This window comes from Streptococcus timonensis, from assembly GCF_047463455.1.
Taxonomy (GTDB): domain Bacteria; phylum Bacillota; class Bacilli; order Lactobacillales; family Streptococcaceae; genus Streptococcus; species Streptococcus timonensis_B.
The window spans coordinates 1-45,200 of sequence record NZ_JASHDV010000006.1; the positions used below are offsets into that span (position 1 = coordinate 1).

At 42.0% G+C, this 45,200-nt stretch carries 39 protein-coding genes and 2 pseudogenes; 37 read left to right on the forward strand and 4 right to left on the reverse strand.

The window, feature by feature from the left end:
- Positions 1 to 98: 98 nt before the first annotated feature.
- The 15 genes and pseudogenes from QM847_RS07825 to purB all read left to right on the forward strand — a co-directional run.
- Positions 99 to 167: pseudogene (locus QM847_RS07825) on the forward strand (phosphoribosylaminoimidazolesuccinocarboxamide synthase); the annotation flags it as partial.
- A gap of 76 nt (positions 168 to 243) precedes the next feature.
- Positions 244 to 312: pseudogene (locus QM847_RS07830) on the forward strand (phosphoribosylaminoimidazolesuccinocarboxamide synthase); the annotation flags it as partial.
- Between the two features lie 55 nt (positions 313 to 367).
- Positions 368 to 4,093 (forward strand): phosphoribosylformylglycinamidine synthase, encoded by a 3,726-nt coding sequence (locus tag QM847_RS07835; RefSeq protein WP_269798230.1) that lies wholly within the window; start codon positions 368 to 370, stop codon positions 4,091 to 4,093.
- Between the two features lie 141 nt (positions 4,094 to 4,234).
- Positions 4,235 to 5,674, forward strand: coding sequence for an amidophosphoribosyltransferase (gene purF / locus QM847_RS07840; RefSeq protein WP_414354874.1), 1,440 nt, complete (start codon positions 4,235 to 4,237; stop codon positions 5,672 to 5,674).
- 233 nt (positions 5,675 to 5,907) lie between these two features.
- Positions 5,908 to 6,930: a phosphoribosylformylglycinamidine cyclo-ligase gene (purM, locus tag QM847_RS07845; protein ID WP_414354876.1), complete on the forward strand. Its 1,023-nt coding sequence runs from the start codon at positions 5,908 to 5,910 to the stop codon at positions 6,928 to 6,930.
- Complete coding sequence (gene purN, locus QM847_RS07850; protein ID WP_414354878.1) at positions 6,930 to 7,484, forward strand: phosphoribosylglycinamide formyltransferase; 555 nt, start codon at positions 6,930 to 6,932, stop codon at positions 7,482 to 7,484. The genes purM and purN overlap by 1 nt, the downstream gene beginning before the upstream one ends.
- Positions 7,485 to 7,487: 3 nt before the next feature.
- Entirely contained in the window at positions 7,488 to 8,462 is a 975-nt protein-coding gene (locus tag QM847_RS07855; protein WP_414354880.1) for a hypothetical protein, read from the forward strand.
- Between the two features lie 25 nt (positions 8,463 to 8,487).
- Positions 8,488 to 8,658 (forward strand): hypothetical protein, encoded by a 171-nt coding sequence (locus QM847_RS07860; RefSeq protein ID WP_414354881.1) that lies wholly within the window; start codon positions 8,488 to 8,490, stop codon positions 8,656 to 8,658.
- A 53-nt stretch (positions 8,659 to 8,711) separates the two neighbouring features.
- A complete protein-coding gene (purH, locus tag QM847_RS07865) occupies positions 8,712 to 10,259 on the forward strand; it encodes a bifunctional phosphoribosylaminoimidazolecarboxamide formyltransferase/IMP cyclohydrolase (RefSeq protein WP_414354883.1) in 1,548 nt (515 codons plus the stop codon).
- 121 nt (positions 10,260 to 10,380) lie between these two features.
- The gene (gene purD / locus QM847_RS07870) at positions 10,381 to 11,643 is read left to right on the forward strand and encodes a phosphoribosylamine--glycine ligase (RefSeq protein ID WP_414354885.1); all 1,263 of its coding nucleotides are present in this window, start codon (positions 10,381 to 10,383) and stop codon (positions 11,641 to 11,643) included.
- Between the two features lie 89 nt (positions 11,644 to 11,732).
- Positions 11,733 to 11,849, forward strand: a complete 117-nt coding sequence (locus QM847_RS07875) for a phosphoribosylaminoimidazole carboxylase (protein ID WP_080980075.1) — start codon at positions 11,733 to 11,735, stop codon at positions 11,847 to 11,849.
- A gap of 31 nt (positions 11,850 to 11,880) precedes the next feature.
- Positions 11,881 to 12,369 (forward strand): 5-(carboxyamino)imidazole ribonucleotide mutase, encoded by a 489-nt coding sequence (gene purE / locus QM847_RS07880; RefSeq protein ID WP_414354888.1) that lies wholly within the window; start codon positions 11,881 to 11,883, stop codon positions 12,367 to 12,369.
- Entirely contained in the window at positions 12,356 to 13,447 is a 1,092-nt protein-coding gene (gene purK / locus QM847_RS07885; RefSeq protein WP_414354890.1) for a 5-(carboxyamino)imidazole ribonucleotide synthase, read from the forward strand. The genes purE and purK overlap by 14 nt, the downstream gene beginning before the upstream one ends.
- Before the next feature lie 9 nt (positions 13,448 to 13,456).
- Positions 13,457 to 13,684, forward strand: coding sequence for a phosphoribosylaminoimidazole carboxylase (locus QM847_RS07890; protein WP_414354892.1), 228 nt, complete (start codon positions 13,457 to 13,459; stop codon positions 13,682 to 13,684).
- A 47-nt stretch (positions 13,685 to 13,731) separates the two neighbouring features.
- Positions 13,732 to 15,030, forward strand: coding sequence for an adenylosuccinate lyase (purB, locus tag QM847_RS07895; RefSeq protein WP_414354894.1), 1,299 nt, complete (start codon positions 13,732 to 13,734; stop codon positions 15,028 to 15,030).
- A 169-nt stretch (positions 15,031 to 15,199) separates the two neighbouring features.
- Here the strand turns inward: purB and QM847_RS07900 are convergent, their stop codons facing one another.
- Positions 15,200 to 15,916: a GntR family transcriptional regulator gene (locus tag QM847_RS07900; protein WP_142559029.1), complete on the reverse strand. Its 717-nt coding sequence runs from the start codon at positions 15,914 to 15,916 to the stop codon at positions 15,200 to 15,202.
- 321 nt (positions 15,917 to 16,237) lie between these two features.
- Between QM847_RS07900 and QM847_RS07905 the strand changes: the two genes are divergently transcribed.
- The 7 genes from QM847_RS07905 to QM847_RS07935 all read left to right on the forward strand — a co-directional run bounded on the left by QM847_RS07905 (position 16,238) and on the right by QM847_RS07935 (position 22,966).
- Entirely contained in the window at positions 16,238 to 18,025 is a 1,788-nt protein-coding gene (locus QM847_RS07905; RefSeq protein WP_414354896.1) for a glycoside hydrolase family 35 protein, read from the forward strand.
- Positions 18,022 to 18,498: a PTS sugar transporter subunit IIB gene (locus tag QM847_RS07910; RefSeq protein ID WP_414354897.1), complete on the forward strand. Its 477-nt coding sequence runs from the start codon at positions 18,022 to 18,024 to the stop codon at positions 18,496 to 18,498. Before QM847_RS07905 ends, QM847_RS07910 begins: the two co-directional genes overlap by 4 nt.
- A gap of 26 nt (positions 18,499 to 18,524) precedes the next feature.
- Positions 18,525 to 19,430: a PTS mannose/fructose/sorbose/N-acetylgalactosamine transporter subunit IIC gene (locus QM847_RS07915; RefSeq protein WP_414354899.1), complete on the forward strand. Its 906-nt coding sequence runs from the start codon at positions 18,525 to 18,527 to the stop codon at positions 19,428 to 19,430.
- A complete protein-coding gene (locus QM847_RS07920; protein ID WP_414354900.1) occupies positions 19,417 to 20,232 on the forward strand; it encodes a PTS system mannose/fructose/sorbose family transporter subunit IID in 816 nt (271 codons plus the stop codon). The genes QM847_RS07915 and QM847_RS07920 overlap by 14 nt, the downstream gene beginning before the upstream one ends.
- A 6-nt stretch (positions 20,233 to 20,238) precedes the next feature.
- Positions 20,239 to 20,643 (forward strand): PTS sugar transporter subunit IIA, encoded by a 405-nt coding sequence (locus tag QM847_RS07925; protein ID WP_250307790.1) that lies wholly within the window; start codon positions 20,239 to 20,241, stop codon positions 20,641 to 20,643.
- Between the two features lie 108 nt (positions 20,644 to 20,751).
- Positions 20,752 to 21,915 carry an SIS domain-containing protein gene (locus QM847_RS07930; RefSeq protein ID WP_414354902.1) on the forward strand — a complete coding sequence of 388 codons (1,164 nt, stop codon included), beginning with the start codon at positions 20,752 to 20,754 and terminating at the stop codon, positions 21,913 to 21,915.
- Between the two features lie 13 nt (positions 21,916 to 21,928).
- Complete coding sequence (locus tag QM847_RS07935; RefSeq protein ID WP_414354903.1) at positions 21,929 to 22,966, forward strand: aldose epimerase family protein; 1,038 nt, start codon at positions 21,929 to 21,931, stop codon at positions 22,964 to 22,966.
- 41 nt (positions 22,967 to 23,007) lie between these two features.
- Here the strand turns inward: QM847_RS07935 and rnjA are convergent, their stop codons facing one another.
- Positions 23,008 to 24,690, reverse strand: coding sequence for a ribonuclease J1 (gene rnjA, locus QM847_RS07940; protein WP_414354904.1), 1,683 nt, complete (start codon positions 24,688 to 24,690; stop codon positions 23,008 to 23,010).
- 1 nt (position 24,691) lies between these two features.
- Positions 24,692 to 24,925, reverse strand: coding sequence for a DNA-dependent RNA polymerase subunit epsilon (locus QM847_RS07945; protein ID WP_269798214.1), 234 nt, complete (start codon positions 24,923 to 24,925; stop codon positions 24,692 to 24,694).
- 270 nt (positions 24,926 to 25,195) lie between these two features.
- Between QM847_RS07945 and QM847_RS07950 the strand changes: the two genes are divergently transcribed.
- From QM847_RS07950 to QM847_RS08005, 12 genes are all read left to right on the forward strand, one after another.
- Entirely contained in the window at positions 25,196 to 25,402 is a 207-nt protein-coding gene (locus QM847_RS07950; protein ID WP_269798213.1) for a hypothetical protein, read from the forward strand.
- A 110-nt stretch (positions 25,403 to 25,512) separates the two neighbouring features.
- Positions 25,513 to 26,196, forward strand: a complete 684-nt coding sequence (tsaB, locus tag QM847_RS07955) for a tRNA (adenosine(37)-N6)-threonylcarbamoyltransferase complex dimerization subunit type 1 TsaB (RefSeq protein ID WP_414354906.1) — start codon at positions 25,513 to 25,515, stop codon at positions 26,194 to 26,196.
- The gene (gene rimI / locus QM847_RS07960; protein ID WP_414354908.1) at positions 26,193 to 26,630 is read left to right on the forward strand and encodes a ribosomal protein S18-alanine N-acetyltransferase; all 438 of its coding nucleotides are present in this window, start codon (positions 26,193 to 26,195) and stop codon (positions 26,628 to 26,630) included. Before tsaB ends, rimI begins: the two co-directional genes overlap by 4 nt.
- Positions 26,620 to 27,630 (forward strand): tRNA (adenosine(37)-N6)-threonylcarbamoyltransferase complex transferase subunit TsaD, encoded by a 1,011-nt coding sequence (gene tsaD / locus QM847_RS07965; RefSeq protein WP_414354910.1) that lies wholly within the window; start codon positions 26,620 to 26,622, stop codon positions 27,628 to 27,630. The genes rimI and tsaD overlap by 11 nt, the downstream gene beginning before the upstream one ends.
- Positions 27,631 to 27,696: 66 nt before the next feature.
- Positions 27,697 to 28,311 carry a hypothetical protein gene (locus tag QM847_RS07970; RefSeq protein ID WP_269798209.1) on the forward strand — a complete coding sequence of 205 codons (615 nt, stop codon included), beginning with the start codon at positions 27,697 to 27,699 and terminating at the stop codon, positions 28,309 to 28,311.
- 67 nt (positions 28,312 to 28,378) lie between these two features.
- Entirely contained in the window at positions 28,379 to 29,074 is a 696-nt protein-coding gene (locus QM847_RS07975) for an AzlC family ABC transporter permease (protein WP_414354912.1), read from the forward strand.
- On the forward strand, positions 29,064 to 29,387 hold the full coding sequence (locus QM847_RS07980) for an AzlD domain-containing protein (RefSeq protein WP_075565392.1): 324 nt from the start codon (positions 29,064 to 29,066) through the stop codon (positions 29,385 to 29,387). Before QM847_RS07975 ends, QM847_RS07980 begins: the two co-directional genes overlap by 11 nt.
- A 103-nt stretch (positions 29,388 to 29,490) precedes the next feature.
- Positions 29,491 to 30,333, forward strand: a complete 843-nt coding sequence (locus QM847_RS07985; RefSeq protein WP_269798206.1) for an amino acid ABC transporter substrate-binding protein — start codon at positions 29,491 to 29,493, stop codon at positions 30,331 to 30,333.
- A 154-nt stretch (positions 30,334 to 30,487) separates the two neighbouring features.
- A complete protein-coding gene (locus QM847_RS07990; protein ID WP_414354915.1) occupies positions 30,488 to 31,354 on the forward strand; it encodes a MetQ/NlpA family ABC transporter substrate-binding protein in 867 nt (288 codons plus the stop codon).
- Between the two features lie 122 nt (positions 31,355 to 31,476).
- Positions 31,477 to 32,850 carry a M20 family metallopeptidase gene (locus QM847_RS07995; protein WP_414354917.1) on the forward strand — a complete coding sequence of 458 codons (1,374 nt, stop codon included), beginning with the start codon at positions 31,477 to 31,479 and terminating at the stop codon, positions 32,848 to 32,850.
- Positions 32,843 to 33,904 (forward strand): methionine ABC transporter ATP-binding protein, encoded by a 1,062-nt coding sequence (locus tag QM847_RS08000; protein ID WP_414354919.1) that lies wholly within the window; start codon positions 32,843 to 32,845, stop codon positions 33,902 to 33,904. Before QM847_RS07995 ends, QM847_RS08000 begins: the two co-directional genes overlap by 8 nt.
- 1 nt (position 33,905) lies before the next feature.
- On the forward strand, positions 33,906 to 34,598 hold the full coding sequence (locus tag QM847_RS08005) for a methionine ABC transporter permease (RefSeq protein WP_269798202.1): 693 nt from the start codon (positions 33,906 to 33,908) through the stop codon (positions 34,596 to 34,598).
- 25 nt (positions 34,599 to 34,623) lie between these two features.
- On the opposite strand, the gene QM847_RS08010 is transcribed toward QM847_RS08005, so the two are convergent.
- On the reverse strand, positions 34,624 to 35,193 hold the full coding sequence (locus QM847_RS08010) for an MptD family putative ECF transporter S component (protein WP_414354921.1): 570 nt from the start codon (positions 35,191 to 35,193) through the stop codon (positions 34,624 to 34,626).
- Positions 35,194 to 35,389: 196 nt separating this feature from the next.
- On the opposite strand from QM847_RS08010, the gene hisS reads away from it, so the two are divergent.
- From hisS to QM847_RS08025, 3 genes are all read left to right on the forward strand, one after another.
- Positions 35,390 to 36,667 (forward strand): histidine--tRNA ligase, encoded by a 1,278-nt coding sequence (gene hisS / locus QM847_RS08015; protein WP_414354923.1) that lies wholly within the window; start codon positions 35,390 to 35,392, stop codon positions 36,665 to 36,667.
- 274 nt (positions 36,668 to 36,941) lie between these two features.
- Positions 36,942 to 43,508 (forward strand): G5 domain-containing protein, encoded by a 6,567-nt coding sequence (locus tag QM847_RS08020; protein ID WP_414354925.1) that lies wholly within the window; start codon positions 36,942 to 36,944, stop codon positions 43,506 to 43,508.
- A gap of 143 nt (positions 43,509 to 43,651) precedes the next feature.
- Positions 43,652 to 45,200, forward strand: a 1,549-nt coding sequence (locus tag QM847_RS08025; protein WP_414354927.1) for an Ig-like domain-containing protein, incomplete at its 3' end; no start/stop codon positions are given.

A 45,200-nucleotide genomic window follows, 5' to 3' on the forward strand; every position in this document is an offset into this window, starting at 1 on the left:
AAAATTGCAAGCTTTGAAATAAGCTGTTAGAAACGGAAAACCTTCGTCTCTCAGATGTATGGACTCAGGCTGCAAAGGTCCCCCGGACCTTTACACTCCGTAGAGGTCTAGGTGAATTAACCGACGTCTACGAGATTGTCTGGGAAAAATTGCAAGCTTTGAAATAAGCTGTTAGAAACGGAAAACCTTCGTCTCTCAGATGTATGGACTCAGGCTGCAAAGGTCCCCCGGACCTTTACACTCCGTAGAGGTCTAGGTGAATTAACCGACGTTTACGAGATTGTTTGGGAAAAACTGCAGGGATTGAAGTAAAGTTTTACTTGGTCGTCACTACAATTTTTAAATAGAAATAGATAAAGGAAAGAAAATGGATAAACGTATTTTCGTTGAGAAAAAAGCTGATTTTCGTGTGAAATCGGACTCTTTAGTAAAGGAATTGCAGCATAATCTTCAGTTGAAAACCTTGAAGGATCTTCGTATTGTTCAGGTTTACGATGTCTTTAATTTGGCAGAGGATTTGTTTGCGCGTGCGGAAAAACACATCTTCTCTGAGCAAGTGACCGATACTGTTTTAGATGAAGCTGCGGTTCAGGCTGATCTTGAGAATTATACTTTCTTTGCTATCGAAAGCTTGCCTGGTCAATTTGACCAACGTGCAGCTTCTTCACAGGAAGCTTTGCTGTTGCTTGGTAGTTCAAATGATGTAACGGTTAATACAGCACAACTCTACTTGGTTAACAAGGATATTGATGTGAATGAGTTGGAAGCTGTCAAGAACTACCTCTTGAATCCAGTGGATTCTCGTTTCAAAGATATCACTGTTGGTATTGCGAAACAGGATTTCTCTGAGTCTGACAAGACCATTCCAAGCTTGGATTTCTTTGAAACATATACTGCAGAAGATTTTGCACAGTATAAGGCTGAGCAAGGCTTGGCCATGGAAGTGGATGATCTTCTCTTCATTCAAGATTACTTCAAGTCTATTGGACGGGTGCCAACTGAGACGGAACTGAAGGTCTTGGATACTTACTGGTCTGACCACTGTCGTCACACCACTTTCGAAACTGAGTTGAAAAACATCGACTTCTCAGCTTCTAAATTCCAAAAACAATTGCAAGCGACTTATGACAAATATATCGCCATGCGTGATGAGTTGGGACGTACGGAAAAACCTCAGACCTTGATGGATATGGCGACTATTTTTGGTCGTTATGAGCGTGCTAATGGTCGTTTGGATGACATGGAAGTATCTGATGAAATCAATGCCTGCTCAGTTGAAATTGAGGTGGATGTCAATGGTGTCAAAGAACCATGGCTTCTCATGTTCAAAAATGAAACTCACAACCACCCAACGGAAATTGAACCATTTGGTGGAGCGGCTACTTGTATCGGTGGGGCTATTCGTGACCCATTGTCAGGTCGTTCATACGTTTACCAAGCTATGCGTATCTCAGGTGCTGGTGATATTACAACACCAATTGCTGAAACTCGTGCTGGTAAATTGCCACAACAAGTCATTTCTAAAACAGCGGCTCACGGTTATTCTTCATACGGTAACCAAATTGGTCTTGCAACAACTTACGTTCGTGAATACTTCCACCCAGGTTTCGTTGCTAAGCGGATGGAGCTAGGTGCAGTTGTTGGTGCGGCTCCTAAGGGCAATGTGGTCCGTGAAAAACCGGAAGCTGGCGACGCTATTATCCTCCTCGGTGGTAAAACTGGACGTGACGGTGTCGGTGGTGCGACAGGTTCTTCTAAAGTTCAAACGGTTGAATCTGTTGAAACAGCTGGTGCTGAGGTTCAAAAAGGGAACGCCATTGAAGAACGTAAGATTCAACGTCTTTTCCGTAATGGGGAAGTGACACGTCTTATCAAGAAATCAAATGACTTTGGTGCTGGTGGGGTCTGTGTGGCTATCGGTGAATTAGCAGATGGTCTTGAAATCAACCTTAACAAGGTGCCTCTTAAATATCAAGGCTTGAATGGTACAGAAATTGCTATCTCTGAATCTCAAGAACGGATGGCCGTGGTAGTTCGTCCAGAAGATGTAGATGCCTTCATAGCAGAATGTAACAAGGAAAACATTGATGCTGTTGTCGTTGCGACAGTGACTGAAAAACCAAATCTTGTTATGCACTGGAATGGCGAAACTATCGTTGATTTGGAACGTCGTTTCCTTGATACGAACGGTGTGCGTGTAGTCGTAGATGCTAAGGTGCTTGACAAGGATGTCAAGCTTCCAGAAGAACGTCAAACATCTGCTGAAACACTGGAATTTGATACTATCAAAGTCTTGTCTGACCTCAACCATGCTAGTCAAAAAGGGCTACAAACCATCTTTGATAGCTCAGTTGGTCGTTCAACAGTCAATCACCCACTTGGAGGTCGCTATCAAATCACACCAACGGAAGCTTCTGTACAGAAATTGCCAGTTCAACATGGCGTGACAACAACTGCTTCTGTTATGGCGCAAGGGTTCAACCCTTATATCGCCGAATGGTCTCCATATCATGGTGCGGCTTATGCAGTCATCGAAGCAACCGCTCGTTTGGTTGCTGCTGGTGCCAACTGGTCTAAGGCTCGATTCTCTTATCAAGAATACTTCGAGCGGATGGATAAACAAGCAGAGCGTTTTGGTCAACCAGTAGCAGCTCTTCTTGGATCCATTGAAGCTCAGATTCAACTTGGTTTGCCATCTATCGGTGGGAAAGACTCTATGTCTGGTACCTTTGAAGAATTAACCGTACCACCAACCTTGGTTGCTTTTGGTGTCACAACTGCAGATAGCCGTAAGGTTCTTTCTCCAGAATTCAAAGCTGCTGGTGAGAATATTTACTACATTCCTGGTCAAGCTTTGGCACAAGAAATTGACTTCGATCTTATTAAATCTAACTTTACTCAATTTGAAGCTATCCAAGCTGACCACAAAGTGACAGCTGCATCAGCTGTTAAATATGGTGGTGTGGTTGAAGCTCTTGCCCTTGCAACATTTGGTAACCATATCGGAGCTAACGTTGAATTAGCTGACCTTGACACTAGCTTGACAGCTCAATTAGGTGGATTCATCTTCACATCGCCTGAAGAAATTGCAGGTGTTGCCAAGATTGGACAAACAGAAACTGACTTTACACTAGTTGTCAATGGTGTAACGCTTGATGGACACAAACTTGACAGTGCCTTCCAAGGTAAATTGGAAGAAGTTTACCCAACGGAATTTGCACAGGCAACTGAAATCGAAGAAGTGCCTGCTGTAACGTCAGATGTTGTGATCAAAGCTAAAGAAACAGTTGAGACACCAGTGGTTTACATTCCAGTATTCCCAGGTACCAACTCAGAATATGACTCCGCTAAGGCCTTTGAAAAAGAAGGTGCGAAAGTCAACTTGGTACCATTTGTCACACTCAACGAAGAAGCGATTGTCAAATCTGTTGAGACCATGGTTGACAACATAGAGAAAGCCAATATTCTCTTCTTTGCCGGTGGCTTCTCAGCAGCCGATGAACCAGATGGATCAGCTAAATTTATCGTTAATATCTTGCTTAACGAAAAAGTGCGTGAAGCTATCGATAGCTTCATCGAAAGTGGTGGATTAATCATTGGTATCTGTAACGGATTCCAAGCTCTTGTCAAATCAGGTCTCCTTCCATACGGTAACTTTGAAGATGCAAGCAGTACGAGCCCAACTCTCTTCTACAATGATGCCAACCAGCACGTGGCGAAGATGGTGGAAACACGTATTGCTAACACCAACTCACCATGGCTTGCTGGAGTGAAGGTTGGTGACATCCATGCCATCCCAGTATCACACGGTGAAGGGAAGTTTGTCGTGACAGCCGAGGAATTCGCAGAGCTTCGTGACAATGGTCAAATCTTTACCCAATATGTTGACTTTGACGGTAAACCAAGCATGGATTCAAAATACAATCCTAACGGATCTGTCAATGCTATCGAAGGTATTACAAGTAAGAACGGTCAAATCATTGGGAAGATGGGTCACTCAGAACGTTTTGAAGACGGTCTCTTCCAAAATATTCCAGGAAATAAAGACCAACATCTCTTTGCATCAGCTGTGAAATACTTTACTGGGAAATAAGATTTGTAGATTTTCTAATAGATAATCATCAGTAAATCTAAAATCAAGTAGACTTAACTTGCGATAATTGCAAATGATTTGTTGTTGAGAGCGTTCCTGCTACTAAAGGAATGATACATAAATATAAATTAGGTATAAAAAATGACATACGAAGTAAAATCTCTTAATGAGGAATGTGGCGTGTTTGGTATTTGGGGTCATCCCGAAGCTGCTAAATTAACTTATTTTGGACTCCATAGTCTTCAACACCGCGGTCAGGAGGGGGCAGGTATTCTCTCTAATGATCAAGGAAAATTGAAACGCCATCGTGATATGGGGCTCCTATCAGAAGTTTTTAGAAATCCAGCGAAATTGGATAAACTGACAGGAGCAGGAGCTATTGGACATGTGCGTTATGCGACTGCTGGAGAAGCGTCTGTTGACAATATTCAACCCTTCTTCTTTCGCTTTCATGATATGCAGTTTGGTTTGGCTCATAATGGGAATTTGACCAATGCTGCATCTCTAAAGACAGAACTAGAACAAAGAGGAGCAATTTTTAGCTCGACCTCTGATTCAGAGATTCTGGCTCATTTGATTCGCCGAAGTCACAATCCAAGCCTGATGGGGAAAGTCAAAGAAGCGCTCAGCCTTGTCAAAGGTGGTTTTGCCTACCTCTTAATGTTTGAAGATAAGCTGATTGCAGCTTTAGATCCAAATGGTTTCCGTCCCCTTTCTATCGGGAAATTAGCTAATGGAGCAGTGGTTGTTTCTTCTGAAACCTGTGCTTTTGAGGTTATTGGAGCAGAGTGGATTCGTGATGTGAAACCTGGTGAGATTGTCATTATTGATGATAGTGGTATCCAGTATGATAGTTATACAGATGAAACTCAATTAGCTATCTGTTCCATGGAGTATATCTACTTTGCACGTCCCGACTCTAATATCCATGGAGTTAATGTCCATACAGCTCGAAAGAGAATGGGAGCCCAGCTAGCCCGTGAATTTAAGCATGAGGCGGATATTGTGGTGGGGGTACCCAATTCCTCACTCAGTGCAGCTATGGGCTTTGCCGAAGAATCAGGTCTGCCAAATGAAATGGGTCTCATCAAGAATCAGTACACCCAACGCACCTTTATCCAACCAACTCAAGAGTTACGCGAGCAGGGGGTTCGTATGAAGCTATCTGCTGTTTCTGGTGTTGTTAAAGGCAAACGTGTTGTTATGGTCGATGACTCCATTGTCCGTGGTACAACTTCTCGTCGCATCGTCCAACTCTTGAAGGAAGCTGGTGCTTCTGAAGTTCACGTTGCTATCGGAAGTCCAGCTCTAGCCTATCCTTGTTTCTACGGAATTGATATCCAGACTCGTCAAGAGTTGATAGCAGCTAATCATACGGTAGAAGAAACCTGCCAAATCATTGGCGCAGACAGTCTAACCTATCTATCTATTGAAGGCTTGATTGACTCTATCGGTATTGAAACAGATGCACCGAATGGTGGTCTCTGCGTGTCTTACTTTGACGGGGATTACCCAACGCCTCTCTATGATTACGAAGAAGAATATCGTAGAAGCCTGGGGGATAAGACGAGTTTTTATTAATTGGTAGAAGAAAAATTCTCCAGAGAAGCAAAGGAAAAGGAAAAAAACAAAATGACAAATAAGAATGCTTATGCGCCACGTCTCACTACTGACTAAAAGCTGAAGCATTTGTCAGTAGACGCTTTCTCCTATGGGACCAAAACTAGAGACCTGACTAGTATTTTTAGATAAAATAATTGTTTATCTAAAAATATTTCGCAGTCTTTCTCAAAAAAAGAAAAGGAATGAATAAAATGACGAATAAAAATGCCTATGCGCAGTCTGGTGTGGATGTTGAAGCGGGTTATGAGGTTGTTGAACGAATCAAAAAACACGTTGCTCGTACGGAGCGTGCGGGTGTTATGGGAGCTCTTGGTGGTTTTGGTGGTATGTTTGATCTTTCGAAGACAGGTGTCAAAGAGCCTGTCCTGATCTCAGGGACTGACGGAGTCGGAACTAAGCTCATGCTGGCCATCAAGTACGATAAGCACGATACAATCGGTCAGGATTGTGTGGCTATGTGTGTCAACGATATCATCGCTGCAGGTGCTGAGCCTCTCTACTTCCTTGACTATATTGCAACAGGTAAAAATGAACCAGCTAAACTAGAACAAGTCGTTGCTGGTGTTGCAGAAGGCTGTGTTCAAGCCGGAGCTGCCCTCATTGGTGGAGAAACTGCTGAAATGCCTGGTATGTATGGTGAAGATGACTATGACCTAGCTGGTTTTGCAGTTGGTGTAGCTGAAAAAAGTCAAATCATCGACGGTTCAAAAGTAGCAGAGGGAGACGTGCTTCTCGGACTTGCTTCCAGTGGTATCCACTCAAATGGTTACTCACTCGTGCGTCGTGTCTTTGCGGACTACACAGGTGAGGAAGTCTTGCCAGAATTGGAAGGCAAAAAACTCAAGGAAGTCCTTCTCGAACCTACTCGCATCTATGTCAAGGCTGTTTTGCCTCTTATCAGAGAAGGATTGGTCAACGGCATTGCCCACATCACAGGTGGTGGCTTTATCGAGAACGTACCACGTATGTTCGCAGACAACCTAGCTGCAGAGATTGAGGAAGACAAGGTACCAGTCTTGCCAATCTTCAAAGCTCTTGAAAAATACGGTGAAATCAAGCATGAGGAAATGTTTGAAATCTTCAACATGGGTGTAGGGCTTATGCTCGCAGTTAGCCCTCAAAATGTAGAGCGTGTCAAGGAACTACTTGACGAGCCAGTTTATGAAATCGGTCAAATTGTGAAGAAGGCAGATGCAAGTGTGGTGATCAAATAATGGCTAAAAAAATTGCTATTTTTGCTTCTGGGAATGGTTCAAACTTTCAGGTCATTGCAGAACAATTTCCAGTTGAGTTTGTCTTTTCGGACCATAGGGATGCCTACGTCCTTGAACGTGCAGAAAAACTTGGGGTTCCGTCCTATGCTTTTGAGCTCAAAGAATTTGAGAGCAAGGCAGATTACGAAAGGACCATTGTCGAGCTTTTGAATGAGCACCAGATTGACTTAGTTTGTCTGGCGGGTTATATGAAAATCGTTGGGCCAACCCTTTTAGCAGCTTATGAAGGCCGTATCATCAATATTCACCCAGCCTATCTCCCTGAATTTCCAGGTGCTCATGGTATTGAGGATGCTTGGAATGCTGGGGTTAATCAGTCCGGTGTGACCATTCATTGGGTTGACTCAGGTGTTGATACAGGTCAGGTTGTTAAACAGGTTCGTGTACCAAGATTGGCTGATGATACTCTTGAGAGTTTTGAATTCCGCATCCATGAAACAGAATACCAGCTCTATCCAGAAGTTTTGGATAGTTTGGGAGTGGAGAGGAAGTAGAAAATGAAAGTAAGATATTTGGGTAAAAACGGGAAAGCAGCCCTTCTCTTGTCTGCGTTTATCGCTTTTTTATCAGTTGTTTTTACTTGGGGTCTATTTAAAGACTCCATCAAAACGCATGATAGTGGTTGGATGTCAGTGAGAGGAAATAGTTATATTGGTATTAGTTATATTGATCCCAACCCAATCAAGACAGATATTGATGGGACCAATCTCTATATAGCAGGATATAGTCTATCAGAGCAGCTGACCAATTATTTTATCCTTCAGGCGGATCCAAATAAAGACGAGACAAAATCTCTGTTGGGCAACGCTGATCAGTTGCAACAAAATCCACAGAGGGTTCTAGGGAGCCGAAATGGCTCTAAGTCCAATCCAACAATCCAAGCGGTTGTCAAGGAAGTGAGCAAGTCTCCTGATGTCGACAAGGAAATTCGTTTGTACTTTGAGGATGATTATTTTTCAATCACAGACCTGGAGGATCAATTTCAAAGTTCCTTAATCGCTTTTGGGGTTGGAGCTCTGATTTATCTAGTCTTTGCAACAGCTCCGAATATCTATATTTTCATCCAATGTCGGCGTGCCAAACATCAAGCTAAAGAATTTTTTGCCCTCTATCCTGAATTAATGGACCAACTCCAAAGCATGGAGTCTGGGGCTTCTTATCTGGATCGAAAAGTTGGCCTGGCCATTTATAAAGATCATTTGGTATCATTTGGCCAAAGCTTCGGTATAATCGATTTGCGAAAGGCTAAGAAAATCGTCATTGCCAACTCAAGTAGATACTATTCTATCAACCCCTTCTTCCTCTTGCTTGCTTTTTTGTCTCGTTCATCAAGTATAGTAGCCTTGGGGGCAAAAGGTAAGAGTAAACAAACTGTCGAAGTTACTCATCGAATCAATAAACAAGATGAAAGTTATGACTTTTTCCAAGGGGTTCAAGAGTATTCGGCCGATATCAATGTTAGCTTTCAGTAATGAATAAACAGAAAAAGGGAAATTTATGACTAAATGGAAAGAATGGCTATTGCTCATCTTACTTGCAATCTGCCTGCGCTTGGCTGTTAATCTTGTCTTGCCGGATCTTCCTAATGAAGGCAAGTTTGTAGTAACAGTACTGGTTGGGATTGGGGTCATCCTAATGGTCGCCAGACTAGGCAAAAATAAACAGTAGGCTATTTGACCTTAGTTGTCAATCCACTTAAAAAAATGAAAAGAGAAATGAACATGACAAAACGAGCACTTATTTCAGTCTCAGACAAAGCGGGTATTGTTGAATTTGCCCAAGAACTAAAAAAACTCGGTTGGGACATTATCTCAACAGGTGGTACTAAAGTTGCCCTTGACAATGCTGGGGTAGACACTATCGCCATCGACGATGTGACGGGTTTCCCAGAAATGATGGACGGTCGTGTCAAGACCCTCCACCCAAATATCCACGGAGGCCTCCTCGCTCGTCGTGACCTTGATAGTCACCTAGAAGCTGCTAAGGATAATAATATCGAATTGATCGACCTTGTAGTAGTCAACCTTTACCCATTTAAGGAAACCATCCTCAAACCAGACGTGACTTACGCTGATGCAGTTGAAAACATCGATATCGGTGGTCCATCTATGCTTCGTTCTGCAGCGAAGAACCACGCTAGCGTCACAGTTGTGGTAGATCCTGCTGACTACGCTGTAGTTTTGGACGAATTGGCAGCAAACGGTGAAACCTCTTACGAAACTCGCCAACGTTTGGCAGCAAAAGTATTCCGTCACACAGCGGCTTACGATGCCTTGATTGCAGAATACTTCACAGCTCAAGTAGGGGAAAGTAAACCTGAGAAACTCACTTTGACTTATGACCTTAAGCAACCAATGCGTTACGGTGAAAACCCTCAACAAGATGCAGATTTCTACCAAAAAGCTTTACCGACTGACTATTCGATTGCTTCAGCGAAACAGCTCAACGGGAAGGAATTGTCCTTCAACAATATCCGTGACGCGGATGCAGCAATCAGGATCATCCGTGATTTCAAAGACCGTCCAACCGTTGTGGCGTTGAAACACATGAACCCATGTGGAATCGGTCAGGCTGATGACATCGAGACTGCTTGGGACTACGCTTATGAGTCTGATCCAGTGTCTATCTTTGGTGGAATCGTCGTTCTTAACCGTGAGGTAGATGCTGCGACAGCTGAGAAGATGCACGGCGTTTTCCTTGAAATCATCATCGCGCCAAGCTATTCTGACGAAGCGCTTGAAATCTTGACAACTAAGAAGAAAAACTTGCGTATCCTTGCCTTGCCATTTGACGCTCAAGATGCTAGTGAAGTGGAAGCAGAATACACTGGTGTTGTTGGTGGTCTTCTCGTTCAAAACCAAGACGTTGTGAAAGAAAGTCCAGCTGACTGGCAAGTGGTTACCAAACGTCAACCAACTGAGACAGAAGCGACAGCTCTTGAGTTTGCTTGGAAGGCTATCAAGTATGTCAAATCAAACGGAATCATCGTGACTAATGACCACATGACACTTGGTGTTGGCCCAGGTCAAACTAACCGTGTGGCTTCAGTTCGTATTGCTATTGACCAAGCTAAAAACCGCCTTGACGGCGCTGTTCTTGCTTCAGATGCCTTCTTCCCATTTGCGGATAATGTGGAAGAAATCGCTAAGGCAGGTATCAAGGCCATCATCCAGCCAGGAGGCTCAGTCCGTGACCAAGAGTCTATCGAAGCTGCTGATAAATACGGCTTGACTATGATCTTCACAGGAGTGAGACATTTTAGACATTAAGAAAATAAAAGGGAAGAAAACAGTTTCTTTCCTTTTTTTGCTTTAAAAGCGAAACGAAACAAGATTAAAACGAACGTTTATGGTATAATGATAGTAAATAATTCGCAAAAGAGGTTGAGAGATGAAACTGTTAGTTGTTGGCTCAGGTGGTCGTGAACATGCCATTGCTAAGAAGTTGCTTGAGTCAAAAGACGTTGAAAAAGTCTTTGTAGCTCCTGGAAATGACGGGATGACTCTGGATGGTCTGGAATTGGTAAATATCTCTATTTCCGAACATTCTAAATTGATTGATTTCGCAAAAGCCAACGATATAGCTTGGTCCTTTATCGGGCCAGATGATGCCCTTGCGGCTGGTATCGTGGATGATTTTAATAAAGCTGGTTTCAAGGCTTTTGGTCCGACTAAAGCTGCGGCTGAGCTTGAGTGGTCCAAGGATTTTGCTAAGGAAATCATGGTCAAATATGATGTTCCGACAGCAGCCTATGGCACCTTCTCAGATTTCGAGGAAGCCAAGGCCTACATCGAAGAAAAAGGAGCTCCAATCGTAGTTAAGGCAGACGGTTTGGCCCTTGGAAAAGGTGTCGTCGTTGCGGAGACAGTCGAGCAAGCCGTCGAAGCTGCTCACGAGATGCTTTTGGATAATAAATTTGGTGACTCAGGTGCGCGTGTGGTCATCGAGGAATTCCTTGACGGAGAAGAGTTCTCTCTCTTTGCCTTTGTCAATGGGGACAAGTTCTACATCATGCCAACGGCTCAGGATCACAAGCGTGCCTACGATGGCGACAAAGGTCCTAACACTGGTGGGATGGGTGCATATGCGCCAGTTCCTCACTTGCCACAGAGCGTAGTTGACACAGCGGTTGACACTATTGTCAAGCCAGTCCTTGAGGGCATGATCCAAGAAGGGCGTCCTTATCTGGGTGTTCTTTATGCGGGGCTTATCCTGACAGCTGATGGACCCAAAGTCATCGAGTTTAACGCTCGTTTTGGAGACCCTGAGACGCAAATCATCTTGCCTCGTTTGACATCTGACTTTGCACAAAACATCACTGACATTTTGGAAGGCAAAGAGCCAGCCATCACTTGGACGGACAAGGGTGTGACACTAGGCGTGGTTGTAGCCTCAAACGGCTACCCACTAGATTATGCAAAGGGTGTCAAGCTTCCAGCCAAGACAGAAGGCGACATCATCACCTACTATGCTGGAGCTAAATTTGCGGAAAATAGCAGAGAACTGCTATCAAACGGCGGACGTGTCTACATGCTCGTCACCACAGCCGATACCGTCAAAGAGGTCCAAGAAACCATCTACGGCGAACTCAACAACCAAAACACAGAAGGCCTCTTCTATCGTACGGATATCGGTAGCAAGGCGAACAAATAAAATTTCAAAAGCGACTGAGTCGCCAAACCCGATAATGGTCGTTTAATCTGCGAGCATTAGCGAGCTGATATAGAGCAATCACCGCTGTTGTGAAAGAACGATTGGATTATAAGCCGATCGTTCAGGGAAATCGGAAGACCTTGGGCTTCCGATTTAGGCATGAGACACCTTTGGTGGCTGCTGCCGTCCCTCACAACCTAAGGTGATTGTCAAAAAAAGGAAGAAAAAGGATTAAAAATGAAACCAGTAATTTCCATCATCATGGGCTCAAAATCCGACTGGGCAACCATGCAAAAAACAACAGAAGTCCTAGACCGTTTCGGTGTAGCCTACGAAAAGAAGGTTGTCTCTGCCCACCGTACACCGGACCTCATGTTCAAACATGCGGAAGAAGCGCGTAGCCGTGGCATCAAGGTTATCATCGCAGGTGCTGGTGGCGCTGCTCACTTGCCAGGGATGGTAGCAGCCAAGACTACACTTCCAGTCATCGGTGTGCCAGTTAAATCGCGTGCTCTTAGCGGTGTGGATTCTCTTTATTCTATCGTTCAGATGCCAGGTGGTGTGCCAGTAGCGACAATGGCGATAGGTGAAGCAGGTGCGACCAACGCTGCTCTCTTTGCCCTCCGTCTCCTATCAGTAGAGGATCAGGCTGTCGCAACAGCTTTGGCAAATTTCGCAGAAGAGCAAGGAAAAATCGCAGAGGAGTCTACAAATGAGCTCATCTAAAACAATCGGAATTATCGGTGGTGGTCAGCTTGGTCAAATGATGGCCATTTCTGCTATCTACATGGGGCATAAGGTTATCGCGCTGGATCCTGCGGCGGATTGCCCGGCCTCTCGCGTAGCGGAAATTATCGTGGCTCCTTATAATGATGTGGATGCTCTTCGTCAGTTGGCGGACCGCTGTGATGTTCTCACTTATGAATTTGAAAATGTCGATGCTGACGGTTTGGATGCCGTTATCAAAGACGGTCATCTCCCACAAGGAACAGACCTACTCCGCATTTCCCAAAATCGCATTTTTGAGAAGAACTTTCTTTCCAGCAAAGCACAAGTCACTGTGGCCCCTTACAAGGTCGTAACCTCAAGCCAAGACTTGGCAGATATTGACCTATCGAAAAACTATGTCCTCAAGACGGCGACTGGTGGCTACGATGGCCATGGTCAGAAGGTCATTCGCTCAGAAGCAGATTTGGAAGAAGCCTATGTGTTGGCTGATTCTGCAGCCTGTGTTTTGGAGGAATTTGTCAACTTTGACCTTGAGATTTCAGTCATCGTGTCTGGTAATGGCAAGGACGTGACAGTTTTCCCAGTTCAGGAAAATATCCACCGCAACAATATTCTTTCAAAAACAATTGTGCCTGCTCGCATTTCAGAAAGTCTAGCCGAAAAAGCCAAAGTTATGGCAGTACGAATTGCAGAACAACTGAACCTTTCTGGAACTCTTTGCGTGGAAATGTTTGTGACGGCTGATGACATCATTGTCAACGAAATCGCGCCTCGCCCACACAATTCAGGTCACTACTCAATCGAAGCCTGCGACTTTTCTCAGTTTGACACTCATATTCTGGGTGTTCTGGGAGCACCATTGCCAGACATCAAACTACATGCCCCAGCAGTCATGCTCAACGTTCTCGGACAGCATGTCGAGCTTGCTGAAAAGTATGTCGCAGAAAATCCAAGCGCCCACCTCCACATGTATGGTAAAATAGAAGCGAAGCACAACCGCAAAATGGGACATGTGACTTTGTTTAGTGATGTGCCGGATAGTGTGGATGAGTTTGGGAAGGGAATTGATTTTTAGAAGAAACCTATGATACAAATTATCGTCAACGCATTTGTTGAAAAGGATAAGACTGGAGCAGTTGTCGAAGTCATGTTTGCTAGTGCTGACCAAGATAAGGTACAAGCTAAATATGAAGAACTAGTTACACAATACCCCGAAAACTATTTAGCAATCTATGATGTCCCGCTGGATACGGATTTGAATACACTAGATCACTATCCGTCTGTGTTTATTGGGAAAGAAGAATTTGAATAAAACGACTCCTAGTCGTTAAACATCAAAAGAAAGGAAAAATTAAAAACATGATCAACCGTTACTCTCGCCCTGAAATGGCGAACATTTGGACTGAAGAAAATAAATACCGTGCTTGGCTTGAGGTGGAAATCTTGGCTGATGAGGCATGGGCTGAATTGGGAGAAATCCCTAAGGAAGATGTGGCTTTGATTCGTGAAAAAGCGGACTTTGACATCGACCGTATTTTGGAAATCGAGCAGGAGACTCGTCACGATGTGGTGGCTTTCACACGTGCGGTTTCTGAGACTCTTGGAGAAGAGCGTAAGTGGGTTCACTATGGTTTGACTTCTACTGACGTGGTCGATACTGCCTACGGTTACCTCTACAAACAAGCCAATGACATCATCCGCAAGGATCTTGAAAATTTCCTCAACATCATCGCTGATAAAGCCAAAGAGCACAAGTTCACCATCATGATGGGCCGTACCCACGGTGTGCACGCTGAACCGACAACTTTTGGTCTTAAATTGGCAACTTGGTACAGCGAAATGAAGCGCAACATCGAGCGTTTCGAGCATGCAGCTGCTGGTGTGGAAGCTGGTAAAATTTCTGGTGCGGTTGGGAACTTTGCCAACATCCCACCATTCGTTGAAAAATACGTCTGCGACAAATTGGGTATCCGTGCTCAAGAAATCTCTACACAAGTGCTTCCTCGTGACCTTCACGCTGAATACTTTGCAGTTCTTGCGAGCATCGCGACTTCTATCGAGCGTATGGCAACGGAGATCCGTGGTCTTCAAAAATCTGAACAACGTGAAGTGGAAGAGTTCTTTGCTAAAGGTCAAAAAGGGTCATCTGCTATGCCTCACAAACGTAACCCTATCGGTTCTGAAAACATGACAGGTCTTGCGCGTGTTATCCGTGGTCACATGGTAACCGCTTATGAAAACGTAGCCCTTTGGCACGAACGGGATATCTCTCACTCATCAGCTGAGCGTATCATCGCACCAGACACAACCATCTTGATTGACTACATGCTTAACCGTTTCGGAAACATCGTTAAGAACTTGACAGTCTTCCCAGAAAACATGATTCGCAATATGAACTCTACATTTGGTTTGATCTTCAGCCAACGTGCCATGCTGACTTTGATTGAAAAAGGCATGACACGTGAGCAAGCATACGACCTTGTTCAACCGAAGACAGCTCAATCATGGGATAACCAAGTAGACTTCAAACCACTTCTTGAAGCAGATCCAGAAGTAACTTCACGTCTGACTCAAGAAGAAATCGATGAAATCTTCAACCCAACTTATTACACCAAACGAGTGGATGACATCTTCGAACGTATTGGCCTTGGCGACTAATTATAAAACAAAAAAGCGAGATTGTATCTCGCTTTTAAAGTGTTCACTTATTTAGTGAAGTTTTACTAAAAATTTAGTGTTCCTTCAAGTAATGATATTAATAATTTTACATTTTTATTGAATATGTACATAAAAAAACCTAAAACACAGTTTTAGGTTTTTTAATTGATTAATGATCACGATTACATGATAGGAATTTGATTTTGTAGAAATCAGAACGTTTATAAGTTTCGATGTATTCGAGCACCTGACCTGTTGACTCGAGTTGAGTAGTCTTTGTTTGATAGACTGTTGGGAACTGAGGGTCAATTCCTAACTTAGAAGCAACATTTTCAGGAGTAGGGAATACAATCTCGTTAATCTCTTCAAAATGCTCATCGTTCATGTGGATATGGTAGTCCAACTTGAAACGTTTATAGATAGAGTTATAGTAGTCAAGGTTTGGATAGTTAGCGTTGATATACTGTTCAGGGATGTACGAGTTGTGGTAGATATAGATGATACCATTTGATTCACGGATACGTTCAATCTTGTAGTAGAACTGATCTCCACGTAAGCCCAATTTTGAAAGATACTTCAATTTATTGCCGCGTTCGATAGAAAGAACAGTTACCTTATCATCTTTTGTTTCAAAGATTTCGACATCAGAAAACTCAACTAGCTTATGTTTACGTGCACGAGCTACGAAAGTCCCTTTACCTTGTTGGCGGACGATGTAGCCATCCTTAGCCAAATCATTCAAGGCGCGTACGACTGTAATCGAGCTAACATCATACATAGCAATCAATTCAGCCTCAGTATAAAACTTATCACCACTAGCGAATTGGCCTGAAATGATTTTATTTTTTAATTCGTCTTTAATATATTGATACTTTGGAATTGCCATAATTTTACCTCGTTATTTCCTTCTCCTATTTTGATTTTAACATAAAAGTTTTGAAAATAATAGGAAATACTCCTAAAAAAATCAAAAAAACAGACCAAGAAGTCAAAATAGATATAAATAAATCACAAATACAAATATATATAGGTTACTATTTAAAAATAGTTTTTTAAATTTTTATGGGATTATTATTAGAAAAATACAGTAAAAAAAAGAAAAAATTTTAAATAAACTTTCAAAAAGTATTGACAATACCTCCTTATTGTTATATAGTTGATATAACAATAAGTGAAAGCGCAAACTTTATAAAAATAGGGAGGTAGAATGACTAGATTTGAAATTGAAGATCATTTCTATCTAAATGGGGAACCATTTAAGATTTTGTCTGGTGCAATTCATTATTTTAGAGTCCCTAAAGAAGATTGGTATCATTCGCTTTATAATCTCAAAGCTTTAGGTTTCAATACCGTTGAAACATACGTTCCATGGAATATGCATGAACCAACCGAAGGAACATTCGATTTTGAAGGGAATCTTGATATAGGAAGATTTCTTCAACTTGCACAGGACTTAGGCTTATATGCTATTGTACGCCCTTCTCCATTTATCTGTGCCGAATGGGAATTTGGTGGTTTGCCAGCTTGGCTCCTGAATAAGGATATGCGCATTCGTTCATCTTGCCCAGCTTATATCGAGATGGTTGGTCGCTACTATGACCACTTACTTCCGCACTTGGTTTCGAGACAACTCGAAAATGGCGGGAATATTCTCATGATGCAGGTTGAAAATGAGTATGGCTCCTACGGTGAGGACAAAACCTATTTGAGAGAAATCCGACGCTTGATGGAAGAGCGCGGAGTTATCTGCCCGCTCTTTACATCAGATGGTCCGTGGAGAGCTACTTTAAAAGCTGGGACCTTAATTGAAGACGATATCTTAGTAACTGGGAACTTTGGTTCTAGAGCTGATTACAACTTCTCGCAGATGCAAGAGTTCTTTGATGAGTATGGGAAAAAATGGCCACTCATGTGTATGGAATTCTGGGACGGATGGTTTAATCGATGGAAAGAACCAGTCATCAAACGAGATCCCGAGGAATTGGCTGAAGCAGTCCACGAGGTATTAAAGCACGGTTCGATCAATCTTTACATGTTCCATGGTGGGACAAACTTTGGCTTTATGAATGGTTGTTCTGCTCGAGGAACCATTGACTTGCCACAGGTGACATCTTATGATTATGACGCTCTTCTTGATGAAGCCGGAAACCCAACTGCTAAATATTTCGCAGTGAAAGAAATGCTGGCGACTTACTATCCTGAGTATCCGCAATCTGAACCGCTTTACAAAGAGAGTATGGAAGTAGAAGCAATTCCGCTAGTTGAAAAAGTTTCCTTGTTTGAAACCTTGGATAGCCTGACAAGTCCGATTGAAAGTCTCTACCCTAAGAAAATGGAAGAGCTAGGACAATGTTACGGCTACCAACTCTATCGTACGGAAGCAAGTTGGGATGCAGATGAAGAACGCATTCGAATTATTGACGGACGCGATAGAGCTCAGCTATTTGTAGATGGGAAATGGGTTGCAACTCAGTACCAGACTGAAATTGGTGAAGATATCTTCGTTCAAGGTAAAAAGAAAACGCTATCTTGTTTTGATATACTAATTGAAAATATGGGGCGTGTCAATTATGGACATAAATTCTTAGCAGATACTCAACGCAAAGGAATTCGTACGGGTGTCTGCAAGGACTTACACTTCATGTTGAATTGGAAACAATATCCGCTTCCACTTGATAATCCTGAGAAGATTAATTTTACTAAAGGATGGGCGGAAGGACAGCCTGCCTTTTACGCCTACGACTTTGAAGTCGAGGTGCCGAAGGATACCTACTTAGACTTATCTGAGTTTGGTAAAGGGATTGCCTATGTCAACGGCCACCATCTAGGACGTTTCTGGAATGTCGGCCCAACCTTATCTCTTTATATTCCACACAGCTATCTCAAGGAGGGTGCTAACCGCATCATTATCTTTGAAACAGAAGGGGAACATAAGGAACACATACAATTAACATGTAAACCAAAATTCAAACAAATAAAGGGGGAAAATTTATGACAATTGTAGGATGCCGTATCGATGGACGTTTAATCCACGGGCAAGTAGCCAATCTATGGTCTGCAAAACTGAATGTTTCACGTATCATGGTTGTAGACAACGATGTTGTGAATAACGATGTTGAAAAGAGTGGATTGAAACTTGCGACACCGCCAGGTGTAAAACTTAGTATCTTGCCGATTGATAAAGCTGCAGCAAACATTCTTGCTGGCAAATACGATAGCCAACGTGTTTTAATCGTTGCTAGAAAACCAGACCGTTTCCTCGGTTTGGTAGAAGCGGGTGTGCCGCTTGAAACTCTCAATGTCGGTAATATGTCTCAAACACCAGAAACACGTCCTATCACACGTTCTATCAACGTAGTAGATAAAGATGTAGAAGATTTCCGTAAATTAGCGGAAAAAGGTGTAAAACTTACTGCTCAAATGGTTCCAAATGATCCAGTTTCAGACTTTTTGAGCTTATTAAAATAGGAAAAAATTTTTAGGAGGTCATTGTTATGATACAATGGTGGCAAATTTTACTACTCACGCTCTACTCAGCTTATCAAATCTGTGATGAGTTGACGATCGTTTCATCTGCAGGTTCCCCTGTATTTGCCGGATTCATTACTGGTTTAGTCATGGGAGATGTGGCAACCGGTTTGTTTATCGGTGGTAGCTTGCAGTTATTTGTCCTTGGGGTAGGTACCTTCGGTGGTGCTTCTCGTATCGACGCAACTTCTGGTGCGGTTCTTGCGACAGCTTTCTCAGTTTCACAAGGTATCGAAACAGATCTTGCGATCACTACAATCGCTGTACCAGTAGCGGCACTTTTGACTTACTTCGACGTACTTGGTCGTATGACTACAACATTCTTCGCTCACCGTGTGGATGCGGCAATCGAACGCTTTGACTATGCAGCAATCGAACGCAACTACCTTCTTGGTGCAGTTCCTTGGGCTCTTTCTCGTGCCCTTCCAGTATTCTTCGCCCTTGCTTTTGGTGGAGAATTCGTACAAGGTGTTGTAAACCTTGTTAAAGAATACCAATGGATTGCTGACGGTTTGACTCTTGCAGGTCGTATGCTTCCAGGTCTTGGATTTGCTATCTTACTTCGTTACCTTCCAGTTAAACGTAACCTTCACTACCTTGCTATGGGATTCGGTTTGACAGCTATGTTGACTGTACTTTACTCATACGTAACAGGTCTTGGTGGAGCAGTTGCTGGTATCATTGGCACTCTTCCTGCTGACGTTGCTGAAAAAATTGGCTTTGTTAACAACTTCAAAGGATTGTCTATGATTGGTATCTCTATCGTGGGTATCTTCCTTGCAGTTGTTCACTTCAAGAACAGCCAAAAAGTTGCTGTAGCAGCACCTTCTACACCATCAGAAAGTGGGGAAATTGAAGATGACGAATTCTAATTACAAATTAACAAAAGAAGATTTTAATCAAATTAACAAACGTAGCTTGTTCACTTTCCAATTAGGATGGAACTACGAACGTATGCAAGCATCAGGTTACCTTTACATGATCTTGCCACAATTGCGTAAAATGTATGGAGATGGAACTCCTGAGTTGAAAGAAATGATGAAAGTTCATACTCAATTCTTCAACACTTCACCATTCTTCCACACTATCATCGTTGGTTTTGACCTTGCCATGGAAGAAAAAGATGGCGTTGGCTCAAAAGATGCGGTTAACGGTATCAAGACAGGTTTGATGGGACCATTCGCTCCTCTTGGAGATACTATCTTTGGTTCACTTGTACCTGCTATCATGGGATCTATCGCTGCAACAATGGCTATCGCTGGTCAACCTTGGGGTATCTTCCTTTGGATCGCAGTTGCAGTAGCGTATGACATCTTCCGTTGGAAACAGTTGGAATTTGCATACAAAGAAGGGGTTAACCTTATCAACAACATGCAAAGTACTTTGACAGCTTTGATTGAAGCTGCATCTGTACTTGGTGTATTCATGATGGGTGCTCTTGTAGCAACAATGATCAACTTTGAAATTTCTTACAAATTGCCAATCGGTGAGAAAATGATTGACTTCCAAGACATCTTGAACTCAATCTTCCCACGCTTGCTTCCAGCAATCTTCACAGCATTCATCTTCTGGTTGCTTGGTAAGAAAGGTATGAACTCAACTAAAGCAATCGGTATCATCATTGCTCTTGCAGTTGGACTTTCATTCATCGGCAAATTTGTACTTGGAATGTAATTGATTATGACTAAATCACTAATTTTAGTGAGTCACGGTCGTTTCTGTGAAGAACTTAAAGGTAGCACAGAGATGATTATGGGACCACAAGACAACATTCATGCGGTAGCTCTTCTTCCAGAAGATGGGCCAGAAGAATTTACTGCTAAATTTGAAGCTGCTGTTGAAGGATTGGATGATTTCCTAGTCTTTGCAGATCTTCTTGGTGGAACACCATGTAACGTGGTGAGCCGTCTGATTATGGAAGGTCGTGACATTGAACTGTATGCAGGGATGAATCTTCCGATGGTCATTGAATTTATCAATGCAAGCCTAACAGGCATCGATGCTGATTACAAAAATCGTGCATCAGAAAGCATTGTGAAAGTAAATGACTTGTTAGCAAGCTTCGATGACGATGAAGATGAATAAGATATAACACCTTAAAAATGCTAAAATAGCTTTCATAGCATATTGATGGGAATGGGGTCAACTCCCATTCCCATATTTTTATAAAAAAGAACAGATTAGAGGTTTTCAATGCTAGATTATACAAAAGAAGAATTGCTTGAGTTGGGAGCAGAGATCACCACACGCGAGATTTACCAACAACCAGATGTTTGGAAAGAAGCATTTGAAGCTTACCAAGAAAAACGTGAAGAAATTGCTGCCTTTTTGCAAGGAATTGCAGACAAACATGACTACATCAAGGTTATCCTGACTGGTGCAGGGACTTCTGCCTATGTCGGAGACACACTTGTTCCCTATTTCAAAGAAGTTTATGACGAGCGCAAGTGGAACTTCAATGCTATTGCGACGACTGATATCGTGGCCAATCCACAGACTTATTTGAAAAAGGAAGTACCTACGGTTTTAGTGTCCTTTGCTCGTAGTGGAAACTCACCGGAAAGTGTAGCAACAGTTGACTTGGCCAAGGCCTTAGTTGATGAGCTTTATCAAGTGACCATTACTTGTGCCGCGGAAGGAGAATTGGCTCTTCAAGCACATGGAGATGATCGTAATCTATTGCTCTTGCAACCTGCAGCTTCAAATGACGCTGGATTTGCAATGACATCAAGCTTTACTTCTATGATGTTGACAGCACTTTTGGTCTTTGATCCAACTGAATTTGCTGTTAAAGCTGAACGTTTTGAAGTGCTTTCTAGTCTTGCTCGTAAAGTTCTTGACAATGTGGCAGATGTGAAAGAGTTGGTTGACCTAGACTTTAACCGAGTGATTTACTTAGGTGCAGGTCCATTCTTCGGTCTTGCTCATGAAGCACAACTGAAAATTTTGGAATTGACTGCTGGTCAAGTTGCGACTATGTATGAAAGCCCAGTTGGCTTCCGTCACGGTCCAAAATCTCTTATCAATGAAGATACTGTAGTTTTAGTCTTTGGTACTACAACAGACTATACTCGTAAGTACGACTTAGACTTGGTTCGTGAAGTTGCAGGGGACCAAATCGCTCGTCGCGTTGTTCTCTTGAGTGATCAAGCTTTTGGTCTTGAAAACGTTAAGGAAGTAGCACTTGGCTGTGGCGGTGTCTTGAATGACGTTTACCGTGTATTCCCTTATATTGTTTATGGTCAATTATTTGCTCTCTTGACTTCGCTTAAGGTTGGAAACAGACCTGATACACCATCACCTACAGGTACCGTAAACCGCGTCGTTCAAGGTGTTATTATTCACGAATTCAAATAATAAGGAGAAAAGGATGAAAACATACACAGAACGTGTATTTGGGAAAGTTGATGACAAGGATGTTGTCGCTTATCGCTTTGAAACAGAAGCAGGCTACCAACTGGAAATCATGACCTATGGTGCAACGATTCTACGCTATGTAACTCCTGATAAGGCTGGTAATTTTGCCAATGTTATCCTAGGCTTTGATGATTTTGACAGCTATGTAGGTAACAGTCCTAAACATGGAGCGAGTGTAGGTCCAGTTGCAGGTCGTATCGCAGGTGCGACATTTGAGCTTAATGGTAAAACCTATAACCTCGAAGTCAACAATGCTAGCAACTGTAACCACAGCGGTTCAACAGGTTGGGATTCTAGCTTGTTTGAACTAGTCGAGGTGAGCGACCATGGTTTGACACTTTATACAGAAAGAACAGACGGGACAGGAGGCTTCCCAGGTAATCTTAAGATTTGGATTAGCTACAAACTAGAAGAAAATGAGGCCTACGAAGTCAGCTATAAGGTGACGACAGACCAGGATACGCTTGTTAATCCAACCAATCACAGCTACTTTAACTTATCAGGTGATTTTACTCAGACTATTGACCGTCATGTCTTCCAATTAAACACTGAGGGGATTTATCCCATTGCTCCTGACGGTGTACCTGCAAAAACTCCAGATGCTAACCGAGATGTAGTCAAACATATCTACAATGGTGCCTTGTTGAAAGATATCTTTTCAGAAGAAGATGAGCAAATCCAAATCGTATCTGGCTTGGATCACCCATTTGCTCTTCCTAAAGGACATGACAATGCTGGTTTCCTTTATGATCAAAAGTCAGGACGTTTCATGCTCTTTAAAACTGAAGCTCCATGCTTTGTAGTTTATACAGCAAACTTTGTGGATGAGAGTGTCATCATCGCTGGTCAACCAATGATTCAGCACAATGGGATTGCTCTTGAAGCACAGGCTCTACCAGATGCCATTCACAGCGACCTTAAAAATCAAGTGATTCTCAAAGCAGGTCAAACTTTTGCTAGCAAAACTCGTTACGAGATTATTGTTAAATAAGAAAAACTCTCTAAAGCTTTTAAGCTTCAGAGAGTTTTATTTTATTCTTCTTCATCTGGTGTGAGAATCATCGGAATGATGATTGGTTCACGTTCAGTATTTTCATAAAGGAATGGGCGAATAGCGTTAACGATAGCACCGTTGACAGATTGGATGCTGGCATCCTTGTTTTTCAAAGCGATACGAATAGCGTTAAAAAGAATGCGTTGGCTTTGACGAATAAGGTCACCCGATTCACGCATGTAGACGAAACCACGACTGAGAATATCTGGACCAGAAATAATCATCTGTGTCTTGAAGTCTACTGTTGCGACAGCAAGCACGACACCATCTTCGGATAGGTCACGACGGTCTTTTAGGACTGCGGCCCCAATTTCACCGATACGATTTCCATCGACATAGATATCTTGGGCATTGAAATGACCTGCGATGCGAGCAGAGTCTGCAGTAAGGGCAAGAACATCTCCGTTGCTCATGATAAAGATATTGTCTTTTTCAACTCCAGTATCAACAGCCAAACCAGCATGAATTTTTTGCATACGATACTCACCGTGAACTGGCATGAAGTACTTAGGTTGAATCAAGCGAAGCATGAGTTTTTGTTCTTGCTGACCACCGTGTCCAGAGGTATGGATATTATTGATTTTACCGTGAATGACTTCAACACCAGCTTCTGAGATAGTGTTAATCAGTTTGTTTACGCTAGTGGTGTTTCCAGGAATTGGGCTAGAAGAGAAGATAACCGTATCACCAGGTTGTAACTGCACTTGACGGTGGGTTCCGTTAGCGATACGAGAGAGGGCTGCCATAGGCTCCCCTTGGCTACCTGTACATAGAATCAATACTTCTCCAGCTGGGTAATCCTTAACCTGATTAGGTTCGATAAAGGTTCCCTTTGGTGCCTTGATATAGCCAAGTTCAATCCCGTTGACAATAGCTTTTTCCATTGAACGTCCAAAGACAGCAATCTTACGGCCAGTCTTGACAGCAGCATCAGTAGCCTGCTGGAGACGGAAGATATTTGAGGCAAAGGATGCAAAAATGATGCGTCCTTCGATATCTTGAATAATCTTCATGATGGATTGACCAACAACTTTTTCTGAGTTTGTAAAGGTTGGTACTTCAGCATTAGTTGAGTCAGACAAGAGACAAAGAACACCCTCTTCACCTAGAGCTGCCATGCGGTGCAAGTCTGCAGGTTCACCAACTGGTGTGAAGTCAAACTTGAAGTCACCTGTACAGATAATTTTACCCTGAGGTGTATGGATAACAATTCCCAAAGGTTCGGGGATAGAGTGGGTTGTTCTAAAGAAGGTTGCCTTAAGATTTTTAAATGTCAACTCTGTGTTGCTGTTGATTTCGTGAAGTGTAGCATTGCGTAGAAGACCATGCTCTTCAAGTTTTCCGCGGATTAAAGCGAGTGCAAGAGGCCCTGCATAGATTGGGATGTTAGCTTGCTTGAGCAAGAAAGGAATCCCTCCGATATGGTCTTCGTGTCCGTGGGTAATTAAGAGAGCTTTGACGCGGTCAATATTTTCAACAATATAAGAGTAGTCAGGGATAACATAGTCGATACCAAGTAGATCGTCCTCTGGGAATTTAATCCCAGCATCGACAATAATAATCTCATCTTGGTACTCAATACCGTAGGTATTTTTCCCGATTTCTCCTAGACCACCGATAGCAAAAACGCCGACTTCTTCTGGTTTAAGAGTGTAGGCCATATTAGAACTCCGTAATTTCGAATGCGCCAGTTTCTTTTTCGTAGTCAAGTAGTTTATCAGACAAGAGTTCGATATATTCTACGTTGTATTCTGGACGGTTTTTTTCAACAAGTTGGCGAGCAATGATACGTCCCTCAAGTTCTGAGCTAGCATCGATGTCTAAGTATAGTGATCGTGTTGTTTCACGACGTGGGCTACGGTCTTTTGTTTCTTGATAAAAAACTTTGTATATCATGTATTTCCTTTCTTTTTTCAGGTCACTTTATTCAAAATTCTTAGCTTGAAGCTCTTTCATTTCAGTTCATTTTGTGTCTAGATTGACCTTGATTCGTTACAATTATTTCAATTATAACATAAAAAGGGGAATTAGTAAAAGAGGGGAAACCTGAAAGTAAGGAGCGTGAAGTACATTTCATTTTGCCTTGTATAAGTATTTGAAGACCTCAGATTCAAATGCTATAATAAAGATAGAAAAGAGGTTTTTCTTTATTAAGGAGGGTGCGATATGTTTCAAATAGCTATTATCATTCGTCTTCTGGTCTTTGCGGTATTCGTTGCCTGTGTTTACGGTGGCAATGTTTTGTATACTCTGCTAGAGCATCGGAAAGCCAAATTCCTATGGAAGATTGGCTTCGTGACTCTGTATTCGTTTTTCCTTCTTCTTGTGACCTATGTGGTCTGGTTTGTATTTTACTTTGGTTTGAATTCTTGAGCACTTGTCCTGTCTATTTGTCAGGACATTTTTGTTTCAAAACAAAGAAAATTCCCATGTGTCGGCTTTTGTAGTATAATAGTAAACAGACAAAAAGATAGGAATGTGTTATGAAAGTATTAGCTTTTGATACGTCCAGCAAGGCTCTGTCTTTAGCCATTTTAGAGGACAAGCAGCTTCTTGCCGAGACCATGATTAATATCAAGAAAAATCACAGTATTACCCTCATGCCTGCTATTGATTTTTTGATGGCCAGTCTAGATTGGACACCTAAGGATTTGGATCGAATCGTCGTGGCAGAGGGGCCTGGTAGCTATACAGGTTTGCGAATCGCAGTAGCCACTGCCAAGACCTTGGCTCATACCCTAAACATTGAGTTAGTAGGGATGTCTAGCCTTTTAGCTCTGGTACCGAGTCAACAGGAAGGTTTGGTTGTTCCTTTGATGGATGCACGCCGCAACAATGTCTACGCAGGATTCTATGAATATGCTCAACCTGTCTTTCCAGAAGCGCATCTGTCCTTTGCGAAAGTCCTTGAGCAAGTCAAGGATGCTGACCAGGTAACCTTTGTTGGTGAAGTGGGTGCCTTTGTCGAGCAGATTCAAGAGCAATTACCACAGGCCAACTATCAAGAAACCTTACCAAACGCAGCGAATCTAGCTCTTTGGGCCTGGGACAAGGAAGCAGACTCCTTACACGATTTTGTGCCGAATTACCTCAAACGTGTCGAAGCTGAGGAAAATTGGCTCAAGAACCACGCCGAGTCTGGTGAGTCTTACATTAAACGCCTATGATTGAAATCAAACAAATCCAACAGCAACCTGACGTGGCACAAGCTATCTACGCTGTTATGATAGATGTTTATCCAGTCAGTCCTTGGACATTGGAACAAATCCAAGCAGACCTGTCCCAAGACCAGACTTGGTATGCTCTAGCTTATGATGGGGCAGAAGTGATAGGTTTTCTAGCAATTCAGGAGAATCTCTTTGAAGCAGAAGTCTTGCAAATCGCTGTCAAAAAAGCCTATCAAGGTCAGGGTATAGCCTCAGCCTTGTTTGTTCAATTGCCCGCAGATAAGGAAATTTTCCTCGAAGTTAGAAAGTCCAACCACCGAGCGCAAGCATTTTACAAGAAAGAAAAAATGGCGGTCATCGCTGAGAGAAAGTCCTACTACCATGATCCAGTTGAGGATGCCATTATCATGAAGAGAGAAATAGATGAAGGATAGATATATTTTAGCATTTGAGACATCCTGTGATGAGACCAGTGTCGCCGTCTTAAAAAATGACGACCAGCTCTTGTCCAATGTCATTGCTAGTCAAATCGAGAGTCACAAACGTTTTGGGGGCGTAGTGCCAGAAGTAGCTAGTCGTCACCATGTAGAAGTCATTACAGCCTGTATCGAGGAGGCACTAGCAGAAGCAGGTATTAGCGAAGAAGATGTAACCGCTGTTGCTGTTACCTACGGACCAGGATTAGTAGGAGCCTTGCTGGTTGGTTTATCAGCTGCCAAGGCCTTTGCTTGGGCGCATGGACTGCCTCTAATCCCTGTGAATCACATGGCCGGTCACCTCATGGCAGCCCAGAGTGTCGAGCCTTTGGAGTTTCCCTTGCTGGCTCTATTAGTTAGTGGTGGGCACACAGAGTTAGTCTATGTTTCTGAGGCGGGCGATTATAAGATTGTTGGGGAAACTCGTGATGATGCGGTTGGTGAGGCCTATGATAAGGTCGGCCGTGTCATGGGTTTGACCTATCCAGCTGGTCGCGAGATTGACGAGTTAGCCCATCAAGGTCAGGATGTTTATGACTTTCCTCGTGCCATGATTAAGGAAGATAATCTGGAGTTTTCATTTTCAGGTTTGAAGTCTGCCTTTATCAATCTTCACCACAATGCCGAGCAAAAGGGAGAAAGCCTGTCTACAGAGGACTTGTGTGCTTCCTTCCAAGCAGCAGTTATGGATATTCTCATGGCAAAAACCAAGAAGGCCTTGGAGAAATACCCTGTTAAAACCCTAGTCGTGGCTGGTGGTGTGGCGGCCAATAAAGGTCTTAGAGAACGTTTGGCGGCTGAAATCACCGATGTCAAGGTTATCATTCCACCTCTACGTCTTTGCGGAGATAATGCAGGGATGATTGCTTATGCCAGCGTCAGCGAGTGGAACAAAGAAAATTTTGCAAGATTGGATCTAAATGCCAAACCTAGCCTTGCTTTTGATACCATGGAATAAAGAGTTAGCCTAGGGTTAACTCTTTTATCTTGGACAAATAGCAGAACTTTTTAGTATAGTAGACATATGAGATTTAAAAAAACAATTAGTATAGCACTTGCTCTAGTGGGATTATTGCTGTCTCTGCTGGTTTTTCAGCTGTTTCAAAAGACGCAATTGGTCATGTTTGAATCTATTTCGTTTAACATGCCTCTAGAATCTGTTGAAAAAGTGTTTGGAAAACCTAATAAAATAGTAGAAGAAACAGAAACAGGCTATCACGATACTTGGCATGCAAGAGATCCCTATCTCTATAAAACAGGGCGTCTTTTCTACGACTACGAAAATTTTAAATGGAAAAATTACAGCGGCCGAGTGACCTTTACTTTTTCAGAATCACATCGTTTACAAGGGGCGGCGGTATATTTCCCTGTGACTTCCAAAGCTCAACAGAAAGAAGTATTTTATCAAATGACCAAAGATATGAAAGCAGAAATCGAAGCTCTACCCAATTTTCAATCTTTGAAAGTTGATGCCTTGGTCGGGGATGATGGTGGTTATCGGTTTAAGGTCAAACTGAAAGGGCAACTGAGAGAACTCTGGATCGATGTTTATCCTGATGTTTATCATACAGAATATGAGGATGATGACAATCCTGAGATTAATCAATATCATATTCGAATCGATCAATCTCGATGGTAGTCGCCCTAGGGTTCTTGTTTTGAACGCTTGGCAGTTGAATGATATATTTGTAAGAATGAGGAGGTTTATGAAAGAAAAAGGATTTTGGGAGGGGCTACAGGCTGCAGTGCCGACCGCTTTAGGCTATGTTAGTATCGGCCTTGCTTGTGGGATTATCGGGGCTCCATATGTAACACCTGTTGAGATGGGTTTGATGAGTCTCTTTGTTTATGCTGGAAGCGCCCAGTTTGCAATGCTGGCCTTGATTGCAGTCCAAGCGCCTGTGGCTGCTATTGCCATGACGGTCTTTTTGATCAATCTACGTCTCTTTTTGCTGAGTTTACACGCTTCTACCTATTTTCGTCATACTAGCCTAGGTCACAATATCGGTATGTCTAGTATCTTGACCGATGAGACCTATGGTGTTTTGATGGGCGAGCTGGTCCATACGGACAAGGTCAATCCTATGTGGATGCATGGTAACAATCTAAATAGCTATGTGGCTTGGTTTGTGGGGACGGTTGTCGGGACTGCCTTAGGTGGGCTTTTGCCAAATCCGGAAGTTATTGGTCTAGATTTTGCTCTAGTGGGGATGTTTATCGGGATTTTTACTTCTCAGTTTCAGATTATGCAAAGAAGAATTCCCTTGCGCAACCTCTTTATCATTTTAGGAGTAGTTGCCCTTTCCTTCTTTATACTCTTGACAGTGGTATCTCAATCGCTAGCTGTCCTATTTGCGACACTGCTTGGATGTACAATGGGGGTAATCTTAGATGGTCAGTAAGTATCTTTTGTTAGCTGTTATTTTTTCTGGACTAGTTACTTGGATTCCACGTGTGATTCCCTTTATCTTGGTCAAGTATAAGGGCTTGCCTGCTATTGTCGAGCGTTTTTTAAAATTTCTACCTGTATCTATTATCTTTGCCTTGATTCTATCAAGTGTGGCAACAGGTAAGGTGGGAGATTTTCCTCAAATCAAGTGGTTAGACTTGATAGCAGTATTTCCAACGGCCTTTGTCGCCTTTCGCTATCGTAATCTGGTGGGGACGGTTCTCTTTGGGGTTGTCTTAATAGCTATCTTGCGTCTTGTCTTTTAAATCAGATATAAAGAAAACCTATGGCAAAGATAGAAATCATATAATGGCGGAATTGCTTTTTTTCTGTTAAGATAAGACTATATTCTATTTTGGAGGAAATATCATGAAGAAAATCATCAAATATTCATCACTTGCTGCTCTGGGGCTTGTTGCCGCAGGTCTACTAGCAGCTTGCTCAGGTGGTGAGAAGAAAGATGCGGCATCAGGTGATGCAACAAGTGCTAAGAAAGAAATCGTTGTAGCAACTAACGGCTCACCAAAACCATTTATCTATGAAGAAAATGGTGAATTGACTGGTTACGAGATTGAGCTTGTTCGTGCTATCTTTAAAGACTCAGACAAGTATACTGTCAAGTTTGAAAAGACAGAGTGGTCAGGGATTTTCCCAGGACTTGATAGTGATCGTTACCAAATGGCCGTTAACAACCTCAGTTATACCAAAGAACGTGCAGAGAAATACCTCTACGCAGCGCCAACTGCTAAAAACCCTAACGTTCTTGTTGTGAAGAAGGACGACACTAGCATCAAGTCTCTTGATGATATCGGTGGAAAATCTACTGAAGTCGTTCAAGGAACAACCTCAGCTAAACAATTGGAAGCATATAACACAGAGCATGCGGACAATCCAACTATCCTTAACTATACAAAGGCTGATTTCCAACAAATCATGTCTCGCTTGAGTGATGGTCAATTTGACTATAAGATTTTTGACAAGATCGGTGTAGAGACAGTTATCAAAAATCAAGGTCTGGATAACTTGAAAGTCATCGAACTTCCAAGTGACCAACAACCTTATGTTTACCCACTTCTTGCAAAAGGTCAAGATGAGTTGAAGGCATTTGTGGATAAACGCATCCAAGAACTATATAAAGACGGAACTCTTGAAAAACTATCTCAACAGTTCTTTGGTGGCTCTTACCTGCCAGCGGAAGCTGATATTAAATAGTGTTTAGCAATCATCCATTCTTTAGTAAATGGATGATTTTGCACTCTTTCGACATATAGTTTTAAGCTATATCTCTGCCCATCTAATAACAATTTGCTTATTCAAATAAAGTATGAGATACTATTACAGTATTATTTATAAGGAGAAAAAAATAATGAACATTAAAAAATGGTTAGGCGTAGCGACAGTCGCTACAGTAGCAGGTCTTACACTTGCAGCTTGTGCATCTTCAGGTCAAAAAGCAGCTGATAAAGCAGCTGAGGGAACAACAATTAAAATCGCAACTGTAAACCGTAGCGGTTCAGAAGAAGCACGTTGGGATAAAATCCAAGAATTGGTTGAAAAAGACGGGATTACTTTGGAATTTACAGAGTTTACAGACTACTCACAACCAAACAAAGCAACTGCTGATGGGGAAGTAGACTTGAACGCTTTCCAACACTACAACTTCTTGAACAACTGGAACAAAGAAAACGGTAAAGATCTTGTAGCGATCGCAGATACGTACATCTCACCAATCCGTCTTTACTCAGGTTTGAACGGAAGTGACAACAAATATACTAAAGTAGAAGAAATCCCAGATAAGGGTGAAATTGCAATTCCAAACGATGCTACAAACGAAAGCCGTGCTCTTTACCTTCTTCAATCAGCTGGTTTGATCAAATTGGACGTTTCAGGAACTGAACTTGCGACAATCGCAAACATCAAAGAAAATCCAAAGAACTTGAAAATCACTGAGTTGGACGCTAGCCAAACAGCTCGTTCATTGTCATCAGTTGATGCAGCTGTTGTAAACAACACATTCGTTACAGAAGCAAAATTGGACTACAAGAAAGCACTCTTTAAAGAGCAAGCTGACGAAAACTCAAAACAATGGTACAACATCATCGTTGCGAAAAAAGATTGGGAAACATCACCTAAAGCTGATGCAATCAAGAAAGTTATCGCAGCTTACCATACAGATGAAGTGAAAAAAGTCATCGAAGAAACTTCAGACGGCTTGGATCAACCAGTTTGGTAATAAAACATAAAGAGGTGGGAGAGAGATTTTCCACCTCTTGCTTTTATATTGAGAATCATGCAAATGGACATCCACTTGTATTTGCTAAAAGGTACAAGCCCTAGTAGAAAGGTAGAGAGAAAATGGTTTTTTCTAACCCGCAAGAACAAATTGAAAAGTTTGAAAAGGATCATGTAGCGCAACATTATTTTGAGGTTTTGCGTACTTTGATTTCTAAAAAATCAGTTTTTGCTCAGCAAGTTGGTCTTAAAGAAGTTGCCCGTTATCTAGGCGAGATTTTTAAGCGTGTAGGTGCAGAGGTTGAGATTGACGAGAGCTATACGGCGCCTTTTGTCATGGCTCATTTTAAAAGTTCGCGACCAGATGCCAAGACTATTATTTTCTACAACCACTACGATACAGTACCGGCAGATGGTGATCAAGTATGGACAGAGGATCCCTTTACTCTTTCTGTTCGTGACGGGATTATGTATGGACGTGGAGTTGATGATGACAAAGGGCATATCACTGCTCGCTTAAGTGCTCTTAGAAAATATATGCAGAACCACGATGATCTTCCAGTCAATATCAGCTTTATCATGGAGGGGGCAGAGGAATCGGCCTCTATGGATTTGGATAAATATCTAGAAAAGCATGCTGACAAACTCCGTGGTGCAGATCTATTGGTCTGGGAACAAGGAACAAAAAATGCCTTAGAGCAGCTAGAAATCTCAGGGGGCAATAAGGGAATTGTAACCTTTGATGCCAAGGTTAAGAGTGCAGACGTGGATATCCATTCTAGCTATGGAGGAGTCGTCGAGTCGGCTCCCTGGTATCTCATCCAAGCCTTGACCAGTCTTCGTGCAACCGATGGTCGTATCTTGGTTGACGGTTTGTACGATAATGTTCAAGCGCCAAATGAACGCGAGTTAGCTTTGGTTGATACCTACGCTCAACGAAACCCAGAAGAAATCAATCATATATATGGTTTAGAATTGCCTTTATTACAAGAGGAACGTACCGCCTTTCTAAAGCGTTTCTTCTTTGAACCAGCTCTCAATATCGAAGGGATCCAGTCAGGATATCAAGGGCAAGGAGTCAAAACAATCTTGCCAGCAGAAGCTAGTGCCAAGCTAGAAGTTCGTTTGGTTCCAGGACTTGAACCCCATGATGTTTTGGATAAAATCCGAAAACAACTAGACAAAAACGGCTTTGATAAGGTAGAATTGTACTATACTTTGGGCGAGATGAGTTACCGAAGTGACATGAGTGCACCGTCCATTCTCAATGTCATTGAGTTGGCAAAAAAATTCTATCCACAGGGGGTTTCTGTCTTGCCGACAACGGCTGGGACAGGTCCCATGCATACAGTCTTTGATGCCTTAGAAGTACCTATGATTGCTTTCGGATTGGGGAATGCCAATAGCCGAGACCATGGTGGAGATGAAAATGTGCGAATCGCAGATTATTACACCCATATTGAATTAGTAGAGGAGCTGATTAGAAGCTATGAGTAGAGATATTATCAAGTTAGATCAAATCGATGTGACTTTTCATCAAAAGAAAAGAACTGTCACAGCGGTTAAGGATGTGACCATTCATATCCAAGAAGGAGATATCTACGGAATCGTTGGATATTCTGGAGCAGGGAAGTCAACCTTGGTTCGTGTTATCAACCTTTTGCAAAAACCATCTGCAGGTAGAATTACCATTGATGATGATGTTATTTTTGATGATAAAGTGTCTTTGACTGCTGGGGAGTTACGTCGAAAACGTCAAGATATTGGGATGATTTTCCAACACTTTAACCTCATGAGTCAAAAAACAGCTGAGGAAAACGTAGCTTTTGCCCTTAAACACTCAGGGCTGAGCAAGGATGAAAAAAAGGCAAAAGTTGCTGAATTATTGGAATTAGTTGGCCTAGCAGACCGTGCCGAAAACTATCCGTCTCAACTATCTGGAGGACAAAAACAACGTGTGGCTATTGCACGTGCCTTGGCTAATGATCCAAAAATCTTGATTTCAGACGAGTCAACGTCTGCCTTAGACCCTAAGACAACTAAGCAGATTTTGGCTTTGCTTAAGGATTTAAACCAAAAATTAGGCTTGACCATTGTCTTAATCACGCATGAAATGCAGATTGTCAAAGATATTGCTAACCGTGTGGCAGTTATGCAGGATGGACGTTTGATTGAAGAAGGTAGTGTTCTTGAAATCTTCTCAGATCCTAAACAACCATTGACCCAGGACTTCATTTCGACAGCTACTGGAATTGATGAAGCCATGGGCAAAATCGAGCAGCAGGAAATTGTAGAAAACCTATCTAAGAATAGCCTCTTGGTACAACTCAAGTATGCAGGAGCCTCTACAGATGAGCCACTTTTGAATGAATTATACAAACATTATCAAGTAACAGCCAATATCCTTTATGGGAATATTGAGATTCTTGATGGCACCCCTGTTGGTGAACTAGTAGTTGTCCTTTCAGGAGAAAAAGAAGCTCTTGCAGGCGCACAAGAAGCTATTCGTCAAGCGGGTGTACAACTTAAAGTATTGAAGGGAGGACAGTAAGATGGAAGCATGGATTCAAACATACTTACCAAACGTCTATAAGATGGGCTGGTCTGGCCAGGCGGGCTGGGGAACAGCTATTTACTTAACACTTTATATGACAATTCTTTCCTTCATCATTGGAGGGTTCTTGGGGCTAGTAGCAGGGCTTTTCCTTGTCTTGACTGCTCCAGGTGGTGTCTTGGAAAATAAAGTTGTTTTCTGGATTTTAGATAAGATTACTTCTATTTTCCGTGCAGTTCCATTTATTATTCTTTTGGCTATCTTGTCACCCCTTTCTCACTTGATTGTGAAGACAAGTATTGGACCCAATGCGGCGCTTGTGCCTCTTTCTTTCGCAGTCTTTGCCTTTTTTGCTCGTCAGGTGCAGGTAGTTTTGGCAGAACTGGATAGCGGAGTTATCGAGGCGGCACAAGCCAGCGGGGCTACTTTCTGGGACATCGTAGGTGTTTACCTTTCAGAAGGACTTCCAGATTTGATTCGTGTGACAACTGTGACCTTAATTTCCCTTATCGGTGAAACAGCCATGGCGGGAGCAGTAGGAGCAGGTGGTATCGGTAACGTAGCTATTGCTTATGGATTTAACCGTTATAATCACGATGTAACCATTCTTGCGACTATCATCATTATCTTGATTATCTTTACAATCCAATTCTTGGGAGACTTCTTGACTAAGAAATTAAGTCATAAATAAAAAGAGCCATCTGGCTCTTTTTTATTTAGATTTTATGTGTCAACTTCTTACTAAGTTCTTGTCCAATCAGGGCACCAAGCAAAGCGCCGATAAGAACACTTGTGATAAAGAGGAGGATATTAGCAAGATTCGGTGCAACCATAATGCGGTCGATATAGTCCTGAGATTTTCCGCGAGCGACTAGAGCTGCGATATAGGATTGAGGTGCTAACCACATGAGTAGAATAGGACCAGTAGTACCAAAAGCAAAGACTAGAAAGGAAAGGAGGTTCTTGAACTTATCCTTGTATTGTCCTAAGTGAGCGATGCTATCTGCTGCAAGACCGCAGATAATTCCTGGCAGAAAGGCTCCAGCACCATGCTTACTCCCAAGGAAAAATAGAGAAATCACAAGTCCAATCGTAGTAATCGCTCCAAAACGAGGAACCTTTGCTAAAAGGATCATATAGACGCTACCACCTACTAAGGCTGCAAAGGCTGGTGCGTAAAACATATTTCCGGTGTGGTCGACAAGGTTCCCTAGTAGAACACCCACTCCGATACAGAGAAAGTAGACAAGAGCAGCAACAAGGGTTGTCAAGATATTCTTTTTCATAAGTTCTCCTTCGTATATCTGATGGTTTTCATTGTATCATGCATGTAATAGATTGTAAATACTGGGCGACATTTGCTATTTATCCGGAAATCAGATGAAAGAGGTACAGACTAAAGCTATTTCTTTACTCCTCCGACTGTCCCAATCCCCTCATTTATGGTAAAATAGGACTATTAAGTTATAAAGAGGATTCCCTATGAAATTACAAAAACCAAAAGGAACACAGGATATTTTACCTGCTGAGTCTGCTAAGTGGCAGTACGTTGAGGGCTTTGCCCGTGAAATTTTCAAGCGCTATAACTACGCAGAAGTGCGCACGCCTATTTTTGAGCATTACGAGGTCATCAGCCGCTCTGTCGGAGATACAACGGATATCGTAACCAAGGAAATGTACGATTTTTATGACAAGGGTGACCGCCATATTACCCTCCGTCCAGAAGGAACTGCGCCCGTTGTTCGTTCCTATGTGGAAAATAAACTCTTCGCCCCAGAAGTGCAAAAGCCAAGTAAGTTCTACTACATGGGCCCTATGTTCCGTTATGAGCGTCCACAAGCAGGTCGTTTACGCCAGTTCCACCAGATTGGTGTTGAGTGCTTTGGTTCTAGCAATCCAGCTACCGATGTGGAAACCATCGCTATGGCAGCTCATTTCTTGAAAGAAATCGGCATCCAAGGTGTCAAACTACACCTCAACACTCTCGGAAATCCTGAGAGCCGTGCGGCTTATCGTCAGGCCTTGATCGACTATTTGACACCGCTCAAGGAGACCTTGTCGAAGGATAGCCAACGTCGTTTGGAGGAAAATCCTCTCCGTGTCTTGGACTCTAAGGAAAAAGAAGACAAGGTGGCAGTAGAAAATGCGCCGTCTATCTTGGACTTCCTTGATGCAGAAAGCCAAGCTCATTTTGATGCTGTGCGTCAGATGTTGGAAAATCTTGGAGTAGACTATATCATCGATACCAATATGGTACGTGGTTTGGACTACTACAACCACACGATTTTCGAGTTTATCACTGAGATCGAGGGCAATGATTTGACAGTCTGTGCGGGTGGTCGCTACGATGGTTTGGTTGCCTACTTTGGTGGTCCTGAAACTGCTGGATTTGGATTTGGCCTTGGTGTAGAGCGCCTGCTTCTTATCCTTGAAAAGCAAGGTGTGGCCCTACCTATCGAAAACGCTCTCGACGTCTATATTGCTGTCCTTGGTGAAGAGGCTAATCTGAAGGCTTTGGAGTTGGTACAAGCTCTTCGCCAACAAGGTTTCAAAGTGGAGCGTGATTACCTCAATCGCAAGCTCAAAGCCCAGTTCAAGTCAGCTGACGTCTTTGAGGCTAAGACCCTCATCACCCTAGGAGAGAGTGAAGTCGAAAGTGGACAAGTTAAGGTTAAGAACAACCAAACTCGAGAAGAAGTAGAAGTTTCGCTTGAAACTATTAGCAAAAATTTCTCGGAAGTCTTTGAAAAATTAGTATAAAAGAACCAAAAAAAGCTAGGAAAAATTCCTAGCTTTTTTGAATAAAAAGTACCAAAAAGACAAAAATTTTAGAAAAAAATCATAAACGAAAAGTATTAGTTGGATAAATAAAAATTTCGGTTAAAATTTATTGACTTTCGCCCTATATCACTGTATTATTGAATAGTATAGAATAAATATTTTGCGCCCTAAAACAGGGAGTCTAAGGATATTTATGCAGAATTCAAATCTTATAAAGAGATGATGGCTAAATGAGAGTTTGGAGAAAAAGAAAATGAATATTAGAAAATCAACAAAATATTCACTGTTGACAATTGGGATTTTAACCACTTTCCAATTAGGTCAAGTGCATGTTAAAGCTGATACAACTGATTTCTCAAATAACACAGTTGTTCAAAATCAGGATGAAAAAGAAACAGCTCCTTTAAAAAAGAAAAAATTGAACGAAAGCGGTGAAACTACCGCCAACGATTCGAAAGATGTGGCAAATGATGAGGGTAAATCTGCAGTTTTAACGCCGGAAGACTCTACTACTACAACGGAAGTGGCAGAAAAGGAAGCAGACAAGTCTCCTGCTGAGAAAGAGGTTGCTGAAGAAAAACCAGCAGCAGAACAACCTGTTAAAGAGCAACCCACAACTGAGCAGCCAAAAGCAGAACAGCCTAAGGTAGAAAAACCAGCAGCTGAAACAACACCTGAAGAAGAACTGAAAAAGTTGTTAGAGACACCTAAAGAGGGGGTAACGACTCCTAAAGAGGAACCGAAAGCTCCTAAAGATGAATCAGCAGCTCCTAGAGCTCGCCGAAGAAGAGCTGCAGCTAGCAATACAAAAGTATATGAAGATGCAACATACGGTAAGTATGTAAAAGCTACAGATTATGGATTAGATACGACTGGTAAGATTGAAGCAAGTGATTCTCTTCAAAAAGCTCTGAAAGCAGCCAATGAGGTTGAGGGTGGAGCTGCCGTAATGGTTTCAGGGAATGTCCTCTTGAAGAAAACCTTGGTTATCGATGAGAACTATGCCAATGTAAAAGGTTTAATTGGTAGTGGTCCAAGTCGTAACAATACAAAAATCGTGTTTAACAAAAAGCAAGATGGAGAGCACGATCCTGAAACAAACTTGACGGATAACCGTTACGAGTCTGCGGTCCTCATTCAAAATCAGAATAACTTTACTGTAGGTCGCTTAACTGTTGAGCACGCCTATGATTCATCAGACTACACAAAAGACAATGAGTTTTACCGTAAAGGGAAATCTTACTTTGGAAGCTCAAACGGGATCTATGTAAACGATTCTTCAAACGTTACAATCAATGATGTTCGTGCAATGAAATTCAACAGAGCCGGTGTCTTCTTTAGTTCAAGCAAGGCAACAGCTCAAGAGTATGATGCTAGCGGTAGACCAATCCGTTATAGCAGTATCTCTGAAAAGGTTTCAAATGAAGTCAAGTCTATCGGAGATCCAGATGTTCCTATCATGGACGGTAACAAGGTAACCAACTCTTTCCTTCATAACAACCGTGTTGCTGGTGTTATGTTCGGTTACCAACGTAATTTTGTGGTAGACAATAATATCTTGTCATACAACGGTCATGTGTTGGACGGTGGTACTGGATATGGTGCTGCCTCAATGGCAGGGTCTTATAATGATGGCATTACCTATACTGGAAACTATACAAACTACAACTACCGTAAAGGTTTGGATATTCACGACGGGAATAAGATCCTCATCGAAAACAACGTCTCACTCGGAGACCGTTTGAATGGTATCGAGGTTTATAACCGTGCCAATCCGATGACGGATGTCATTATTCGTAACAACAAGGTAACACAAGATCCAAACTCTAAGTTAGAAAACGATGATGATGATCCAGCTCGTTACCGTGGTTACACAGCCATCTCTATCCTAACAAATGAGAAAAACCATAAATGGACCAAACCTCTTGATAAAGGTCGTTATGTCATTTCAAATAACACCATTGAAGGTTTGACAAAACCATTTGAAGATGGACAACTAGGAACCTTTGGTATCCTCTTTAGAAATAACGAAAGTTCAAATGATTATAGCCTAAATATCGAAGGGAACACTATCACTGGTGATTCGACAGACTATATCATTTCTGTTAACAACAATACTGCTCAAGCATCTAGAGGTGTTGAAGGTGGTGGTTCAGGTGATATCACTATTTCAAGAAACAAGATTGAAGTAGATGACATCAAGCAGTTACCGATTTACATTAATGATGATACAACTTATGTAGCAAGTGTTATTGACCGTACAACTGGTAAACGTGTAAACAAGGTTACAAAAGTGCCATTTACCAAGACTAGAGGAAGCATCAACATTGACAACAATGAGTTGACTGTATCGAAAATCAAATCTAGATGGAAAAATGCGGTTGCGATTGAAAGCACAAACGCAGCTTCTATTGATGTCAATAGCAATACCTTTAAGTATAAAGACAATGAGCCGTGGCAACGTTATGATGTTACCCGTAAAACGGACGGTAGAGTTATCAAAGACATAATGCAAGCTTTCTTTGGTATCAACCGTCTCAATGACACTGTTAAAGTAACAGCTACAGACAACAAGTTTATCGCAGACACACCAAACAAAAATGGTTTCTTCAGACTATATAATGGTGAGTGGGTGAACTTGAATGCCAAGAGTAATAATGTCTTCCTTGGACGTAACACTCTAGATGGGAAACCGCTAGCTCCAGTAGATATCGTTGGTGACAAAACGGTTGAAACACTTCGTACAACAACAACTACAGAGTACATCATCGAAACTCGTGAGACAGATGAACTTCCTATCGGATTTAAAGAAACCGTACAAAAAGGTGTCGCTGGTAAGAAAGTTAATGTATACAAGATTACCAAAGTTGGTGATACAATTGTAGGTCGTCAGATTGAATCTGAGGAAGTAATTCAAGAGCCTACGAGAGAAATCGTTTTGATTGGTACAGCTACAGAAACCTTTGAGACTGTTACTGAGAAAGAAACTGTTGCATACGAAACAGAAATCAGAACTGACCCAACAAAACCAAAGACTTATCAATTTGAAAATCAAGCTGGTAAGAATGGTTCTGTTGAAAAAACTTATCAAATCAGAAAACTGAATGGTAAGGAAGCCGGTAAGACTTTGACATCTGAGACAGTGATTGATCAACCAGTCAAACGCATTATCACAGTTGGTAGTGCAGTAGAAAAAGTTGAATACACTACTGAGGTTAAGGATGTTGACTTTGAAACTGTAGTTGAATACGACTACACGAAACCAAAAGGCTACGAAGAAGTCCGTCAAGAAGGTGAAAAAGGTCGTATTGAAAGTCAATATAAACTTACCTACCTCAATGGCGAACTTGTTGATCGTACCTTGGTCAATGAAAATACCCTCAAAGAGAAGAAGAACAAGATCGTTGTTAAAGGTCTAGGTGTGGTTGTATCAATCAGATCCGTAGTTGTTGTCGAAGAAAAAGACTTCAACAAGGTTATCGAAAAAGATGAAACCCAACCAGAAGGCTACAGCAAGATTACTCAAGTCGGATCTCCTGGTACCATCACAACAACTTATGAAGTTACCTATGAGGACGATGTCGAAGTTTCTCGTAAGGAAATCTCGAAAGTTGAGGATCCAAAAGCTGTTGACGAAATCACAGTAATTGGTACTTCTAAGATGACAGAACGTACATTGGATGAGCAGGTTGATGTTCCATTCAAGACGGTTTATGTCTCTGACAATACACTTCCGGCAGGAGAAAGTGTTGTTGATGTCGAAGGTACTCCAGGACAAATTGTCCGTACGTTCTTAGTAAGTTATCGAAATGGTAAAGAAATCGGTCGTACCATCGTTTCTGAACATAAGATTACAGATGCAGTCAACCGTGTCGTTCGTGTCGGAAATGCGACACCTATTGTTGAAACCACTGAGCTTGTAGATGAGACAGAGTCAATCGATTACAATACTCTCAAAGAGTTTTCGGATCAACTTCCTGCAGGAACAACTAAGGTTATCCAGCCAGGTAAGAAGGGTCAGAAAACAAATCGCTACTCTGTAACGAAAGTGAATGGAGAAGAGACATCTCGTACATTTGTAGAATCTAACATCACTACAGATCCAGTAGATGAGATCATCCAAGTTGGAACTCGTATCAAAGAAATTAGAGAAGCAAGCGAGACAAGTCCAATTCCATTTACCGTTAAGGTTCGTAAAGACACGACTAAGCCAATCGGTTATAGAGTGACTGAGGTAGAAGGTCGAGACGGTGAGAAGTCAGACCTCTATAAAGTAACCTACATCAATGGTACTGAAACAAAACGCGAGCATCTCAAGACAACAGTCGTTAAAGAAGCTGTTGACAAGGTGATTGTCGAAGGTGCCGGAGTAGAACGTACCCTCTTTGAAATTCAAGAAGATAAGATTACAAGCACAACTGAGTATCGAAATGATGACACTCTTCCAGAAGGTGAAACTAAGATTTCTCAAGTTGGAGAAGAAGGCCTCCTTCGTAAGACGATCGAAAAACGATACTTCAATGACGAATTGCGTTCTACGAAATTAGTAGATAGCAAACTAATCAAAGAAGCAACTCCAACTATCATCTTGGTAGGAACAAAACATGTACCAACTATCAAGGTAGAACAGGATACTCAAACTGAGAAGATTGCTTATAAGACTCAAAAGATTGAAAATCCAGATCTACCAAAAGGTGAAACTAGGGTAGTTCAAGTAGGACGAAATGGTCTGATTGAAAAAGTTTACCAACTAACCTACAAAGACGGAGTCTTGATTAAGACAGACTTGATTAGTAGCAAGGAAGTTCAGAAGGTTCAAGATGAGATTATCCATATCGGTACTCAAGTCACTGAAACTAAGGAAATCAACACAACAAGTCCAATTCCATACAATGTTATTATTCGTAAGGATAAGACCAAGCCAGTTGGTTACAGCCTTGTTGAAGTAGAGGGCCAAGAAGGAACTCAAACAGACTACTACCAAGTAACTTACGTCAATGGCAAGGAAACTAAGCGTGAACACCTCAGAACTGTCATTACAGCTCAACCTGTCAATAAAGTCCTAGTTGAAGGTTCTGGTATTGAACGTACAATCTTCGAAATTCAAGAAGAGAGAATCACAAGTCCAACGGAGTTCCGTAACGACGATACTTTGCCAGAAGGTGAAACGAAGATTATCCAAGAAGGTCAAGATGGGCTAATCCATAAGACAATCGAGAAGCAATACTTCAATGATGAAGAACGTTCTTCAAGATTAATTGAAAGTAAAGTTGTCAGAGAAGCAGTCCCAACAATCATTTTAGTAGGAACAAAACATGTTCCAAATATTAAAGTGAAACAGGATACACGAATCGAAGAGACTAACTTTAGAACTGTTACTGTCATTGATGAAAACTTGCCGAAGGGTGAACGTAAGCTTGTTCAAGAAGGTCGCCCTGGCCAAGTAGAGAAAGTTTATCAACTAACTTATAAAGATGGAATTTTGGTCAAGACTGATTTGATTAGCGTCAAGGAGTTGACTCCAGCCCTCGAACAAATCATCCATATCGGTTCTCAAGTGACTGAAACTAGGGAAATCAGCACAACAAGTGTAATTCCTTACAACACTATCATTCGCGAGGACAAGTCTAAGCCTACTAGCTATCGTCTGGTCGAAGTAGAAGGTCAAGAAGGAACTCAAACAGACTACTATAAAGTGACCTACGTCAATGGCAAAGAAACTCAACGTGAGTATCTAAGAACTGTGATCACGACTCAACCTGTCAACCAAGTTGTTGTGGTTGGTACTGGTGTTGAGCGTACAGTCCTAGTAACTGAGGATGAGGTTATTACTCATCAAACAGAATATCGCAATGATGATAGCTTACCAGAAGGTGAAACGAGAGTCTTCCAAGAGGGTCAAGATGGACTGATTCACAAGACCTTTGAGAAATACTACTTCAATGATGAAGAGCGTTCGTCTACATTGGTAGATACTAAGGTTATTAGAAAAGCAGTGACTCGTGTAATCTTAGTTGGAACAAAACGAGTTCCTACGATTACAACAGAAGAGCTCATCCAAGTAGAAGAAGTAGCCTTTGAGAAACAAACAGTTGAAAATGCAGAGCTAGCAAAAGGAACTGTGAATGTTTTACAAGAAGGCAAGGCAGGTAGACGACAAGATGTCTATCGCTTGACTCTTGAGGATGGAGTTGTCATCAAGAAAGAATTGATTCGCTCAGAAATCCTAGAAAAACCACAAGCAGAGATCACTGAGATCGGAACCAAACAAGTTTCTTCTATTACAATAGAAGAAAGCATCCAAGTAGAAGAAGTAGACTTTGAAAAACAAATAGTTGAAAATCCTAAGCTTGCTAAAGGTACACAAGTTCTTCTACAAAAAGGTAAACCAGGAAAACGTCAATATGTTTATCGTTTGACTCTTCAGGATGGAGTTGTGATCAAGAAAGAATTGCTCGGCTCAGAAGTCATAGAAGAACCACAAGCAGAGATTATTGAAATCGGAACACTGGTTGAAAAACCACAGGCTCACATCCCTGAGTTTCAACCAATGGTTGAGAAGCCAGAATTGAAACCCGAATCAAAACCAATGGCACCAGCAGATAAGGTTATCCCAGCAGTTCCAACTCCTAAACAGGAGGAGGAAATGAAGCCATTAGCAGTTTCAGCTCAAGAATCACAAACAGCTGAAGCGCCAGTTGTCCAAGATCAGCTCTTGCCAGAGACTGGAGACCAGTCAAACTGGTGGATTAGCCTGCTTGGAATCTTGATGATGTTCTTAACAATGATCGGCATTAAAGAGAAAAAAGACGACTGTTAAATACAAAATTCATATAAAACGATAGAAAAAAAGAATATTTCTAGCAAAAAAACAAAAATCTTTTAAAAAAACCTTTAAAAGGCTTGTAAAAGGATTTAAAAAATGCTATGATATGTCTGATTAAATTAAAGGAGTTTATTGTGATGAAGATTTCACAAAAGAGCGTAACACGCATTTTAGCGTTTGTAAGTATCTTTGTTCTTTCATTGGTAACATTGACGACAGTCTTTGGTGCTGAAGTAACAAACTATACTAACAACACTACTATTACTTTCGATAAGAAACCAATTACTGCTGATACAAAAGTAGGTCAAGGTCAAGCCATGGAAGCAACTAACAATATTACCTTCCCGGATTCTCAAGCAATCAATGCAGGTGATACACTAGTTCTTGAACTACCAAAAGAATTGAACTGGCCTACTAAGTCAGAATTTCCAATCAAAAATGGCTCTGACATCGTTGGTAATGCAGTTGCTGACCCAGCTACTGGTAAAACAACAGTAACCTTCACTGACTATTTCTCTAAAAACCCACAAAATAAGAGAATGTCATTGAAATACGATATCGTTGTAAATGCTTCTACTGTAACTGAGTCTGGTAAAAAGACATTCAAGTATGGTGAGCAAACATACAATTTGACATTTGATAAAGATTCTACTGCGATCGGTCAATACGAGTACAAGTATGGATACCAAGACCAACAAAATCCTAAACGTATCAAGTGGAAAGTTATCTTGAACGCTGCTCAAGATAAATTGAACAAGATGGTCATCACAGATGAGCTTACAGACGGACAAGTATTGGTAGAAGGAAGCCTTCGTGCCGTTCGTTATGCAACTCAACCTAAAGCTATCGAAAGCGAAGAGCAACTTACAAAACTTGACCCAACTGACAACTTTTCTAAGAAAGCAGTATACACTAAGAACGCTGATGGTAAAATCACTGGTTTCACGATCAACTTTGGTGACAACTGGAACTGGCCAATGTTCTTGGAGTACACTACTGAGTTGACTGAAACTAAGAAAAAAGGTGATGTAGTTAACAACGTCATCAAGTGGAAAGCTGAAAACTTCCCTAACGAACGTAGCTACCCAGCTAAAACCCTAATCTACAATGCGTCTGGTGAAGGTGAAGGGGAAACAACCACGACTACAACTACAACCACGACTACAACTACAACCACGACTACAACAACAACCACAACAACTGTAGCTCCAACAACTGAGGCTCCAACAACTGAGGCTCCAACAACTGAAGCTCCAACAACTGAGGCTCCAACAACTGAAGCTCCAACAACTGAGGCTCCAACAACTGAGGCTCCAACAACTGAGGCTCCAACAACTGAAGCTCCAACGACTGAAGCTCCAACAACTGAAGCTCCAACAACTGAAGCTCCAACGACTGAAGCTCCAACAACTGAAGCTCCAACAACTGAAGCTCCAACAACTGAAGCTCCAACGACTGAAGCTCCAACAACTGAAGCTCCAACAACTGAAGCTCCAACAACTGAAGCTCCAACAACTGAAGCTCCAACAACTGAAGCTCCAACGACTGAAGCTCCAACGACTGAAGCTCCAACAACTGAAGCTCCAACAACTGAAGCTCCAACAACTGAAGCTCCAACAACTGAAGCTCCAACAACTGAAGCTCCAACAACTGAAGCTCCAACAACTGAAGCTCCAACAACTGAAG

Bases quoted from the DNA above. Each gene is read 5' to 3' on its own strand.
- QM847_RS07835 (WP_269798230.1), top strand. From the start codon at position 368: ATGGATAAACGTATTTTCGTTGAGAAAAAAGCTGATTTTCGTGTGAAA.
- purF (WP_414354874.1), top strand. From the start codon at position 4,235: ATGACATACGAAGTAAAATCTCTTAATGAGGAATGTGGCGTGTTTGGT.
- purM (WP_414354876.1), top strand. From the start codon at position 5,908: ATGACGAATAAAAATGCCTATGCGCAGTCTGGTGTGGATGTTGAAGCG.
- purN (WP_414354878.1), top strand. From the start codon at position 6,930: ATGGCTAAAAAAATTGCTATTTTTGCTTCTGGGAATGGTTCAAACTTT.
- QM847_RS07855 (WP_414354880.1), top strand. From the start codon at position 7,488: ATGAAAGTAAGATATTTGGGTAAAAACGGGAAAGCAGCCCTTCTCTTG.
- QM847_RS07860 (WP_414354881.1), top strand. From the start codon at position 8,488: ATGACTAAATGGAAAGAATGGCTATTGCTCATCTTACTTGCAATCTGC.
- purH (WP_414354883.1), top strand. From the start codon at position 8,712: ATGACAAAACGAGCACTTATTTCAGTCTCAGACAAAGCGGGTATTGTT.
- purD (WP_414354885.1), top strand. From the start codon at position 10,381: ATGAAACTGTTAGTTGTTGGCTCAGGTGGTCGTGAACATGCCATTGCT.
- purE (WP_414354888.1), top strand. From the start codon at position 11,881: ATGAAACCAGTAATTTCCATCATCATGGGCTCAAAATCCGACTGGGCA.
- purK (WP_414354890.1), top strand. From the start codon at position 12,356: ATGAGCTCATCTAAAACAATCGGAATTATCGGTGGTGGTCAGCTTGGT.
- QM847_RS07890 (WP_414354892.1), top strand. From the start codon at position 13,457: ATGATACAAATTATCGTCAACGCATTTGTTGAAAAGGATAAGACTGGA.
- purB (WP_414354894.1), top strand. From the start codon at position 13,732: ATGATCAACCGTTACTCTCGCCCTGAAATGGCGAACATTTGGACTGAA.
- QM847_RS07900 (WP_142559029.1), bottom strand. From the start codon at position 15,916: ATGGCAATTCCAAAGTATCAATATATTAAAGACGAATTAAAAAATAAA.
- QM847_RS07905 (WP_414354896.1), top strand. From the start codon at position 16,238: ATGACTAGATTTGAAATTGAAGATCATTTCTATCTAAATGGGGAACCA.
- QM847_RS07910 (WP_414354897.1), top strand. From the start codon at position 18,022: ATGACAATTGTAGGATGCCGTATCGATGGACGTTTAATCCACGGGCAA.
- QM847_RS07915 (WP_414354899.1), top strand. From the start codon at position 18,525: ATGATACAATGGTGGCAAATTTTACTACTCACGCTCTACTCAGCTTAT.
- QM847_RS07920 (WP_414354900.1), top strand. From the start codon at position 19,417: ATGACGAATTCTAATTACAAATTAACAAAAGAAGATTTTAATCAAATT.
- QM847_RS07925 (WP_250307790.1), top strand. From the start codon at position 20,239: ATGACTAAATCACTAATTTTAGTGAGTCACGGTCGTTTCTGTGAAGAA.
- QM847_RS07930 (WP_414354902.1), top strand. From the start codon at position 20,752: ATGCTAGATTATACAAAAGAAGAATTGCTTGAGTTGGGAGCAGAGATC.
- QM847_RS07935 (WP_414354903.1), top strand. From the start codon at position 21,929: ATGAAAACATACACAGAACGTGTATTTGGGAAAGTTGATGACAAGGAT.
- rnjA (WP_414354904.1), bottom strand. From the start codon at position 24,690: ATGGCCTACACTCTTAAACCAGAAGAAGTCGGCGTTTTTGCTATCGGT.
- QM847_RS07945 (WP_269798214.1), bottom strand. From the start codon at position 24,925: ATGATATACAAAGTTTTTTATCAAGAAACAAAAGACCGTAGCCCACGT.
- QM847_RS07950 (WP_269798213.1), top strand. From the start codon at position 25,196: ATGTTTCAAATAGCTATTATCATTCGTCTTCTGGTCTTTGCGGTATTC.
- tsaB (WP_414354906.1), top strand. From the start codon at position 25,513: ATGAAAGTATTAGCTTTTGATACGTCCAGCAAGGCTCTGTCTTTAGCC.
- rimI (WP_414354908.1), top strand. From the start codon at position 26,193: ATGATTGAAATCAAACAAATCCAACAGCAACCTGACGTGGCACAAGCT.
- tsaD (WP_414354910.1), top strand. From the start codon at position 26,620: ATGAAGGATAGATATATTTTAGCATTTGAGACATCCTGTGATGAGACC.
- QM847_RS07970 (WP_269798209.1), top strand. From the start codon at position 27,697: ATGAGATTTAAAAAAACAATTAGTATAGCACTTGCTCTAGTGGGATTA.
- QM847_RS07975 (WP_414354912.1), top strand. From the start codon at position 28,379: ATGAAAGAAAAAGGATTTTGGGAGGGGCTACAGGCTGCAGTGCCGACC.
- QM847_RS07980 (WP_075565392.1), top strand. From the start codon at position 29,064: ATGGTCAGTAAGTATCTTTTGTTAGCTGTTATTTTTTCTGGACTAGTT.
- QM847_RS07985 (WP_269798206.1), top strand. From the start codon at position 29,491: ATGAAGAAAATCATCAAATATTCATCACTTGCTGCTCTGGGGCTTGTT.
- QM847_RS07990 (WP_414354915.1), top strand. From the start codon at position 30,488: ATGAACATTAAAAAATGGTTAGGCGTAGCGACAGTCGCTACAGTAGCA.
- QM847_RS07995 (WP_414354917.1), top strand. From the start codon at position 31,477: ATGGTTTTTTCTAACCCGCAAGAACAAATTGAAAAGTTTGAAAAGGAT.
- QM847_RS08000 (WP_414354919.1), top strand. From the start codon at position 32,843: ATGAGTAGAGATATTATCAAGTTAGATCAAATCGATGTGACTTTTCAT.
- QM847_RS08005 (WP_269798202.1), top strand. From the start codon at position 33,906: ATGGAAGCATGGATTCAAACATACTTACCAAACGTCTATAAGATGGGC.
- QM847_RS08010 (WP_414354921.1), bottom strand. From the start codon at position 35,193: ATGAAAAAGAATATCTTGACAACCCTTGTTGCTGCTCTTGTCTACTTT.
- hisS (WP_414354923.1), top strand. From the start codon at position 35,390: ATGAAATTACAAAAACCAAAAGGAACACAGGATATTTTACCTGCTGAG.
- QM847_RS08020 (WP_414354925.1), top strand. From the start codon at position 36,942: ATGAATATTAGAAAATCAACAAAATATTCACTGTTGACAATTGGGATT.